Source organism: Pontibacterium sinense (assembly GCF_015209595.1).
Classification (GTDB): domain Bacteria; phylum Pseudomonadota; class Gammaproteobacteria; order Pseudomonadales; family Balneatricaceae; genus Pontibacterium; species Pontibacterium sinense.
This window is the reverse complement of the sequence record NZ_JADEYS010000009.1, coordinates 113,986-170,741: the sequence shown is the minus strand read 5'-3', so window position 1 is coordinate 170,741 and position 56,756 is coordinate 113,986. Positions and strand designations below refer to the sequence as shown.

The following is a 56,756-nucleotide window of genomic DNA, read 5'->3' as shown; positions in this document are numbered from 1 at the left end:
TTTATGATCGAATTTGAAGACCGCTTGGCGGATTACATTTAACCCTGGCAGTTACACAGAATTATTTACAGGGTCGGGGTTTTCTGAGAGGAGGGTGTTGTCACCCTCCCTATGCAACCTGATGGTTACTTATTCCTTCTTATCTTTTGATCGGCGCGTGATCTCGGCTTCAAGTTTTTTGATTTCGGATGTTTCCAGCCATTTGTCGACCCATTCCTGAATTTCGGACCGTTTATGCGTTGTTTTGGTCCATGCTTTGTATGCTTTTAGGTGCTCTTTGGAGACAGAGTTCTTATTTTTATCACCGTCAATGCAGCTCACTGGAAAGGTTGGGTTTTTCTTAAACTGACGCTCGATCCAGCCAACCACAATTTCCTTGTCTTGCTTCTTGAACTTCATCACTGACCTCAGATGATTTTGCTTGTAGGTGTTAGTTATTGCACGGCCATTCTAACTAACGAGGGCCATATTTCTGTTACAGAATTATGGTATCGCAAGGTTCGGTCGCTAATTAATATGAATGTTATTGAGCGTTCATGGGATCAGCGTGATTGAGAATAGTGTAAGCTGAGGTTAACCCCGCAGCATTTTCCTTGTGAAAACGAGCGATCTGCTTCCGATGTTTTTTAACACAGGTATGCAGAAATGACGTTACGCGTATGCTACAGCACGCATGAGTTTGATAATGTAGATATTCATCTACGCACCTTACGTAATAATCAGGAGTTTGAAGATAAGGATGGCGTAGCGGAAAAGCTGGGCATCTCATCGGCTACCTGGCCAATTTTTGGTGTCGTCTGGCCATCGGGGCAAGTACTGGCCCACCATATCTTTAAATCTGATTTTGCCGATAAGCGTATTCTGGAAGTTGGTTGTGGCATTGGCTTAACCAGTTTGCTGCTTAATCACCTACATGCTGACATCACTGCCACTGACTATCATCCTGAAGCGGAAAATTTTCTCCTTACGAACTCTCATCTGAATCAGGATCGCGTGATCCCTTTTGTGCGTACAGGCTGGTCTGACGAGAAGAGTGAGCTTGGGGAGTTTGATCTGATTGTAGGTAGTGATTTGCTCTATGAAGATGAGCATATCGATATGTTGGCCGCGTTTATCAATCAGCATTGCAAACTTCATTGTGACATCATTCTTGTGGATCCCGGACGCGGTCGCCATGCACGATTTAGTCGGCGAATGGAGTCACTTGGTTTTACGCTTTATACCAATAAACCTGCGCAGATTGACTATCTGGAGGGGCCTTTTAAGGGTGTAATTCTGAGGTATATTCGGTAGGTGTGGAGCAGGGTCTCAATGTGCCACTTATAGGGGATAGATGTCGGGTGTTGATGAGGTACTATGGTGTAAAGGTCGGTATGAGCATGTGCTCGATCTTAAGTGATCAGGATGATCACTGTCTCTGTCAGTAGCAGTTCCTTACAGAGAGTATAGAGAGCTTATCGGTGTCTCCGGTATGCTAGGAAAAGGATTTTCTAATGCGTTATTCAGCTATGATTTTTCTGCTGTTTTGCCAGCTTTGCAGTGCAGAGCAGCTTGCCAGTCGTTCTGTGTTAGGCGGGTTGTTAAGGTTAGACCTCCCCATCAATTTTTCTCGAATGTCCGAATATCACTTACGGATCAAGTATCCCGGCTCGCGTCCGCCGACTGAAGTGTATAGCATCTCAAACGGTGCGGTCAGTATTGCTTTTAATTATACGCGGAACGCCATCCAACCTTCTCAAATCGCTGAAGTTCACACCTTGATGTCCACCTCTTTTCGTCGGCGTTATCCTTATGCACGTTGGTTCAAAAGTGCCGTCATTGAAAAGTTTGGAACGCGCGTATTTGTGATGGAGCTAATGACGCCCGCCGTAGATACCGATGTTCATAATATTATCTATGGCATTCCGCTTAAGGGACGTTTATTGCTGGTTTCGTTTAATACGACGGCGGAAGAGGCTGAACGATGGTTAGACACTGGAAAACGTGCTTTTGACACCATACAGTTCCCGGACTCAGGGGCCCGGAACCTGGATTAACGCAATATGTACTGACGATGTATTAGATACGATTAGGATACCAATAATACATTTTCTGTGAGAGTGATTAGATTAACTCAGCGTGTAGGTTTGACGCTCTTCCAACATCTGTTTGGCGTCCTCTTGCTCCATCGGACGGCTGATCAGATAGCCTTGTGCTGAGTCGCAATCATGGGTGGCTAGTAGGTCTAGCTGCTCGGTTGTTTCGACACCCTCAGCTATAACACTCAGTCCAAGATTGTGAGCCATGGTGATGGCGGCGCAGACGAGCTCAAGGTCAGCGTGGTCATGGGTGATATCCCGGACAAAACTTTGATCTATCTTCAGCACATCAAATGGGTAGTTACGCAGGTAACTGAGTGATGAGTATCCGGTACCAAAATCATCCATTGCGATAATGATGCCGGCATCAGTGAGTTCATCCAATGCCGTTTCTATAAAGCCATGACCGCTCATCAAAACGCCTTCGGTGATTTCCAGCTCAAGGCAGTGTTGTGGGAAGCCACTTTTCGCGATGCGTTGTTTGATGTGGTTGATCAAATTTGGGTCACGGAACTGTCGTGGCGATAGGTTGACCGCCATCGACAGTTCTCGATGGAATTCGTTATACCACGCAGCACCTGTTGCAAGCGCTTCTTGCAGGACAAACTCTCCCAAAGGAAGAATGAGTCCGGTGTGCTCGGCCACCGGAATAAATTCCCCGGGAGATACATCCCCAAGAGTTGGATTTCGCCAGCGAAGCAACGCTTCGAAACCGGTGATTTCGCCACTTTTTACATCGATCTTGGGCTGATAGCAGACGCGAAATTCATCACGGGCCAGGGCTCCGTGCATCTGTTCCTCCAGCAGCAACCTTCGGGATACGTCCCGATTCATCGCACTGGTAAAGAATGCAAAGGTATTTCGACCCGCTTCTTTGGCGTGATACATCGCGGAATCCGCACTTCTCAGAAGATCTAAGCGGTCTTCACCATCTTCTGGATAGATGGCGATGCCTGCGGTGGCCGTCAGTAATAGCGCACGACCATCGATACTGAAAGGGTGGCGAAAGCAATTGATCAGGTTTTCTGCGATAGGAGCAACATCATCTGCAGAATTAATATTGTCCAGCAATACGATGAATTCATCACCGCCCAGGCGACCGACGGTATCGCCTTGGCGTACGGCTCCTCGCAGGCGCTTACTGGCTTCGATCAGCAGCTTATCGCCGGTGGCGTGGCCCAGCGAATCGTTGATCTTTTTGAAGTCATCCAGATCCAGATAGATCACGGCAACACGATGCTTGTGGCGGCTTGCCGTACTGACAAATTGTTCTAGCTGGTGCTGGGCAAGAAATCGGTTTGGCAGGTTAGTCAGACTGTCAAAGTGTGCTTGATGGCGAATCCGCTCTTCCTGTTGCTTTCGCTCTGTGATGTCTCGTGAGACACCTAATATACCGATCACGTTTCCTTTGGGGTCATACAAAGGGGTTTTGATCGTTTCCAGCGTTTCCTGATGTCCGTCGTCTGCATAGGTAACAACTTCTTCATTGCTGTGCGGCCCTCGCATATTAATCGCAAGAAGGTCGTTTTCCCGGAACAGATCAGCCAGGTCTTTATCGACAAAGTCATAGTCTGTTTTGCCAACAATGTCGGCTTCTTTAGCCCCAAAAAACCGTTCAAACTTTGAATTGCAGGCGATATATGTTCCGTCCGTCGCTTTAAGCCAAACCAGATCGGGAATGGTTTCTACTAATGTACGTTGGTAGGCCAGGCTTTTCTGGTGAAAGCGTATCGAACGGCGTACTAACCAAAAGACCAGCAGTGTTGTAATGACAATAAAGAACAGACCTTTATAGGTCTGTGCAGTCGACAGTGACTCAAGATCGCTGGTTAGGGCTTCGATCGCTCTGTCTGAAAGGATGACCCAGAGAATGGAAAACAGGCAGTACAAGGCGGCAATTTTTATCGCCGGACGATAACTCAGCTGATGTTCGCTGGGGATTTTGTATGGGGCAGGGTCCGATAATCGGAACTTCATGTCAGCACATTCTCTATGGATGAGTTATGTCTCTGGCATCGTGCCTAGGCCGGATGCTACGAATTGCCTGTTTGATGCAGTGAGCATTTGAAATGCGATAACGATAACAAAGTGGGTTGCTGAATAGTATTTTATCTGTGAAATTTATTGATGCACGTTCAAAATATCAGACGCTGGCAGGGAGGAGCTGGTGATTAAGTAGATCGAAGGAAAGGCGGATGTGTTGTATGTTTTAGTGATCATCGTGCGACAGGACGTGAGTTAGATCCACACAGGCCCTGTCGAGAGTATTCATTGCTGATCAGAGGGATTTCTGTAAGGAGAACGCACCTCGCAGATCGCCAGCATTAAAACCCCGTGCATTATCGGCGGGATATAAAACGTTTAGCTTTTCAGCGACTTCTGGCTTGATCTTACTGCCGTGACAGGCAAGGCATTTGTCGCCGACCGGGATAGCCTTCATCAATCGGAAGACCTTGTTGCCATCGCCATCCACCAGAACCTGGCTGAAGAGCATTTTCTGTAAGTTGGCGCCCGCAGCTGCTTGTTTCTCAAACTTCTTCAGTACCGTTTTTTCCCAGTCATCAGGTGCGTTATGTTCGTTTCGTAGCTTCAGGCTGGTGCGACCAACCGTCCAGCCTTTATCTTCTGCAACTGCTTGAGTGATCGGAGATGCTTTGGTGTTGCACACCTGAATTGCAGCGGGCAAACCACCTGCTTTGGCTGCGTGCTTCAGCTCTGAGCCTAAGTTTCCAGCCAGTGTTTTGATAACACCTTTAGCTTCTTGCTGTAGCGCTGGGATGTTAATGGGTTCGATCTCTGCGGCAATCAGGCTCTGGGCGGAAAGTAGTGCAAAGGCGCTGATTACGGTAGATGCCATCAACTGTTTCATGTTGAGTGTCCTGTCGTAGAAAAGGGTTGTGGATAAGGCTTAGAAGACAGGGTTAGGTTATATTCATATATCTAAATTAGCAATATCTAATGTTTAAATTGAACGCTACGCTATTTTGATCTATCCGCGGGATCTTCTGGTACAATGGCGCCTTAATTTTAAGGCCAGCTAGGGAGTATTTCCTTGACTCAGTTTCGTCCTTGCATCGACCTGCATCAGGGTCAGGTTAAGCAGATTGTCGGTGGTAGCCTCAATGATCAGGGCGCTGATACCAATTATGTCAGCCCATATGATTCTACCCACTACGCCAACTTATACCGTCAGCATCAATTGATGGGCGGACATGTGATTGCACTGGGTCCGGGTAACAAAGAACAAGCCTTAAAAGCACTCTCCGCATGGCCGCAAGGGCTGCAGTTTGGTGGCGGCGTGAATGCCGATAATGCTGCTGAATTTCTTGATGCTGGTGCCTCTCATGTCATTGTGACCTCTTATCTGTTTGAAAACGGTCAGTTTAGCTGGGAACGTCTGGAGCAGGTCAAAGCAATCACGGGTGCTGACCGTTTGGTGCTGGATCTGAGTTGTCGTCGGACCGACAGCGGTTGGAATATCGCGACTGATCGTTGGCAAACGGTGACCGAAACCGCAGTGGATGCACAAACACTGAGTGCGCTGAGTGAGCATTGTGCGGAGTTTCTGATTCATGCGGCCGATGTTGAGGGGTTGCAGGCAGGTATCGATCAGGATCTGGTGACGTTATTGGGCGAAGCGTCATCTATTCCGGTCACGTACGCCGGTGGAGCGCGTTCACTGGAAGACCTGAAACTGGTGGATCAATTGTCTGGCGGGAAGGTCGACCTGACCATTGGCAGTGCATTGGATATCTTTGGTGGTGAAGGTGTCACGTTGGAAGAATGTATTCAGTGGAATCAGCGTTAATCTGACTGTTTGGAAAGATCATAAAGTCTGAGCGGCTTGATTCGCCGCTCAAGTAAAAAGCCAGCGCTGTGCTGGCTTTTTTATGTGTGGAGCGCAGGATCAGGCTTTTTCATGTAAGCAACGACCAGAACAACGCGCACACCATTCACTTTGCCTTCTATGTGTTCCGGATTAGAAGGCAAGCCGATGTTTTAAACCTTCATCTGAAATGCCTGCTTCTGCCCATGCTATTACATCCTTCTCCAGATAGAGCATATCGAGCAGATCCGGTGCCCATCCTTCGCCAGATAAATGCTTGAGCATGCGCCAAGCCAGCAGACTCTGGTGTCCAGATGCTGTCTTCGGGCAGCGCCAATGGTTCACGTCGATGCTGTTGCTGTTGACCTGAGTGCGGCAGGTGTCGAATCGCAAAAGCGGCTTGTTCAGCACAGCCGTTAGATGGCGCGACACCATATACACTCAGGTCTTCTTCAGACGTGAAGCGTTCACATTTACTGCCACTACGCTGCAAAAGGGTTTGTTCAATTGTCATAGGAATTACAAGCTCAAAATTTGTGCGGCAGTTTTAGGCGTCTGCAGCTAAAACTTCAAACTGATCAGATCTTAGGGAAGGGGTTGATTGGGTCAAATGTAACAACGCGGGAGGTAAGCCTATCTCCATCGTTACAGGGCGGTGGTCGGAAATTGTGCAGTCCAGTACTTCAGCAGAGCGCACTTCAAGTCCGGGTGACACCAGAATGTGGTCCAGTGTTTGTTGTGGTTGCCAGCTGGGATAGGTGTGCTGGGAGGCTGCTGATTGCAATTTTAGATCTTTGAGTGGGCTGCGCGTGTTGAGATGTTCCAACGGGTTATTCATATCTCCCATCAGTACCACGTGTGGATGGTCGCCGATTATCCGCCGAATGTATCTCAGCTGACGGTCCTGTGTGCGGGTCCCCAATGCCAGATGCAATACCACGATAAGAAGGCTGTGTTCGCCCTGGCCAAAGCGTGCGATGACAGCACCACGCCCGGGCAGAATACCGGGTAAACCATGATCTTCAACGTAAGAGGGCGGGATGCGACTGAGAATGCCATTGCTGTGCTGGGCGAGTTTTCCCAGATTTCGGTTGAGCTGTTGGTAGTAAAACGCGAATTTACCGGTCTCTGCGAGAAAGCGTACCTGATTGACAAAGCCGCTTCGAATGCTGCCGCCATCGGCTTCCTGCAGTGCTGCAATATCATAATTGCGCAGAAGGTATCCTATCTCCTCCAGTGTATGGTTGCGTTTATGGTGAGGCAGCAGATGTTGCCAGCCACGCGTAAAATAGTGATGAAATGCGTGTGTACGGATACCGACCTGAATGTTGAAGCTGATCAGGCGCAGGCTATCGCGACGTGGCATGTCATAGGGCGCATGCGATGTTTCAGAGTATGGCGCATTTAAAACCGCAGAATGGAACATAACAAGGCGCTCGGAAAGTTATGTTTACTATCAGGATAGTGGAAGATTGTGACTGTATCGTTAGGATTCGACGGCTTTTCATTCATGCTAATCTGGGCGTTTACACCGACCCAAGTCCAATAGGGGTTGAGCGCTAATTCCTATAAAATAGGTTGGTTATTAATGAGAGGTGAATTTGTATGACAGCGAATGCTGAACGCCCTGTACCCCCTGGCGATAATGAGTGTTGTGAGGGCGGTTGTTCCCCTTGTGTATGGGACCACTATCACGAAGAAATGCGTGTGTGGCAGGAGCAGCAGAAGGCTGAGAAAGCGAAGGCACAAGCAGAACTGGAAAAGTCTGAAGGAGATGCTGGCCACTGAATTTTTGGGTATCGACCTGCCGATTATTCAGTCTCCGATGGCAGGTGTGCAGGGCAGTGACCTGGCAATTGCCGTATCCAGTGCAGGCGGTTTAGATTCCTGACTGTGCGTAATGTCCTGTCAAGATGCCATACGCACTGAGTTGGAGCATATCACTGCGGCGCGTGAGTTACGCTGGCTTGAAGCGGGGGCATCTCTGCATGTTTCTGTCGGAGGATTTGACTACTCAATCAGGTACAGTTGCATTGGTGCCACAGACTGTTAGTGCAGTGGATCTTCCAGTCATTGTGACAGGTGGTATCGCAGATGCTCAGGGTGTGTCCTCAGTGATTGCCCTGGGTGCGGCAGGTGCACAGGCTGGAACAGCTTATATGTTATGCCCTGAAGCAAAGACTAGTGCAGTGCACCGTAAAATTTTATCTGATGTTGCGGTGCATCATGCCGCAGTGACTAATCTGTTCTATGGACGTCCCGCACGAGGCATCGTGAACAGAGTGATGCAGGAGTTAGGCCTGCTGTCTGATCTGCCTCCGGTGATTCCGTTTGCCAGTACAGCGATCGGCCCACTGCGTGCGGGCTCAGAGAGTATCGGTAAAGGCGACTTTACACCCCTTTGGGCCGGACTAAATGTATCGTGTTGTCAGGAGATTTTCGGTGGCAAAGCTCACCCTGCTTTTGGCTTCTGAACTGTAGTTCTTCTGGTATTGCGACTGCAGCAAAAACTGACAGAAATCATTTTTTATATCAGTGAGTTACAAAAAGTTATTGTAAACATTTCGGGGCATGGTATTAGTATAAGTGTCAACCGTGACTCAGTAGTAAGGATTCGTTATGAACGTTAACATCACTAACCGAAATGACAGCAAAGTATCTGATTCCCTGCGTGATCGTATCAACGCATGGTTGGAAAGTAGTGCAGAACGCTATGAAGCGATTACCAGCGCCCAGGTGACTATTGAAAAGTCTGATGAGCGTTCTGCTGTGGTAGAAGCAACAGTCCACGTTGCAGGTAAAGATGTATTTGCCAAATCTGAAGCGGCTAACTTGTATGCAGCATTAGACGGGCTGGAAGATAAAATTGATCGTCAGCTGGATAAGATTCACCAGAAACACGTCAACAAAAAAGGTACTCAGAAACCTGAAGAGATGGACTCTGATGCTGGTGTTGATGCAGACGACATGGATGAGGATGCAGTTCTGGTTTGATAAAACCATATCACATACAGGTTGCGTCGCTTGAAGTGTAGTTAAGGTATCGCGCGTAACTTTTTAGTTTCATGACATGGTGTATAAGGCGATAAAACCCCAGCCAGAGTTAGCTCTCGCTGGGGTTTTTCGTTTAGGTGTTGTAGTCGCCAATGACTTTACTGCAGAGCAGGTAAGTTTCGGTAGAGCTCTAAGGATTCCGGGTTGGCCAACGCATCGGTATTGGCGACAGCTTCATTCATGACAACCTGCTTAACGGCGAGCTCGACAATTTTTCCGCTCAGGGTATGAGGTATATCAGCGACCTGAATCACTTTGTCGGGGACATGATGTGGGCTGGTATGTCGCAGAATCATACCTTTAATCTTTTCGACCAGCGCGCTATCCAGTGTCATATCCGCCTGTAAGCGAACAAACAGGATCACTCGTACGTCTCCGTTCCAGGGTTGGCCAATACAGATGCTCTCCATGACCTCTTCTAGCTGCTCTACTTGGCGATAGATTTCGGCTGTGCCTATGCGTACGCCCCCTGGATTCAGTACAGCATCGGAGCGGCCGTAGATAATCAGGCCATCATGATCGGTGATCTCTGCATAATCGCCATGTGCCCATACGTTGGTGAAACGGGAAAAATAGGTTTCATGGTAGCGGGTTTGCTCCGGGTCATCCCAAAAGCCAATTGGCATGGAGGGGAAGGGCGCTGTGCAGACCAGCTCACCTTTCTGACCGGTGACTGATTGTCCGTGATCGTTGAACACCGCCACTTCCATGCCCAATCCCCGGCACTGTATTTCACCGGGATACACCGGCCGAATAGGGCAGCCAAGGGCAAAGCAGGAGATGATGTCCGTACCACCGGAGATAGATGCCAGCATTAGGTTGGTTTTGATGTGTTGGTAGACATATTCAAAGCTTTCGTGAGAAAGAGGTGAGCCGGTGGAGAGCAGTACCCGTAAACGTGTGAGTGAATAATCATTCATCGGAGACAGTCCGGTTTTCTCCATGGCTGACAGATACTTGGCGCTGACGCCCATCATGCTGATCTCTTCACTATCGGCGAGTTTCCAAAGCACCTCTACATCAGGTGCAAAGGGGGCTCCGTCATACAACACCAGCTTAGCGCCGCTGGCCAAGCCGCTGACCAGCCAATTCCACATCATCCAGCCGCACGTGGTGTAGTAGAAGAAGCTGTCTTCTCGGTTTAGATTCAGGTGTAAACGATGTTCTTTGATATGTTGAATTAGGGTGCCTCCGACACTGTGTACGATACATTTAGGTACACCGGTGGTGCCGGATGAGTAGAGGATGTAGAGCGGATCGTTAAAGCGTTGTTGCAAAAAGTCGATAGCGGCTGGTTGCCGATCGGGAGCGAATTCGCTGAACAGTAAGGCCTTGTTAATATGTTTTATATCTGGCTTTTTGTGGAGATAAGGTATGACGATGATCTTTTCTACAGAATCGATTTCTTGAGCCACACTGTTGATTGTGTGGAGGCAGTCGGTTTGCTGGCCATTGTAGTAAGAACCATCGGCAGTAAATATCAGCCGTGGCTGGATTTGGCCAAAGCGGTCCAGTGTGCCTTGAATACCAAAGTCGGGTGAGCAGGCACTCCAGACGGCCCCTAAAGAGGTGGCTGCAAGCATCACGATGACCGTTTCCGCGATATTGGGCATATAGCCTGCAATCCGGTCTCCTGGCTCAATGCCGTATGCTTTTAAGGCATCAGCCAGAACTGCAACCTGAGCGAAGAGCTCGGCGTAGGTCAGCGAGCTGTGTTTTCCCTCTTCGTTCCAGCTAACGATGGCCGTGTGTTCGTCTCGATAGCGGAGCAAGTTTTCAGCAAAGTTCAGGCGGGCTTCGGGAAACCAGCGGCTTTTATAAAATGGGCGCTCGCGTTGCAGGATATGGTCACTGTCGGCTGAGGCGATAATTTCACTGAAGTTCCACACCAGTTGCCAAAAAAGTTCGGGATGCTTTACGGACCAGCGGTGCACTTCACCGTAAGATGACAGGTGATGGTGGTGATGAGTATTTATTTGATGCATAAACTGCCACAGCTGGCAGTTGCGCATCTGCTCAGCTGACGGTTGCCATAGTGGATCGGTCATAGGACCACCTCAATACCTCATGGGGAGGTTAAGAATTGATCATTCCATATCTTAAACGTTGATGAAGATCGACTGTTCGTCAAGCAAGCCTCTTAGCGCAAGCTGACGTATAATGAGTGCCATTCTTTCATCTGGCACCTGTGGTGCCCGTCAAATGGTTGTTTAATGACTCAGCAGCAGAAAAATAATCCGCTCCACGGTATTACGCTGGAACGTATCGTGACGGAGCTTGAAGAACACTACGGTTGGGAGCGATTGGGGCAGTTGATCGATATTCGCTGCTTCAAGAAAGATCCCAGTGTGAAGTCGAGCCTTAAGTTTTTACGTAAAACGCCTTGGGCACGGACAAAGGTGGAAGATCTGTATATTAAAACCCAGAGTACTCCCTGGGGACGTAACTGAGAGAGAACGATGCAAATTACTAAAGATACTGTTGTGACATTTCACTATGTACTGTCTGAAGTGGACGGTGAACAGATCGAATCTTCCTATGATGTTGAGCCGATGGCTTTTTTACACGGACATCAGAATATCTTTCCGAAGATTGAAGAGGCGCTGACCGACAAGCAGGTGGGCGATAAATTAAGTGTGGTGTTGGCCCCCGTTGATGGCTACGGCGAACGTCAGGAAGGTAATACCCAGCGAGTGCCGATGAAACACCTGCTTACCAAAGGTCGCCTGAAACCGGGGCAGTCTGTAAAGGTGAACACCGAGCAGGGCCCGCGTGATGCAACCGTGGTTAAAGTGGGTCTGAAAAACGTTGATCTGGATACCAATCATCCGTTGGCAGGCAAGCATCTGCAGTTCGATATCGAAGTGACAGAAGTGCGCGCGGCTGCACAGGAAGAGCTGGATCACGGCCATGCGCATGGCGTCGGTGGTCATCAGCACTAAGGCTGATATGCGCAACGGATGAATCTGTTGCAACTAAAACCCGGTCTGGGGGAACAATTTAACAGTTCTCTCGCACCGGGTTTTTGCGTTCTAAGCTATCTTTTCTACTGGAACCCCTGTCAAACCCGCCATTAGAGAGGGTCTGGTTATGCCCAGTTTTAGCAAACAGAGTCAGCAACAACTCAAAACCTGCCATCATGATCTGCAGTCTATTTTTGCTGCTGTTGAGCGTGCGGTGGATTGTGAAATCAGCTGTGGACACCGCTCGCATGATGAGCAAGAGCAAGCCTATGAAGAGGGACGTTCAGGGTTTCACTGGCCGGAAAGTCATCATAATGATAAACCCAGTATGGCAGTGGACGTCACACCAGTTGATATTGATGAAGATGATATGCGGCGTTGGTATTGGTTTGGAGGTTATGTGCGAGGTTTAGCTGATCGGTTGTATGACGAGGGTGTTGTCACCCATCGATTACACTGGTCCGGTGAACAAGGCGATCCCGAGTTGAGCAAGTATCCGCATTTCGAGATTTACCTTCCCCATTGATCAGATTCGCCGCGTAAAAAGGAGTCTGTCTGAATACGTGATTTGCAGTACACTAGCGGCTTTGATTAGCTGCAAGGCGATAGATTAAAAGTGTACGCACAACAGATTATCGACGCGGGTCGCTGGATCGATCAGCAAGGCTGGTGTCCAGCGACCGGCGGCAACTTCTCTATTCGGCTCAATTCAGAAACGGCTCTGGTCACGGCCTCAGGTTGTCATAAGGGCCATCTTTCGGAACAGGATATGCTGGAGGTCGATCTGTCAGGTCAGCCTAAAGCTGATGTATCTGACCGTAAGCCATCCGCTGAAACCCTGCTTCATACCCGTTTATATTCGTTGTCTTCTCATATTGGTGCGGTGTTGCATACGCACTCGGTTGCATCAACGGTATTGTCATGTCTTGCAACCCACGATTGGCTTGAGCTGAGTGGATATGAGATGCAGAAATCGCTTGCCGGCAATACGACTCACGATGAAACCATCCGGTTGGCCGTATTTGATAACACGCAGGATATGTCTGACTTGGCCGGACAGGTGTCTGAGCGTTGGATGGACGAACCTCTCAACTGGGGTTTTTTGGTGAGTGGCCACGGTTTATACGCCTGGGGTAAAGATATGCAGGAGGCGCGACGTCACCTGGAAGGTTTAGAGTTTTTATTCGCCTGTGCATTGGAAATGCGCCGGATGGGAGCACGTTAAATGAGCATCAAAGCGATTCTGACTGATATCGAAGGCACGACAACGGATATCAATTTTGTCCATAAGACCCTGTTTCCCTATGCGGCGAAATACTTGCCAGACTATGTGCGAGAGCATGCGGAAGATGATGCAGTTCAAGCGATTCTGGCAGATGCACGTACCGAGTTGTCAGATCCCGAGGCTGAGCTGGAAACACTGATCAGTGCCTTTTTGAATTGGATTGAGCAGGATAAGAAAGTCACTGCACTTAAAGCGCTGCAGGGCTTGATCTGGGTTGAGGGTTATCAGCAGGGTGACTTTACCGGTCATCTTTATCATGATGCGATGACCTATTTGCAGAGCTGGCATGAGCAGGGGTTGCCACTGTATGTGTTTTCGTCAGGGTCGGTAAAAGCACAAAAGCTGCTATTTGGTTATAGCGATGCGGGTGACATTACGGGCCTGTTCAGCGGTTATTTTGATACGACAACCGGTCATAAGCGCGAGCAGGCATCGTATGAAACGATTGCGGGCGTGATGGGTCTGGATGCTGCAGAGGTGTTGTTTCTGTCTGATGTGAGCGAAGAGCTGGATGCGGCGCGGGCTGCCGGTATGCAGACGGTATTACTGGCACGTGATGAAGAGCCGGAGATGTGTTCGCACACGATGGTCACCAGTTTTGATGAGATCGAATTATAAAGGAGTTGGACGTGAGCGCGTTGACTGTATATCAGGAAAGTAATCCGCAGGCTGTGTTAAAGCACAGTGACGATTACATGGATATTGCTGAAGCCCTGGCCTTCGTAGGCATCCGTTTTGAGCGCTGGGAAGCGGCACAGGTGATCACCGCTGAAACCCCGGCAGATACCATTCTGGAAGCCTACCGATCACAGATTGATGAACTGAAGGCGACAGAAGGTTATGTCACCGTGGATACCATCAGTCTGGCGGCTGATAATCCGATGAAAGATGAGTTGCGGCAGAAGTTTCTGAGTGAGCATACCCATAGTGAAGATGAAGTCCGCTTCTTTGTGAGGGGCGAGGGTATGTTTTACCTGCATATTGAGGATCAGATATATCAGGTGCATTGCTGCAAAGATGATCTGATTTCAGTGCCTGCCAATGCCCGCCACTGGTTTGATATGGGGCCAAACCCTGACTTTACCGCTATCCGCTTCTTTAATAATCCGGAGGGTTGGGTGGCAAACTATACCGGTGATGCGATTGCCGATGGATTCCCAAAATTTGATGGCTGATCTCGCCAGTTTGTAATCTGCATCTAAAAAGCCTGACAGCGATCAATAATCGCAACGTCAGGCTTTTTTTGTGTGTGGCTTTATACCGTTATCTTACGTGTATTCTAATTGGCGTCTGTGCGATGCCTTAGTTATTCAGGTGAAGCAGTGCGCCCTGAGCGATCTGTTCCTGATCGAACACGCCGTTATCCAATATCCAGCCGGTAACCAACTTAGCCGGAGTTACATCAAAAGCGGGGTTAAATACCCTGGCATTTTTCGGGCTCCAGAGCACCTCGCCAAAACTTCCGCTGACACCTTGCACCTCTTGTGCACTGCGCTCCTCAATCGGGATAGCTGCACCGTTTGGGCATGCTGGATCGACGGTGGTGTAAGGCGCAACAACGTAGAACGGTACCTGATGGTAATGCGCGTTAACGGCCAGTGAATAGGTGCCGACTTTATTCGCGAAATCGCCATTGGCGGCAATACGATCAGAGCCGACCAAAATGGCGTCTACCTTGCCTTGTGCCATAAGGAGTGCAGCCATGTTGTCGCAAATCAGCGTGTAATCAACACCCAGCTTTTGCATTTCCCATGCGGTGAGGCGTCCCCCTTGAAGCAGCGGGCGCGTCTCGTCGACATAAACATGGGGGTGTTTATCCTGAGCCTGCAGTGCTGTTATGACTCCGATGGCGGTTCCCGCACCAGCGGTCGCCAGACTGCCTGTATTACAGTGGGTCAGAACGTTACTTCCAGCAGCAATAAGATTGGCCCCGTTGGCCGACATTTTCTGGCATAAGCGAACGTCCTCTTCAAACAGCTGTTCAGCAGTATAGGGCAGTGCGTCAGGACCGCCTGTATCAAGTGCAGTCAGCATCGAGTCCAGATTATTCATCAGGTTGACAGCGGTAGGGCGGGCCGCACGCAATCGCGAGGCCGCTTCGCGGAGATCTGCTTCACCCATGCCATCCTCAGCCAGACGCGCCAGCAGCAGGCTTGCACCAATGCCGATCAAAGGGGCCCCCCGGATCTGAAGCTTTTTAATCATGTCGATCATGTCGTCAGCAGTTCGACAGGGAAGCCAGATCTCCTTATGGGGTAACTGGTGTTGATCAAGGACTTCAAGTTGGTTGTCGAGACAGCGGATGCTGGTGGCGAGGAGGTCTTTCATTGGCAAACTGTTTCGCTTTGTGAGAATGTGCGCAGTACCTTAGCAGAGCTTCCCTAAACGGGGAACTCTCTCTGTTTTAACGGCGAGTGGGCAGGGAAGGGTAAAAGACATCAGATTGAGTGGTATCAGGTTATTAAGGTAACCCTATGAATTTTAAAAAGTTCGAAACGGATGAAGAGTTAGTTGGGTTTGTGTTGCAGCACACGGATTTGTTTGCGGCAGATGCAGAGCTGGTGGTTAGCGAAATTGGTGACGGTAACATCAACTTTGTATACAGGGTTTCCGATCAGCACGGTCTGAGTGTGATTGTGAAGCAAGCCTTGCCTTATGTTCGCATCATTGGTGAGGGTTGGCCGCTGTCGCAAGATCGTATTCGTATTGAAGCGGAAGCGCTGCAAATCGCCGGTAAGTACTGTCCGGATCTGGCACCCGAAGTTTATCGTTTTGACCAGCAACTCTGTGCCATCGTGATGGAGGATATTGGTTCCCATGAAAACCTGCGACACCTGCTGATTGAGCGTCGGGAATTGCCTCTGCTGGGGAATCATCTGGGTCGCTTTCTAGCCCAGACAGCCTTCTATACCTCTGACTTCTATCTTGATTCTTATGAGAAGAAAGATCAGGTCAGTGGCTTCACCAACCCTGATCTATGCAAAATTACGGAAGATCTCTTCTTCCTTGATCCCTACTGTGATCACGAACGAAACAGTATCAACGATCACATCCGCATAGAAGCGGAAGCGTTATGGACTGACTCCGCACTTAAATTCGAAGTCGCGAAGCTGAAGGCCAAGTTCCTTGGTCAGCCTCAAGCACTGCTGCATGCGGATTTGCACTCAGGATCTGTTTTTGCGAACGCAATAGGTACAAAAGTCATTGATCCTGAGTTCGCGTTTTGTGGGCCGATCGCGTTCGATGTGGGCTCGATCATCGGCAACCTTTTGCTGAACTATGCTGGGCAAAGTGCTCTTGAGGGAGATGTGCTGCAACGGAGTGCGTATCAGAAATGGTTGCTGGAGACGATCAAGACGCTTTGGGCTACGTTCGAGATCCAGTTTACAACGTTGATTGAGGAGCAGGGGTGTGAGCCCACGCTGAGCCAAACTGAGTATGTTGACTGGTTTATGGCTGAGATTTTCACCGATTCTCTGGGTTATGCAGGCACCGAAATGATTCGTCGAAGCATTGGTCTGTCTCACGTAGCGGATCTCGAATCCATTGAAAATGCTGAGGCGCGTGCAGGCGCAGAGCGGTTGTCTCTTGAGGTCGCTCAGCATCTGATTAAGTATCGCAGTAGTTTCACGGATATGGCGTCTGTGTGCGACTGGATTTCCTCAAACTATAAGTTGTTATAAGCACGAACGGTTTGTCTTTATAAACCCGATAAGTACTGATCTCCAGCATCGCCGCGTGAATGTCATTTCTTTGTTTCTTAAGGGAATAAAAGTGTTAAAGCTTTAACTGTGTGGGCCGATGATATAGGGAAGATTGCTAAGGATGTCTCTTAGACAAGGACTTATCGGGTTTCTCTATGCGTGAATTTAACCTGCCTGAAAGCTGCACTGTGGTAAGTGTCAGAGGTCTCCATCGCCAACTGACGGAGCTTGCTGCGTCCCAGTCTGATGTTTCTCTCAATGCCTCAAATGTAACGGCTATTGATGCGGCCAGTCTGCAAACGCTCACTGCTTTTATTATTGCTCAGAATCAAAGTGGCAAAAAAACCATCTGGACAGGTTGCTCAGCGACTTTTACGGATGCGGTGTCTCTGCTTGGGCTGAAAGAGCAGCTTGGTCTGCTGTGATTGGGTTGTGATTGATATGTGTGTGATATATCTGTTTGAACGAGAGCAAAAGCTATGAGTATTGATACTAGCGAATTTCTTGATGTTTTGATGGAAGACAGCCTGGAAGCGCTCTCTGATATGGAGACGTCGTTGCTCGACCTCGATAACGGCGGTGACGATTCTGAACTGATTAATACCATCTTCCGCGGTGCGCATTCCATTAAGGGTGGCAGCGGGATGTTGGGTCTGGATGAGGTTGCGGGTTTTACTCATCTTATGGAGACCTTGCTGGACGAAGTCCGCGAAGGTCAGCGCAAGATCGATATGCCAGTCATCGGCTTGCTACTGGAATGTGTGGATGCGCTTCGCGGTATGTTCGCTGCCATCAAAGAGGGCGTTGATAATGACGCTGTTTTGATTGCCTCTTTGGTTGAGCGATTGACGGCGACATTGGAAAATCGTGAGCCCGTAATGGCTGCGCCAGCACCAGTAACTGTATCAGAGCCCGAGATACCGAAACCTGATCTGCAACCTGAAGTGCAAATAGAAACGATGCTAGATGAGCCCTTGGGCTTCGCAGAGGCCCCTTCAGAAGATCCGTTATTAGATCTGTTGGATCTGGAATCAGCAGCGTCTGAGTCCGATGACGATAGCACCATGAATGCCTTATTAGCACCTCCTGGCGATTTTGTGACACCGGGCTGGGCGGTGCAGTTTGTTCCTGATCATGATCTGTTTCTGAATGGCTTTGACCCTCTTGATTTTATTCGTCAGCTGGCAAAGCTCGGTGGTGTAGATGCAAAATCGGATGTCAATGTGCTGCCGGGGTTGGCGCGCATTAATCCAGAGCAGTGCTACATGGCGTGGGATATCAATGTAGTGACTGATGTGGGTTCAGATGCTGTCCGTGAGGTGTTCTCACCTGTGGCGAGTCAGTGCGAGCTCATCATCGAGCCTCTGCAGGAAGCCCATGCGAATCAATTGAGAGCGATCATTGCGGAGCAGGAAGCGGCGCGTAAAGAGCAAACTGGGCAGGACGCTGTCAGTTATCTGCGAGAAACCGTACTGGGTGAATCTTCTTGCGACGCAGTAGAACCTGTGATGACAGCGGAAGACTTTGGGGTAACAGAAGAGCCTGTTATACCGCCTGCGGATAACGAGACCGACCTCTTATCAGCAATGGTGCCGCCGCCAGCAGAGGATGCAGTGAGTGATATCAATGACACGGTAGCAGTTGATGCCGGTGAGCTGGTATCTGATGCAGTCGATTCAGTTCCAGGCAGCGAGTCGCTTTCAGCTGGTCAAACCGCGCCTGCAATTGAAATAGAGGCACCCGAAGTTGAAGCCACGGCAGACAGTAATGCAGCCCCGGTATCGGAAGTACCAGCCGTCACCGAAGTGCCCGATGCTCAGCCGCAGGTAAAGCCAGCGGCGAAACCTAAATCGAAAGCGGGTGCCCGGGCTGCAGATCGGAAGGCGAACGACAACGGTGGCTCCATTCGTGTTAGCACGCAAAAGATTGATGCGTTAATCAATATGGCCGGTGAGTTGGTCATTACGCAGGCGATGCTCGCACAATTGGGTGAGAAGTTGGAAGATTCCGGATTGCAGGAGATTGAACATCTGCGGGATGGTTTGGCTCAGCTTGAACGTAACTCGCGTGAATTGCAGGATGCGGTGATGAGTATCCGCATGTTACCGATCAGTTTTGCGTTTAGTCGCTTCCCTCGAATGATCCGTGACCTCGCCACAAAGTTTGATAAAAAAGTCCGTCTGGTGACAACAGGTGAGCAGACTGAGCTGGATAAAACGGTCATGGAAAAGATCGGTGATCCGCTTGTACATTTGGTGCGCAACTCGTTTGACCATGGCATTGAGATGCCTCAGGACCGTTTAAAAGCGGGTAAAGACGAAACCGGGACCATCGAGCTGAATGCATATCATCAGGGTGGCAACATCGTCATTGAGGTGATTGATGATGGTAAAGGTTTGGATCGCGAAGTTATTATCGCCAAGGCCCGAGAAAAAGAACTGATCGGCCCTGATGAGCAGGTGCCAGAAGATAAGGCACTTGAATTGATCTTTGAGCCGGGTTTCTCGACAGCCGCTCAGGTGAGTGACTTATCCGGACGCGGTGTGGGCATGGATGTTGTGCGCCGAAATATCCGAGATCTAGGTGGCCACATAGAGCTGGAATCCGAGCAGGGCAAAGGTACCCGCTTCACAATTCGTCTGCCATTGACGTTGGCTATTCTTGATGGCCAGTTGGTGACTGTGGGGAATGAAACCTTCATTGTGCCGCTGATCTCTATTGTTGAATCTTTGCAGATACAGCCTGAACATATGAAAACAGTGGCAGGTCAGACGGAGCTTTACCATCTGCGCGACGAATACATTCCAGTCGTGAAGTTGAACGAGTTATTTAGTATTAAGCGCCATAATCACTCGGGAGCAGAGCATGATTTGCTGGTAGTGGTTGAGGGCGATGGTAAGAAGATAGGCCTGCAGGTCGATGACCTGTTGGGGCAGCAGCAAGCATTTATTAAAAGTCTGGAAACTAATTTTAAGCCGGTAACAGGGATTTCCGGCGCCACCATATTGGGGGATGGCACAGTGTCATTGATTCTTGATGCGGGTGCGATTGTTCGTCTTTCCAGTAATAGCGGCACCTAAGGGGCAGGATAATGGCTTTGATTAAAGCAGGAGAGCGTAAATGAGCAGCTCTATGCAGAACGCAGAAGAAAATAATTTCGGTATGGGTGTTTCTGTGGGTGAGGATCAATACCTCACCTTCATCATCGCGCAGGAAGAGTACGGTGTCGATATTCTGCGAGTACAGGAGATCAAGGGGTGGAGTAAAACCACGCCTATTCCTAATACTCCCGACTATATCAAAGGTGTGATGAACCTGCGCGGGGCGATCGTCCCGATTATCGATCTTCGGGAGCGTTTTGGTTTGCCTCCGCTGGAATATGGCCCGATGACCGTCGTGATCGTGCTGAGTGTATTCAGTGAGGAACGAGAGCGCTTAATGGGTGTTGTAGTTGATGCGGTATCCGATGTTTACAACGTTAAACCTGATGATTTAAAGCCCGCTCCTGACTTGGGTGGCAAGCTGCGTTCAGAATTTGTAAAAGGCTTAGCGACAGTTGATGAGAAGTTAATGATCGTGATCGATATCGACAACTTACTCAATTCCGATGAGCTGTCACTGATTAAAGAAGCCAACGCTTAATTCAGCGGAAGACAAGAATAGAAGGGCCTGAAGGGTTACATCCTCAGGGATGGATGGGCCAGGAATAATAACACCGCAGTTCAAACGATAGCGTGCTGCGTAGATGAGGTACTCAGAAGATGGCCGGAATCATCGATGATCTAAATGTGTTGTCAGACATTCTCGAGCATTCTCCAATCAACATTATGATTGCGGATGTTGATGAAAATATTATTTTCATTAATCAGCAGGCAAAAACGGTTTTAACGAATGTAGAATCCGAGATTGCTAAATATATCCCCGGCTTTAGAGCTTCAGAGGTTGTCGGCGGCAGTATTCATCGCTATCACAAAGATCCTGAGCCTATTAAGCAGATGTTGCGTGCGCTGGGGCCGGGTCAGGTTCGTAAAGGTTATATCACACCGGGGCCGTACCTGTTTCAGCATGAAACGCGTCCGTTATACAACGCTGAAGGTGTAAGGCTCGGTTATGTTGTGCAGTGGAATGACGTCACAACACAGCGTACTGCACAGGAAGAGGCTGATCGCATGAAGTCCGGTGTAAACGGGGCGAGTAATGCGCTGATGCTTTGTGATGAGAATCGCAAAATTACCTTCGTCAATCCTGCTGCGCATCGATTGCTTGCACGTCGTGAAGCGACGTTGCGTCAGTTTCTGCCGCAATTTGATGTCAATAATCTGGTCGGTGCATGCATCGACATGTTTCACCGAAACCCTAAGCATCAGGAAGCGTTGCTCTCTGATGCTTCACGCTTGCCTTATACCGGTAAAATTACACTGCCGGGCGTTGTGTTGGAAGTGACAGCGACCATGGTCACCAATGGTGATGGTGAGTATCGCGGTAATATGGTTGAGTGGCGTGATTTAACCGAAGAGGTTGAAACGGAAAATAACATCCAGAAACTGATTGCTAATGCAGTTAACGGCGATCTAAATGATCGATTGGAAACCGAGCATCTGGATGGCTTCAATAAGGTTTTATGTGAGTCCATCAATCGCCTGCTGGATGAAATTATCCGTCCTATCCATGATGCCTCTGAAGTTGTTAAAGGGCTGTCGGAAGGTGATCTGACCAAGCAAGTCACTGCGGATTATCAGGGTGAGTTTGGTGCGCTGAAGCAGGCGGTTAATTCCTCTATTGGTAACCTGCTGGGCATGGTCAATGAGATTCGCGAATCTTCAATGAATATCGGTACGGCGGCCACTCAGATCTCCGCAGGTAACACCGATCTAAGCCAGCGTACGGAGCAGCAGGCTGCAAGCCTTGAAGAGACTGCGTCTAGCATGGAGGAGATGACCAGTACCGTTAAGCAGAATGCCGATAATGTTAAAGATGCTAGTCGTTTGGCAAGCGGTGCGCGCGAGCAGGCTGAAAAAGGTGGTGCTATCGTCGCGTCTGCGGTTACTGCAATGGGGGAGATTAACTCTCGCAGTAAGAAGATCGCGGATATTATTGGTGTGATTGATGAGATTGCGTTCCAGACCAATATTCTTGCGCTGAACGCCGCAGTTGAAGCAGCGCGTGCGGGTGAGCAAGGGCGTGGTTTTGCGGTTGTGGCTGCAGAGGTGCGTAATCTGGCACAGCGTAGTGCGAGTGCAGCGAAAGAGATTAAATCTCTGATCAATGACAGCGTTGAGAAAGTCGAAGAAGGCACGCGCTTAGTAAGCGATTCGGGTTCCAGCCTTGAGCAGATCGTTTCGGCGGTGAAGCGGGTTAGTGAAATTGTTGCAGAAATTGCGGCTGCCAGTGAAGAGCAATCTATCGGCATCGAACAGGTGAACAAAGCGATCATGCAACTTGAGCAGGTGACTCAGCAGAACGCAGCATTGGTGGAAGAGGCTGCTGCTAGTAGTGAATCGATGCGGGATCAGTCACAAAACCTGAACAACCTGATCAGCTTCTTTGATACCGGTTCTGATAGTCGTCAGCCAGCCTCTCGCCGCTCATCTGCGGGGCATTCAACGCCTCCATCGGGCCGTCGATCTGCCTCACGCCCTGCTCCTCAGCCTCGTCAGCCGGTTGAAGCTGAAGATGAGTTTTGGGAAGAGTTTTAATTTACGGATGATCGAAGATGTATCCTTATGAGACAGATAAAAAGGGAATTTGAGTTACGCGATCAGGAGTTCCAGTATATTCGTGATCTTGTAATGACCCAGACGGGAATTGTGGTCAGTGAGAATAAGCAGGAGCTGATCTATAGTCGTTTGTCTAAACGGGTTCGGGCGCTGAATCTAGGAGGTTTTGATGATTACATCGACCTTTTGGAGGACGGCCGCAATAAAGATGAAATGGTGGCGTTTGTAAACGCCATCACCACCAACCTTACAGCCTTCTTTCGCGAAGGCCATCACTTTGATTACTTGCGGGATCATGCGTTACCTAAAATTATGGAGCGTAATCGTCAATCCCGGAAAATTCGCATTTGGTCTGCAGGCTGCTCTACAGGTGAAGAGGCGTACTCCATCGCTATGGTGTTGGCTGAAAAGCTGGGCTTTGATACATGGGATTGGCGTATTCTGGCAACTGATATCGATACCGATGTGCTGTCTTCCGCCAACAGCCGCATTTATTCCGCAGATCGAGTAACTGGGATTGATGCACAGCGTCTTCAGCGTTGGTTTAGAAAGGGCGGCGGGAGAAATCAGGGGCTGGTTCAGATTGCGAAGGAGTTAAACGATCGAATCTCGTTTAAGCAGCTTAATCTGGTCAAGCCTTGGCCTATCAAAAACGAGTTTGACATTATTTTCTGTCGTAACGTGGTGATTTACTTCGATGTGCCCACGCAGAAGCGTATTTTCGACGGCTATGCGCGACATTTGGCGGGTCATGGTAATTTATTTATCGGGCATTCCGAATCCCTGCATAAAGTGACTAACCGTTTCGAAAGCTTGGGGCACACGGTGTATAAGAAGCGGGATTCTTAATGGATATATTAGCTAACCCCGCGCATCCAAAGCCTGAAGCAGCATTGCAGGGATTTAGTCATGTCCGGCGCTTTTGGGATGCTCCACGAGGGCGTTTTGTTGCCAAAATACTACCGGGACAATATTACGTCACGAAAAATAGTGAAGCGATAGCGACTATTCTTGGTTCTTGTATTTCGGTGTGTATTAGTGACCCAAACATCGGTATCGGTGGGATGAATCACTTTTTGTTGCCCGGTGGCAATGCCGCGTCTGTTCATGATGAGATTATTGGGCAAGCGCCCTGCGCACGCTATGGTATCCACGCTATGGATATGCTGATACAAGATCTTATCTATCATGGCGCGGACCGTCGTAATTTAGAAGTTAAGGTCACAGGCGGAGGCAAATTGATGTCTGCGAGCAGTGATATAGGCGATCACAATATCGCCTTCGTTCGTGAGTATTTGGCAATAAATAAGTTGTCAATTCATGCTGAAGATGTGGGTGACAGCTTTCCGAGAAAAGTGCTCTATTTTCCTGACACCGGACGGTTGCTGATTAAAAAATTGCGTGATACATCTCTCGATCATATATGCCGTCGAGAGGATAAGTTTTTGCATAAAATTGAATGCCCAGAATGAGTCTGGCAATTGGGCAAAGTATACGGTAATGACGTTGTATCTAAGTAAGAAGAGTGCAATTCAGGTGACGTGTTATCTTCACTTAAGATGTTCTGTACCCCATATAAGGACATACAGCCATGATTAAAGTACTCGTAGTCGATGATTCCTTACTGGTAAGAAAAGCGTTAGCACGTGCACTTTCGGCTGATCCCGACGTTGAAGTGGTTGGTACCGCTGTTGATCCTTATGATGCGCGCGAAAAAATTAAACTGCTTAATCCTGATGTGCTGACGCTGGATGTATCCATGCCGCGAATGGATGGCATTACGTTTTTAAAGAATTTGATGCGGTTGCGACCAATGCCGGTGGTGATGGTATCGAGTTATACGGCTGATGGCGCGCAGGAAACGCTTGATGCGCTGGAATTGGGGGCGTTTGACTATGTGACAAAGCCGTCAGGTAGTCATGTCGATATCGATCAGTATAAAACTGAAGTTCTGCAGAAAGTTAAAGCTGCAGCGAGGGCAAATATGTCTTCGCTGTCGCGTACCCGTGCGAAAGTTGAAGTGGCGGGGGGCGCGGCTGTAGATGGTTTGAGTATGCGGGATCCGCTGGAGCGGGCAAAAGTAAAAAGCAAAATGATTGCTATTGGTGCTTCAACGGGTGGGACTGAAGCTTTAAAAGATGTGATGAGAATGATGCCGGCGGAGTGTCCGCCGATTGTTATCTCTCAGCACATCCCTGAATCCTTTAGTGCGCCTTTCGCTAAGCGCCTTAATGAGTCATCCGCTGTCACGGTTAAGCAGGCTGAGGATGGTGATCTGATTTTACCGGGGCATGCTTATCTGGCACCAGGGGATGATCATTTGCTGGTTGTGCGTGAAGGTTCGAATATGCGTTGTCGTTTGAGCAAAAGCCCGCCAGTAAATAGACACCGCCCAAGTGTCGATGTGATGTTCGACTCCGTTGTGCAAACGGTTGGAAAAAACACAGTCGGTGTATTGTTGACCGGTATGGGAAATGATGGCGCCAAAGGGTTATTGAATCTACGGAATGTTGGGGCGATGACTATCGCTCAGGATGAAAAGAGCAGTGTTGTTTGGGGGATGCCAGGTGAAGCCGTTAAGCTTGGCGCCGCGCAGAAAGTTGAGCCATTAACACGTATTCCAGACCGCATAATGGAGGCGGTTCGTAAAAGCTGCGGTGTGTAGCGCTAATATTGGGAAGAGGTTGTCAGATGTCGTTTGAATCTGTTTTACCAGGTAGTGAGGTTCATACCAGGTCTTCTACTGCATCGTTGCAGAGGGATAAGGATTTGATCCAGTGTATGAACGCCGTGCTAAGTGGAAATTACACGGTGGCCCCGGTGGGGGATGATCAGGTTTCACAAACGTTAGCGCAACTGATTGACCATTTGCGTGGACGTGCATTAGGTGATTTGGATGATGTCGTTGACCTTTCCATTAAGTCCAATGAGACGGGCATCTATTCAGCCAACGTGCAGATGCACTTACGGGAAATTGATCAGCGCACGCAGCAGATTGCGTCGGCCGCCGAAGAGATGAGTGCTTCAGTTAAAGAGATTAAGCGTAACTCTGACAGTATTGTGAATGAGGTCGGTGGGGCTTATCGCGTGGCTCAGTCCGGTGAAGTGGCGGTAGAAAAAACCGTTGTCAGCATGGATACAATTGCAGAGCGTGTTGATAGCACTTTGTCCAAGCTCCGTGCTTTTACCGGTTTTACTAAAAAAATCTCCGCTATTGCTGAGGATATTAAAAGCATCGCTTTTCAGACCAACCTGTTATCTCTGAATGCCTCGGTGGAGGCGGCGCGTGCAGGAGAGGCGGGGGCGGGATTTAATGTTGTTGCGAACGAAGTGCGCCTGTTATCTTCTCGCACGTCGGATGCAACGCGCCAGATAGAGCAGTTGTTGCATGAGTTGCAGGAAGAGATGAGCGGAGTGGCTCAGCAGATTGATGCCAGTACGTTGGCAATCAATGAGGGGCAAAATTCCGCGCGTGAGGCGGGCCATCTTATGGCCGATATTCGGAGCAATATTGATCAGGTCAATCAGATTTCTACGCAAATTGCATCGACCCTGACCCAGCAGGATGTGGCCGCACAGGATGTGGCTGCAGGTATTGCTGATATAGCGTCTCACACATCGGAGAATGTTTCAGAGATAGATCATGTGTTAGATACGATGGATGAGGTTGATGGATTAATCAGCAGCCGCATCAATGTGATGGCCGGGATTGAAGTGCCGGGCAAGGTTGTGAAGCTGGCGAAATCAGATCACGTGATCTGGAAGCGCCGTCTGACCAATATGGTTGCAGGACGAGAAGGGCTAAATGCGTCAGAGTTATCGAATCATCATACGTGCCGTTTGGGGCGTTGGTATAGCAGTGTGAATATACCGGCCTATCAGCATCATCCGAGCTTCGTGAAGCTGGCAATTCCGCATAAGCAGGTGCATGAGCGTGGAATTCAGGCGGTAGAGCTATATAACCGTGGGCGGGTCAAAGAGGCAATGCAGCGTATTGAGCGTGTTGAAGCAGCGTCTGTTGAGGTTCTTGAGTTGTTAACCGATCTGGAAGAGGTTGATCGCTAATTCAGGTTAATCCTAAGTAATAAAAAACCCGCTCATTGAGCGGGTTTTTTTGTATCAGGCTGAACCTACCGAAGTAGGTTCAGAATCACACGAAGTGATTAAGTATTCGAGGCGATAATATCTCGCAATACCATCGGCAAGATGCCTTTGTGACGGATTTGATCCAGCTCTGACGAGGTATCAACACGTGAAGCCAGCTCAATCTGCTGTGATGAGCCATCCGCTCTGTTAATGGTCAGCTCTACAGAACCCCTAGGCTCAAGCGTATCAATGCCATTCAGGTCGAACGTTTCTGTGCCATCCAGATTCAGAGATGCACGTGTTACGCTTTCCGGTAACTGCAGAGGCAGAACACCCATCCCCACCAGATTGGATTTGTGAATACGCTCAAAGCTTTCAGCAATAATCGCTCTGACACCCAGCAATGCAGGCCCTTTAGCAGCCCAGTCACGTGATGATCCGGTGCCATACAGTTTGCCGCCAAACACAACGGTGGAGGTGCCTTCTTCACGGTAACGCGCAGCAGCGTCGTAAATAGACATTTCCGTTGGCGCACCTTCAGCTGGGTGAAAACTGGTTACAGCGCCAGTAGTTCCAGGCAGCATCAGGTTTCTGGCTTTAACGTTGCCGAAGATACTACGCAGCATCACGTGGTGGTTGCCTCGGCGTGCTCCAAGCGATGTCATGTCGCCGTCTGCCACACCTTGTGAACTCAGGTATTCGCCAGGAGGAGAGTCCGGGCGGATACGGCTTACTGGGGAAATGTGGTCAGTTGTTGTGTTGTCATCACACATCACCAGCATGCGCGCACCTGAGATATTGTTCAGTGCGTCTTCAGGTGTTTCCAGAGAGAAACCGTCGAAGAAAGAGATTTCCTGGATGTAGGTGGAATCTGCATCCCAGTCATAAACAGGGCCGGTAGGCGATTCAAGGTTCTGCCAGGTTTTCGGGCCGTCGAGAGAGTTCTCATAGGTTTCGCGGAAGGCCGTCGGATTCATGCACTCATTCATGGTCTGAGTAATTTCAGCGTTGCTTGGCCAGATATCTTTGAGGAATACATCGTTTCCGTTTGCATCCTGACCAAGTGGCTGAGTGGTCACGTCAATGTTTACGTTGCCTGCCATCGCCATCGCAACAACCAGCGGTGGTGACATCAGGAAGTTGGCGTCCACATCAGGATGTACGCGACCTTCAAAGTTTCGGTTACCGGACAATACAGACGCAGCGATGATATCGTGGTTCTGCAATGCTTCTTCTATACTCGGTGCCAGAGGGCCAGAGTTACCCACACAGGTTGTACAGCCGTAGCCCGCGGTATTAAAGCCCAGTGCATCCAGATGTTGCTGCAGTCCCGCTTTGGTTAAGAAGTCGGTCGCAACCGGTGACCCTGGGGCCAGAGACGTTTTTACGCCATCCGGTACTTTCATGCCCAGTTCGTTTGCTTTCTTGGCCAGCAAGCCAGCCGCGATCAGCAAGCCAGGGTTGGATGTGTTGGTGCAGGCGGTGATCGCCGCGATTACGATATCGCCGTCTTTTAGTTCCCTTTCAGGCAGAGGCGCGAAAATACCCGCTTCGTCTGCTTTCATTGGGGTAACGGTTGCAACTTCCGGATTACGGTCGCCTTCAGTCGCCGCTTTTCTGAATACATTACCGATCTCAGCCAGCGGTAGTCGGTCCTGAGGTCGTTTCGGACCCGCCACAGACGGTTCAACCGTGGACAGATCCAGCTGCAGAAGATCGGTATAGCGAGGAAGCGCCTGACCCGGCGTCCAGGCCATATTCTGTGCTTTGTAATAAGCCAGTGGCAGATCGCCATCCCTTCCGGTTGCTCTCATATAGTCGGCAGAGACTTCATCAAATGGGAAGAAGCCCATGGTTGCGCCATATTCAGGCGACATATTTGCGATGGTTGCACGGTCAGGCAGGGATAGGTTGGCACAGCCTTCACCGACGTATTCAACGAACTTACCAACAACACCACCCGGATAGTTACGCAACATTTCCGTGATTGTCAGTACCAGGTCAGTCGCGGTGACGCCTTCTCGTAGTGCCCCTGTAAGCTCAACGCCCACAACTTCTGGTGCCAGCATTTGCATCGGTTGGCCAAGCATAGACGCACCGGCTTCGATACCGCCAACACCCCAGCCCACAATACCCAGCGCGTTCGCCATTGGCGTATGGCTATCCATACCGATCAGGGTATCCGGAATCATCAGGCCATTCATGTTGAGATAGCCTTGTGCCAGATATTCCAGGTTAACTTGGTGAACGATACCGGTTTGCGGTGGGATAATCCGGATGGTGTCGAATGCCTGCGCGCCCCATTTCAGGAATGCATAACGCTCTTTGTTTCTTTCCGCTTCCAGCTCGCCATTGATTCTGAGAGAAGCAGGGCTACCGGTATTGTCCATGGTAACCGTGTGATCGATAACCAGATCTGCGCGTACCAGAGGCTCAATGATTGCAGGGTCCAGGTCCATACGTTGAACCGCTGAACGCATGGCAGCAAAATCCACAATGGCGGGCGTGCCACTCAGGTCGTGCATAATGACACGGCCTGCTGTGAAAGGAATTTCGATCGGCTGTTTGCCCTGATGCTCTGTCCAGCCACCAAGCGCCTGAACCTGCTCTGCGCTTACGCCGTTCTGGCCAACATTTCGGGCAATACCTTCAAGGATAGGGCGAAGTGAAAAAGGTAATGCATCAAGGTCGATACCAAACCGTTCTGCGGTATCTGGAAGACTGTGGTAGTTGTGCTTCGTTCCGGGGAGAGTTTTAACAGAACTGGATGGATCGAAATCGATAGGACTTGTCATTTTTTATACCTCACGCAGATAGGACGTTTCTGAACCTACAACCTTTATTGCACGAGCAACCGCTTATTGTTGAAGCGGCTTGTCAGTCGTATATTCAGCCGTCAAGCGAACCGCTATTTCCTGCACCATAAGTTTTTACTTTGTTGAGATTGTCGACAATGTTAGCCAATAGGAGCTGTAAATCAAGTGATATTGGAATGATTTCGTCTGAATTACATACAATCTGCGACTATTTGCTAGTGCGTATAGAAGTTTTTGGCAACTTTAAACGTGATAGGGCTCGTTTATGCAATGCAGAATTCATGGCATGTTGTGGTTATAGATGGGTTTGCCGATGATAGAGGGGAGGTTGAACTCAGGCACGATAAACAACTAGCCATGAAAATGATTGCTATTTACAGAAAAAACGGTCCTTCATATAGAAATAGAAACTACAGTACAACCAATGTATACCTTCAGGAAGACTTTGATTTTAGTGGTATTTTTTCTATTTATAGCGACTATAAGTTTCATTTAAGTAGTTTTGATTGAGCTGCTTGTACCTTTTTCCTTATAATCCGTCCGCAAATCATAACTAGATCTAAGTGAGACGTTGGACGCTATGAGCTACTATTCTGAGTACCTAGAAGAAATTGAGGTTCGTAAAAAGGACCTAGGTCTGAACCCAAAACCAATCGATAGTGCCGAACTGCTATCCGAGATCATTGCCCAGATTAAAGACACGGGTAATGCAGAGCGCGAAGCTTCTCTAAACTTCTTCATCTACAACACTCTACCTGGTACTACTCCAGCGGCTGGCGTTAAAGCGGTTTTCCTAAAAGACATCGTTCTGGGTAAAGAAACGGTTGCAGAAATCTCTCCTGAGTTCGCACTAGAGCAGCTGTCTCACATGAAAGGTGGTCCTTCTGTTGAAGCTCTGTTGGATATCGCACTGTCTGACGACGCTCAGGCTGCAGCGGCTGGCGAAGTTCTGAAGTCTCAGGTATTCCTGTACGACGCAGACACCGCTCGTCTGGCTGACGCTTTCAAAGCGGGCAACGCCATCGCTAAAGAGATCCTGGAAAGCTACTCAAAAGCTGAGTTCTTCACCAAGCTGGATGATATCCCAGAGACGATCAAAGTTATTACCTACATCGCTGCAGAAGGTGATATCTCCACTGACCTGCTGTCTCCGGGTAACCAATCTCACTCCCGTGCTGACCGTGAACTGCACGGCCTGTGCATGATCTCTCCAGAAGCTCAGCAGGAAATCGCTGAGATGGGCAAAGCTAACCCTGATGCTAAAGTGATGCTGATCGCTGAAAAAGGCACTATGGGTGTAGGTTCTTCCCGTATGTCTGGTGTTAACAACGTTGCACTGTGGGCTGGTGAGAAAACTTCTCCATATATCCCATTCATCAACAACCGTCCGGTCGTTGCGGGTACTAACGGTATCGCGCCTATCTTCCTGACGACTGTTGGTGTAACCGGCGGTATCGGTCTTGACCTGAAAAACTGGGTTAAGAAAACTGACGCTAACGGCGAAGTTGTTCGTGATGCTAACGGCGACGCAGTTCTGGAAGAAGCTTACTCCGTTGCTACGGGTACGGTTCTGACTATCGATACCAAAGCGAAGAAACTGTACAACGGTGACGAAGAGCTGGCTGACATCTCAGATGCTTTCACCCCACAAAAAGTGGAATTCATGAAAGCTGGCGGTTCTTACGCGGTAACCTTCGGTAAGAAACTGCAAACGTTCGCTGCTGAAACTCTGGGTGTTGAAGCGCCAGCGGTATACGCTCAGTCTAAAGAGATTTCTCACGAAGGTCAGGGCCTGACTGCGGTTGAGAAAATCTTCAACCGTAACGCAGTAGGTGTTACTTCTAAGACTCCTCTGCACACCGGTTCTGACGTTCGCGTTAAAGTGAACATCGTAGGTTCTCAGGACACTACCGGTCCTATGACCTGTCAGGAACTGGAAGCAATGGCTGCTTCTACTATCTCTACAAGCGTTGACGGTGCTTTCCAGTCTGGTTGTCACACTGCGTCTGTATGGGACAACAAAGCTAAGGCTAACACGCCTAAGCTGATGGCGTTCATGAACGCGTTCGGCGTAATCACTGCGCGTGATCCGAAACACGTTTACCACTCCATGACTGACGTTATTCACAAAGTACTGAATGACATCACAGTTGACGACCGCGCAATCATCATCGGTGGTGACTCTCACACCCGTATGTCTAAAGGTGTTGCGTTCGGGGCTGACTCCGGCACCGTTGCGATCGCACTGGCGACTGGTGAATCGGCAATGCCAATCCCAGAGTCTGTGAAGGTAACCTTCAAAGGCAGCATGAAGCCTCACATGGACTTCCGTGACATCGTACACGCGACTCAGCAGCAGATGCTGAAGAAGTTCGCTGGCGAAAACGTATTCCAGGGTCGTGTAATCGAAGTGCAGATCGGTACTCTGCTGGCTGACCAGGCCTTCACCTTCACCGACTGGACTGCAGAAATGAAAGCGAAAGCTTCTATCTGTATTTCTACTGATGAGACGCTGATCCAGTCTCTGGAACTGGCTAAGTCTCGTATCCAGATCATGATCAACAAAGGTATGGAAAACGAAGCGGGCATGCTGCAGGGTCTGATCGACCTGGCTGACAAGCGTATCGCTGAAGTTAAATCCGGCGAAGCACCTGCTCTGGCTCCGGACGACAACGCACAGTACTACGCTGAGCTGGTTGTTGACCTGGACGCAATCGATGAGCCAATGATTGCTGACCCAGACGTAAACAACGAAGACGTCTCCAAGCGTTACACCCACGATGTGATCCGTCCGGCTTCTTACTACGATGGCCGTCAGGTAGACCTGGGCTTCATCGGTTCTTGTATGGTTCACAAAGGTGATATGCAGATCATCGCTGCGATGCTGCGTAATCTGGAGAAGAAAGGTCCTATCACCTTTAACGCGCCACTGGTTGTTGCGCCACCAACTTACAACATTGTTGACGAGTTGAAAGCGGAAGGCGACTGGGAGCTGCTGGAGAAATACGCTGGCTTCGAATTCTCTGACGAGAATCCAAAAGAAGAAGCACGTACCAAGTACGAAAACATTCTGTACCTGGAACGTCCTGGCTGTAACCTGTGTATGGGTAACCAGGAAAAAGCGGAAGCGGGTGACACCGTACTGGCGACTTCTACCCGTCTGTTCCAGGGCCGTGTTGTAGAAGATACTGCAGAGAAGAAAGGTGAGTCCCTGCTGGGCTCTACTCCAATGGTTGTACTGTCTTGTATCCTGGGTCGCTTCCCGACTCTGGAAGAGTACAAAGAAGCCGTTGAGGGTATCAACCTGACTACTTTCACTCCACCAAGCGAAGATCTGAGCGTAGCTCCTCACGCGATCCCAGCTACACGTATCTAATCACTGATAACGTGACTAGCAAAAAGCCCTGATTACTCAGGGCTTTTTTTGTTTGTGGGTTAGTTTTCTCATTCTGAACAAGGGTATTTAAAGTATTGTAAGCTGGGTTTTTCTCTGAACCTACAGGCCATAAAATCTTCGCCGATCGTCTCTCTGTTCCTGATACGGCTTGTGCACCAGTCTCTACTATTACCTGTACAGCAATATGCGGGTAGGCAGTTTTAAATTTGGTCTCTGATAGATTTCTATCAAATACCATAGAAGCAAATGTAAAAGCCGCTTGACTGACCTCTCTTCAGATAACGTTGTATGTCAGTAGTATGCCCCGCGCGTCCTGATCGATCAGCTCGGCTTTCTTGATTGGCATTGTGCTGCATTGAACTCTTAAACTCGCGAAAACCAAACAGAGTTGGTTGCAGGCTTACGCGAAGAGCCTGTAGATGCAACATTGTTTAAGTGTGCTGCAGGGGGGGCTTTCGCTTTAACTTCTTTTATTTGGTTCTGCGGCCGGTCTACAGAATCATGCTTCTTAGGAATGATTCCATCACGTGCCATCTTCGGCATTGCATTGGCATGCAGTGGGGTATCTGGATGGTTAAATGTTTCTTCGTAAGCGCGCGGGTTCTTCCGTAGCTCGCCAGAGCGGTTGTTTGATCAGCATCCAGTGGTTTTGCTGGCAGGTCTTCAGCAGCGGCTTCTTCTACATGTTTACGATAAGCTTCAAGTGCGGTTACGCTCTCATCTGTTGTCGCCACGTGGCGAACATTTGGCCGTTTTCTGTGTGTGCCGACAGGTCGCGATTATTGATTGGCGTCTCGAGTACTACCTAAAACAGGCTGCAAGGTTAAGTATTGTCGATAATCTGGGGATCATTCTTTTTGCGTGTGCGGCATGGCCGTTCAGTATGTTTAGGTGGGTTAGCGGGTTGATATTTAAGCAGAAGGAACGTTGCAGTTACCAATGTGACGGGATGATGAAAAGGTCCCCGGCAGAAATTATAAATTATCGTAATGCACTTGGTGGCATAACGTTAGTACAACGTGCTTTAATACGCCAACACCTGTTTGATATCTGTCAAGAGAACGCCTTCTAGCCAGATTTAGGTTAGATGAACGATAGTTTAAGATGCCTTTAACAGGTATCTTGTTATTGCTTTATTTTCTGTATGGAGACTGAGTCTGTGACCTCGCAGATCTGGGCCGCACTTTCCGATTGGGAACTGGATGCGGAACTCAATAGTGATAAAACCCAACGGATTCAGGCGGCATTTGAAGCCCTGAGTCAGGATGATCTCATCTACCGTGGGGTACAGAGTGAGCGTAACCTCTATCATTACACGCGATTTGTGGCGGGTAACCCGCATTCGCTCAAAAACCATGTGCGCCGCATCTACATGGCAACGGCACTTGGGAAACGTGATGAGTTGGCCGGCGCGTTAATGGACTTGCTGTGGATTCTGGACAAGAAAGGTCCGACGCTACGAAGGCGTATTTTTGAGCAGGTGTCAGCCATGCTCGCACCACGTGCCAGAAAAGTTATCAGTCACGCTATTGAAGCTGATGATCGTAGAATGTTATTGGAACTGCCGGTCGACAGAGCGGTAGTGGTTAATGGACAGTTCTTACCCGTTATATAAGGATGGCGGGAGAGGCTACGGACGGAATGTTCCATGAGCATATTAGGAACGGATAGTATCGAGAGAACGCAAGTGAAAAAGCTGGCTTTGTCCGGTTTTGATGGTTCTGCTATGGCTTCTCTTGAGCTATTTCTCAGCAAGGAAAATGGTCTGCGGGTGGTTGGAGCAGATCAAGCTGATCTACTTATTGTGAATGGCGATCAGGGTATTGATCCTGATGAGCTGAAAGCAACGTATACCGAAAAATATTCTAAACCAGGCATACTAATCAGTGTGCGAGACCTTTCCTGGCCTGGTTTTATCCTTCTTAAAAAACCTTATAGCTCAGATGAGTTACTTGATGCCATTCGTACGCAGTCTGTATCGGGTAGCGGTAGTGCTGATGCGCATCTGCGGGCGGAAACTCGTGTCGCTGCGATCATGGGGATTGAAGAACCTGCAGGTACTTCCCGTAACGAGGCGTATGACAGTTATATGTCGCGTGTGGGTGCTGGACAGGAAGTCATTGACTCTCTGAATAGTGAGAAGTCTCTCAAGGCTCAGAAGAAGATGCTCCTGCAAGAGAAGCTGCGGCGGGGTAAGGAGGCGGCAAAACGTGCCGCTGAACACGCTTCTCGTCGTCATCAGGAACTGTCCGCATCTGTTGTGGAAGAAAAGCCTGAAGTGAAGCATGTGCAGTCTGAACGCTTGGTTTCGTCTGATGCAGAAGATGAAGTCAGGGAGCTGTTGCGGCAGGCAGAAGAGGCGCAAAAAGCGGCCAAAGTTAAGGCGCTAAAAGAAGCTCAGGAAGCGAAATCCCGAGTTGATGATGCACGCAAAGAGCTAGAGAAACTGGAAGAGCATAAGCGTGAAGCGGCCCGTCTTGAGGCTGAAAGAAAAGAAATAGAGCGTAAGGAAGCAGAACGTAAGGAAGCTGCGCGAATTGTCGCTGAAGAAAAAGCTGCCGCTAAGCGTGCTGCGGAAAAAAAGGCGCTTGCAGAGAGGCGGTTGGCAGAAAAAAAAGCGCAGGAGCGTAAAGTAGCAGAACAGCATGCTGCAGAAAAAAAAGCGGCTGCACATCGGGAAGCGCTAAAAAAGGCAAAATTTGAGGCTGAAGCTAAGGCGGCGGCTGAGAAGTTGTCAGCAGAAAAGCTGGCAGCTGAAAAAAAGGCTGCCGAAAAGCGGGCGAGAGTTAAGGCCAAGGCTGCAGAGGAAGCGCGTAAAGCTAAAGAACTTGTGGCGAAAAAGCATAAGTCGTTGGTTGAGAAGGGCGCGCTTAAGCTGATTCCTGATGCGCCTGATGTTGTATCTCGGAAAAAAACCTCCGCTCAGCCCGCTATTAAGTCTGTTAAAAAATCGACTGCAATAATTAATGACGATGAGATGGTGTATCGTTGTTGCGGTAACCTTGCAGATGTTGATGTAACGCGCCCGGATGAGCGTCGTCGTATCTATTTTAATACCGATGGAGCGCTATTATATTGGCTTCCATTAGCGGTTAAAAAAGCGAAGTTAAGTAATACCCCGGTTGAGATTGCAGGTTTGCCACGTTGTTTCGTTTATTTGCCGGAGGAAGATCGTTTCTTTGGTGATTTTGGTGAAGATCTGTTGTTGCAGTATGCATTGAGTCGCTTTGGCTTTGGTGAGCTGGATCTAAAAGAACGTCTTGATCTGGCAGTATCAAAGCCAGAATCTACAGGGGATAAAAAGACCCTTGAAGATCGTGATGCAATGATCTGGAAAATTGCTTTATGGACGGCTCGTGGTCGTCTGAATCAGCGTATGGATCCAGAGAAAGTGTATAAGTTGAAAGAGCGTCCGGATTTCTCTCGGATGATCGAAATTCCACATGCCCCTGAGATTACGGAGCTGTGGTTTGATCACCGTTTGTCGGCGCTTGATATAGTTCGAATTTTAAATGTACCTCAACGCTATGTGTTTGCTTATATGTCGGCTGCCGATGCGTTGGGATGGTTACAGGAATAGCGTTAGTTTTCGCGGAGTAATTGGTTAGTGTTGGACGAAAATTTCCGTAACGAATATTTGCAGATTACGCCTGCTGGTGCCTATTACGCCACAGTGAGTTCTGAGCCTGATGATGCCAGGGCGCTGTTGTTGCAGTTGCTGAGTGCTGAGATCGCTTTGCCTTACAGCGAAGAGCTGATTGAGGAATTGACTGATCTGGATCAGGAGCAGGCGTCAGATCTGTTTAACAAGCTGCGTGAAAAAGGATTTGTTGAGCTCAACGAAAACCCTGTAGTGGTTGTCGATGAAGTCGTCGAAAAAATGCTCCCGGAATTACTGCCGTTGTTGTCAAACACCGGTCGGGTAGCGTTGGCGGATGACCAGGGATTCTGTCTTGGGGCAAGTGGTTTTGATGATACACACGCTGAAGCGTTGTCAGCCCTTGCTGCGGATGTAATTTCCCTTCATGAACGTCATCTTCCTCTGCTGAATCGGGAGCTGTCCTTTAGTGGTGAGTCCTGGGGTATGCTTGACCCAATTGGACAAAGTCAGGTTGGATTCTGGGTTGTGCATATGGGGAGTCAGAAGTTTATGCTCATCGTTGATGAGATGCCTAAGCTGAATCAGCAGGCCTTCGTGAATCTTCTCAGTGTACTGGCTCGCCGCTATCTGGATTATTGATAACGATCAAAAAGTTATAACCCATAAAAAGATACTATAAGCCCTAGTAAAATAAAGGAGAACGTTTATGCGCTCGGAGATGCTGACCTCCATTTTGAGTGACCTGAACGGGACATCTGCAGAGATTGAAGCATCTGCAGTTATCTCAACCGATGGTTTGATGATTGCTGCTCTGCTGCCTTCAGGCATGGATGAGGATCGCGTAGGTGCAATGAGCGCTGCGATGCTTTCCCTCGGTGAGCGTACAGCGAATGAGCTGGCTCGTGGAGAGCTGGAGCAGGTGCTGGTTAAAGGTGATCAGGGTTACATTCTGATGACTCACGCAAATAATGATTCTGTGTTGACTGTTGTTGCTAAACCGAATGCGCGTCTGGGTCTGATCTTCCTGGATGTAAAACGTGCAGCGGAAGCGATTGGTAAAATCCTGTAACAGATCTCACGGAAAGAATCAGTAACAAGGCTTGTGTAATGTCAGATCAAGACACCGGTGAAAGCCGGGAAGTAACAATCAGTTATCATGACGGCACTTCGCGCGCTGCGACTGTGGTGGACCGTGAGGTGCCTTATCCTGATGGAAAGCTGATTGTTTCACGAACCGATCCAAACGGAATTATTACTCATGCGAACCAGGCATTTATTGATATGTCTGGTTATACCAGAGATGAGTTGATCGGTGTAAATCACTATATCCTGCGTCATCCTGATATGCCTTCTGTGGCATTTGCGGGGCTTTGGGAAACCATTGAGGCAGGTAAAAAGTGGCACGGGTACGTTAAGAACCTACGAAAAGATGGTTCTTACTACTGGGTGAAGGCGACGGTTATTCCAAATATTCGTAACGGTAAGTTGGTGGGTTATACCTCGGTGCGCCGTAAGCCTTCCCGAAGCAAAATTAAGGCGAGCGAAGAGCTCTACGCAACCCTGATGTAAAGGAGTACTGAAATGGCGTATAACCTGACTGTTAGTCCGGACTTTGCTCCGGATCATATCTCGGGTTGGTACTTTTTCAACACATGGTTGCAGCGTCAACTGGATGTTGGGGTCCATCTTGAGTTGTATGATTGCTTCGAAAAGCAGCGCAGCGACATTCGTGATAATAAGATTGATATGATTTATGCCAATCCTTACGATGCGTCTATGCTGGTGAGGGAGTTAGGTTTTAAAGCGATAGCACGGCCGCAGGAACGACCTGATGAGACCGTCATTGCGGTAAGTGCTGAATCAACGATTAGTTCTGTTGAGGAGTTGCAGGCAGGAATTACTGTGGCAACGACTGATGACCCTGATGTTCATACCATGGGTATGATCATGCTGGAGCCGGCAGATCTTGACGGAAGTAATGTCACTACCAAGGAAGTTGATACTTACGTTATCGTGGCTAAAAACCTGTTGAATGGTAACGCTGACGTCGGTTTCTTTTTGAAAGATGCTTACGATGAGTTGTCTGACTTAATTAAAGGTCAGATGAAAGTCTTGGTGAGTAGTCAGATCAGTGTTGTGCATCACTCTTTGTTAGTGGGCCCCACTATGCAGGAGTTTATCCCTCGTCTTGAGGAGCGTTTGTTCTCCATGCATGAAGATGAGAAGGGTAAAGGTGTTCTTCAGAGTATGAATCTGGAGGAGTGGGAGCCGATGACCGAAGAAGAAACAGAGTTTATGATTGATCTGATAGATACACTTGTAATCGAGTAGGTCTGCTCTTCTTGTATTTAAAAAGCCTCGTTTATACGGGGCTTTTTTGTTTCTCTAGCCGGCGTTAAGTTGATGTCGGTCGTTTGGTTGTCTTGGGGTTGGTGGGTATAATTATCGACTAAGAAGCGGTCGGTGTTGGTTGGGCCGTTGTAGAGGCGAGTTTAGTCAGAGGTTTCTGAGTGGAAGTACTGGAAGAGATTAAAGGCTTTCTGGGGTGTGAAACACCGGATCGTTGGATTGATGAGGCAGTGAGTCAGCAGGATATTTTGCTGATTGATCATGCGCATTGTGAAAAGAAAGCCGCGTCAACGGCGATGACGTTAATGTTTCGCTATGTAGATCGACCTGACTTGCTCAATAAAATGTCTCGATTGGCGCGTGAAGAGTTGATCCACTTTGAGCAGGTGCTGGAACTTATGGATGCGCGTGATATTGAGTACGGGCACCTGTCATCCGCGCGTTATGCGGGAGGATTACGTCAGCATGTGCGGACTTCAGAGCCTGGGCGTCTGATTGATATTCTAATTATCGGTGCGTATATCGAAGCGCGTTCCTGTGAGCGTTTTGCTAAGTTGGCGCCGTTTTTGGACAGTGAGCTGGCAAAATTCTACCGTTCGCTGCTGAAGTCTGAGGGGCGTCACTATCAGGACTATCTGGGTCTGGCTCGCCAGTACGCCGGTGAGCCAATCGATGAGCGTATCGAATTTTTCCGTGTGAAGGAAAATGAGCTTATTCTGGCGTCAGATGATGAATTCCGCTTTCATAGTGGGGAGCCGTCCTGGTAGTTGCTTGAATGGCTTGTCGCCTATGGTGTCATGGATGGTGTGCGCACTGATCGGTGTGGTCAGTGCGTGCTGTTAACCGGTTCGTGTAGAAGCTCGCAGCCTGCTTCGTTGCAGCTTAGATACCACAACTCTTTATCCCAGTCTCCCAAAACGATGCGTGTGCCTGTCTGGTTGTTTAGCTGTTGCTGGTGAATGGCGGGGCGATGCGTATGGCCGTGAATCAGCAGTTGGCATTCGGCTTTTTTGAGTGCTGATTGTACGCTATCCGCGTTAACATCCATGATGCTCTGCGACTTCTCCGCATTTTGTTCCTTGCTTGCTTCGCGCAGCTGGCGAGCGATCTCCAGTCTTTCTGGCAATGTTTTGCTCAAAAAGTCCTTCTGCCAGTCACCGTTGCGAACCAATATTCGAAACTGCTGATACTCTTTGTCGTCAAGACACAGCTGGTCCCCGTGCATTATCAGTGCAGATTGGCCATCGGGAAGACGTATGATGCTTTCTTCAGGCAATAGTTCGGCACCGATCCGAGAGGTAAATTTCTTGCCCACCAAAAAGTCTCGATTGCCGTGCTGGAAGAAGATTTCTATGCCTTGCTTGGACAGTGTGTCGAGTGCATCGATGATGGGGGTTAGGTCGGGGTGAATGAAGTCATCACCTATCCAGGCATCAAAGATGTCCCCAAGTAGAAACAGCTGATCGCAGTCGGAGCAGGTATGATGCAGGAAATTCAGCAGCGCCCGGGTAAGATCCGGACGCGTTTCGCTGAGGTGTATATCAGAGATAAACAGGGTGCGCATGAGAGGCGTCTGATTACTCGCTAACGGTGGCAGTAGTAATAATAACGTCTTCTGCTGGTACGTCTTGGTGGCCTGCGCGCATGGTGGTGGAGACAGACTTGATCTTGTCTACGATATCTTCACCCTCGACGACCTGTGCAAAGACAGTATATCCCCAGCCTTCCATTGTTTTAGCGGAGTGATCCAGAAAGCTGTTGTCTGCAACGTTAATGAAGAACTGTGCTGACGCGCTGTGTGGGTCCATGGTGCGTGCCATGGCTACAGTGTATTTCTTGTTGGTCAGGCCGTTGTCTGCTTCGTTCTCGATTGGCGCACGGGTATCTTTCTGTACCATGCCCGGTTCGAAGCCTCCGCCCTGAATCATGAAATTGTTGATCACGCGGTGAAAGATAACACCGTCGTAAAAGCCGTCGCGAACGTATTGTTCGAAGTTCTCAGCGGTTTTTGGCGCTTTCTCGTAATCCAGTTCCAGAGTGATGTCACCCAGATTGGTCTGCAAGATGATCATTATAATTTTCCCGATTCTGACTCGTTTTTTGCCCCTATTATACGCAAGTAGCAGTTGAACGCATCTAACTTACAGATGCGTGCGTTAATTTATCCGTTCAATCAAACAATTAGGCGTGGCTTAGCGATGCTTTCAGGCGGTGATCTGTTTATAATGGCTCGCATCAAAAATGCCTGTTTTTATCAGGCTCCAGAAGCAGCGAATAGTAGCGACAAGACGTTAGATATGAGTAATAACGAAACCAGCAAGGCTTCCAATTTTATCCATCAGATGATTGAAAATGATCTGGCAGCAGGTGCTCACGACAAAGTCGTAACCCGTTTTCCGCCGGAACCTAACGGTTATCTGCACATCGGTCATGCAAAATCGATTTGCCTGAACTTCGGCACCGCTGAGAAGTTTGGCGGCGTATGTAATCTGCGTTTTGATGATACGAACCCAGAGAAAGAGAGCCAGGAATACATCGACGCAATTATGTCTGATGTGAGCTGGCTTGGTTTTAAATGGGGCGGCGATGTTCGTTACACCTCTGATTATTTCCAGCAGCTCTTCGACTGGGCTGTGCATCTGATCAAAGAGGGTAAGGCGTATGTGTGTGACTTAAGCCCGGAAGATGCACGTGATTATCGTGGCAACTTCACTACACCTGGGCGAAACAGTCCGTTCAGGGATCGCAGCGTTGAGGAAAACCTTGAGCTGTTTGAGAAGATGAAAAATGGTGAGTTCGCAGAGGGTGCTTGCTCATTGCGTGCCAAGATTGATATGGCTTCGCCGAGCATGATTCTGCGTGATCCGATGCTGTATCGTATCCTGCACATGGCTCATCACCAGACCGGTGACAAATGGTGCATCTACCCGATCTACGATTTTGCACATGGTCAGTCTGACGCCATTGAAGGCATTACGCATTCTCTGTGTACGCTGGAGTTTGAAGAGCATCGTCCGCTGTATGATTGGTTTATCGAAAACCTGCCGGTGCCTGCGCAGCCAAAACAGACTGAATTTGCCCGTCTGAACATCAACTACACCGTGACCAGTAAGCGTAAGCTGAAACAACTGGTTGATGAGCATATCGTAGAATCCTGGAATGATCCTCGTATGCCAACCATTTCAGGTTTGCGTCGTCGTGGTTATACCCCTGGGTCTATTCGTAACTTCTGCGACAGCATTGGTGTAACGCGTTCGAACAGTACTGTTGATATGGGGATGTTAGAGGCGTCTATCCGCGAAGATTTGGATAGCAGCGCACCGCGTGCGATGTGTGTTACGCAGCCGTTGAAAGTCACCATCACCAACTATGATGATGCGGCTGAAGAGTGGTTTGAACTGCCGGCTCATCCGAAAGATGAAACCATGGGTGTCCGTACCGTTCCTTTTACGCGTAACCTCTTGATCGAACAGGATGACTTTGCCGAAGTACCTCCGCGCAAGTGGAAGCGTCTGACGCAGGGTGTGGCTGTGCGTTTGCGTGGTAGCTATGTGATCACCTGTGATGAAGTGATTAAGGACGAGGCGGGGAACGTTGTTGAGCTGAAATGTAGCTACGACCCGGCCACTAAAGGTGAGAACCCGGTCGGTTACAAAGCGAAAGGCGTCGTGCACTGGGTATCTGCAGACAACTCTTTGCCGTGTGAAGTGCGTATGTATGATCGTTTGTTCACCGAAGAGAATCCTGATGGTGACAAAGAACGTGATTTTAAAGACTTCATCAACCCAGAGTCGCTTGTGGTGCTGAGCAATGCACGCGTAGAGCTGGGTTTGAAAGATGTGCCAGCAGAAAGCCGATTCCAGTTCGAGCGTACCGGTTACTTCTGTGTTGACTCTGACTCTAGCAGTGACAAGCTCGTGTTTAACCGCACAGTGGGTCTGCGTGACTCTTGGGCAAAAGCACAGAAGTAATAACTGACAGAGATAGTGGAGAGATCAGTGCTGCAGATTTATAACACGCTGACAAAAGAGAAAGCCCCTTTCGTGCCATTGGAAGAGGGGAAGATCAAAATGTACGTATGCGGTATTACCGTATATGACCTCTGTCATATCGGTCACGCCCGGGTCATGGTGTCTTTTGACGTTATTACCCGATACCTGCGTGCCCGTGGTTGGGATGTGGAATACGTCCGTAACATCACCGATGTTGACGATAAGATCATCAGGCGTGCAGGCGAAAATGGTGAGGCAGTTGATCAGCTGACGGAACGAATGATTGCAGCAATGCATGAAGACGAAGACCGCCTCTCTGTTTTGCGTCCGGATCAGGAGCCGCGTGCGACCGGCCATATTGATGATATCGTTGAAATGGTGTCGACACTGATCGAAAAGGGTTTCGCATACGCTGCGAGCAACGGCGATGTTTATTATCGCGTTGAGAAGTTCGCAACGTACGGACGTCTGACCAATAAAAACGTTGACGAGTTGCGCTCCGGCGCGCGTGTTGACGTTGAAGATGCTAAAGAAAGCCCGCTTGATTTTGTTTTGTGGAAATCTGCAAAAGAGGGTGAGGTGAGCTGGGCATCGCCATGGGGTCCGGGTCGTCCGGGTTGGCACATTGAATGTTCTGCAATGTCCAAGTGCTGCTTAGGTGACACATTTGATATCCATGGTGGCGGGCCTGATTTGCCGTTTCCTCATCATGAGAATGAGATTGCGCAGTCAGAAGCCGCAAACGGTGTTAAGTACGTTAATACCTGGATGCATGCAGGGCCGGTTCGGGTGAACAAAGAGAAGATGTCCAAATCATTGGGTAACTTCTTCACCATTCGGGATGTGCTCGAAAAGTACAATTCAGAAGTGGTCCGTTATTTTCTGTCCAGCGTACACTACCGCAGCTATATCGATTATAGCGAAGACAGCTTGAAAGAAGCGCGCAGTGCGCTGGAGCGTTTCTATCAGGCGTTACGGGGTGTTGAGCTGAATGATGCACCGCTTGAAAATGATTTCGATGCGCGTTTCTACGCGTCTATGGATGATGACTTCAACACACCAAAAGCAATGGCGGTGTTGTTTGAGTTGGTGACTGAACTGAACATCGCGGTGCGAGAGAATCGTGTTGAAGCAGGTCAGTTGGCGGCTCAGCTAAAACGCCTGGCTGGTATTCTGGGGTTGTTGCAGCAAGATCCTGATAGTTTCCTGAAAGGGGAAGATAAAGAAGGTGAGCTGAGTTCAGATGCGATTGAAGTGCTGATTCAGCAGCGTGCTCAGGCGAAGAAAGATCGAGACTTTGCGGCGGCGGACGGTATCCGCGATGAGCTGGCAGCGCAGGGAATCATTCTGAAAGACACCCGCGAGGGTACGAGTTGGTTCCGAGAGTCGTAACTCGCTCACACTCCGAAAAGGCAGTCGTTATGACTGCCTTTTTTGTTTTATCAGTGCGTAATGTCATTAAATAGAGTTGAGTATAGATGTCTGACACTACACTGGTTCTTTTTTGTAAGCGTCCCGCTTTGGGCTTTGGAAAGCAGCGTCTGGCGGCAGATCTTGGTGAGCAGGCTGCCTTTGAAATCGCCGTGGGTTTATTGGCCTGTGCGCTGGAAGATCTTGAGCATTGGCCGGGTCCAGTCGTTATTGCTCCTCACTCTGATACCGAAATTGCATGGGCCAAGAGTTTGTTGCGTCGTTCAGTGTCTGTTGTTCCGCAGAGTGAAGGTAACCTTGGGGAGCGTATAGAGAAGATCGATTGTCGGCTTCGAAGTAAAGGGGCAGACCAGTTGCTGGTGATTGGCTCTGACGCGCCGGAATTGAATGCAAGGTTGCTCGCACAGGCGGTTGAATTGCTGACCGATCACGATGTGGTTTTTTCTGCGGCTGAGGATGGCGGGGTCTCTTTGATGGCTAATCGGAAACCCTGGCCGGAACTGAAACCGATGCCGTGGAGTACACCGCAGCTGGGGGGGGCTTTGCAGAAGTTGTGTGAATGCGCAGGGCAGAGTGTCGGTTGGTCCGGGCCTTGCTCGGATGTGGATCGTTTGCATGATCTTGAGCGGATTAGAAAAAATTTGCGTATGGATCCACGACCCGCGAGGCAGTCGTTATTGGCGATAATTAGTCGTTGGCAATCAGATGAGTATGGCCAGACGTCAAAGTAGTATGGTGGTAATTAAGTGTTGGTATGAGTTGCGAGGTTGGAATGGAGCGGATTCGTAGTCGTCATTGGTATGAAACGGCGGATGGGGCAAAACGCGGTTATATTGAGCCTTCTGTGTTGCGCGAGCTTTGGTTTCATACGGGCACGGCATGTAACCTGAACTGTGATTTCTGTTTTGAGGGCTCAGGTCCGGGCGATCAGAGGCTTGGATTGGTGAAGTTGGCAGACGTAGAGCCTTTCATAAAAGAAGCACTATTGTTGGACGTTGAGCAGTTTTCTTTTACTGGCGGTGAGCCGTTTTTGGCAAAAGATCTGGTGAAAATTCTGAGCCTCGCTGCGCAGCATAAGCCGTGTTTGGTACTCACAAATGGCACTGAGGCGTTACACAAGCGCATTGATGAGTTGGATGTGTTGCTTCAGGCTCCGTATCCCGTCAGCTTTCGTGTAAGCCTGGATTCCCCCGTTGAGCATGAACATGATGAAGGGCGCGGTGAAGGGAATTTTCAACGGGCACTCGATGGTATCCGGATGTTGCAGCGCAAAGGTTTTTCGGTCTCTGTTGCGCGTCATATGCAGGCTGATGAAGATAAGGCAGCTGTCGAGTTAGCTTATCGGCAGCTGTTCAATGAATATGGCATTCAGGCTGATCTCGCACTTGTAGCCTTCCCGGATTTTCTGCCGCCCGGAAGCGTAGGGGGAGGGCCTGATATCAGTACGAGCTGCATGACTCAATATCACTCAGCAGAAAGTCGTGCTGGTTTTATGTGTGCTTTTAGCAAGATGGTTGTGAAACAGGATGGGCAGATGCGCGTATATGCCTGCACCTTGGTGGATGATGATCGTGAGTATGATCTGGCCGGGTCGCTGTCAGAGGCGTTGGAGACACGTATCAGTATGAAGCATCATCGTTGTTTCAGTTGCTTCAAATATGGCTCGAGCTGCAGCGAGATCTGATGTCTGTCAGCGTTATTATCCCGGTAGGACCTGGAGAGCCAGAGTTGCCACCGCTCTTGGGGCAGTTGGATATGCTGCCAGCGTGCTGGCAGATCGTCGTGGTATTGTGTCCGGAAAGTAAACACTTGGCGTCGGTTGTAAAGCAGAGTTGCTCGGCTGAGATTGTCGTTGCGTCTCGTGGTCGTGCGCAACAGATGAATGCAGCCGTAAAGCTCGCAACCGGGGATTATCTCTGGTTTTTGCATCTGGACTCTGTGTTAACTGACACAGGCGTGGCTGCATTGCAGAATGCACTGCTGTCCCGGCCTCAGGCGCTGCTCTATTATCAACTGAGCTTTGCTCAAGATGGCAGCGGGCCAATCTGGTTGAATGCGTTCAGTGCGAACTTGCGGTCTCGTTGGCTCGGTGTGCCCTTTGGTGATCAGGCTTTTTGTCTGCCTCGAACTGCTTTTCTGAAGTTGGGGGGGTATTGCGAAGATCTGCCGTATGGTGAAGATCATGTGCTGGTGTGGCGTTTGCGTTTAGCGGGTGTGTCACTACAGATGTTGCCGTCTGCATTAGAGACCAGTGCCCGTAAATATCGAGCTAAGGGGTGGTTGAGGCTGACACTGCTATATCAGTGGTATTGGCTGCGACAGGCCGCACCTTATGCCTGTCGCTTATTGAGAAAGAAGTTACTCGGTTAGTCTCGTGGTGCTTTTATTTCAAATCGGATGATGGGCTGTGTTGTTCGCGTCTACGCCATCTATGGTACTTTTCGATCCATGTTAATAGCTTTTCAGGGCTGTGTGCCCGTTTCCATTCTCCGGCGGCAAACTTGTTGGCTTCTGAGAAGGTAGGGTAAGCATGTATGGTGCCAAGGATTTTGTTTAGCCCCAGGCCGTGGCGCATAGCCAGTGCGAATTCCGCAAGCATATCTGATGCACGACTGCCGACCAGAGTGACACCAAGAATGCGGTCTTTACCCGGTGCGGTTAGTACTTTCACCATGCCGTAGTCGTTTGAGTCAGTAATAGCCCGGTCAAGATCTGACAGGTCGTAGCGAGTGATCTCATAAGAAATTCCCTGGGCATCAGCCTCTTTCTCGTTTAAGCCTACCCGCGCTATTTCCGGTGAGGTGTAGGTAGTGAAAGGGATATAGCGATGATCCACTGCAAACTTCTTGATGTCGCCGAACAGGGCATTCACGGCGGTATACCACGCTTGATGGCCTGCTGCGTGAGTGAACTGATGCGGCCCTACCAGGTCCCCGCAGGCCAGGATATTGGGGCAGCGGGTGCGTAGGAAGCGGTCGACCTCAAGCAGTTCCTGGTCTTTCGTATCGATTCCAAGTTGTTCCAATCCGAGCCCTTCTAAGTTGGCGGTACGTCCAGTGGCAACCAAAACCCGGTCAAATTCAATATCAACTTGTCGGTCTTGGTGTTGAGCGGTCAGCGCGTAGCCTTTTTCTAGTGCCCGAAATGTTACTGGCGTGTGCTCATAGCAGATGTTGATGCCTTCCTGGGTGAGGCGGTCTGCAACCAGTGTGGCGGCGTCCAGGTCTTCGCGTGAAAGAATCTGGCTGCCGCGTAAAACGATCGTGACCTGGCTGCCAAATTGGTTGAAGCATTGGCCAAGCTCGCAGGCGATTGCTCCCGCGCCCAGTATCAATAGTCGCGGAGGAAGTTCGTCTATCTCCCAAAGCGTGTCTGATGTGAGCGGTGCGACATCATGAATGCCCGGTATGTCAGGTATTCGTGGCTTTCCGCCTGTCGCCAGAACAATGTTGGGGGCAGATAGGCGTTGTCCGTTAACTTCTACTTCCCAAGGTGAGACTAACTTTGCTTCGCCAGATAGACATTCAACGCCAAGTTTCTCGTAGCGTTCAGTTGAATCGTGCGGTTCTATCTGGGTAATCACGTGTTTGACACGTTGCATGATGTCCGAAAATTCAAAATTTGCCTCTGCGGTTTGAATGCCAAGGGTCTTCGCATTGCGTATGTCTGCAAGAAAGCGGCTGGTACGGATGAGTGCTTTTGAGGGTACGCACCCCGTATTGAGGCAGTCGCCTCCCATTTTATTTTTTTCAATGAGGGTGACTTTGGCTTTTACGGCTGCTGCGATATAGGCGGTAACGAGGCCGCCTGCGCCTGCACCAATTACCAGCAGGTTGCGGTCAAAGTGAGTGGGTTTGGTGAATTTCCTATAAATGCGGTGTTTCTGAAACACTTTGATCGCAGCGCGTGCAATCCAAGGGAACAATCCCAGCAGCGCAAGTGATACTAGGATGGAGGGAGATAGAATGCCTTGGATATCCTCCAGTGCGGCAAGCTGAGTGCCGGCATTTACGTAAATTATTGTTGCCGGGAGCATGCCTAGCTGGCTAACCCAGTAATAGGTTTTAACCGGCATGCGTGTGACGCCCATCACCAGATTAATCGCAAAAAATGGAAAGAGTGGAATCAATCTAAGGCTGAAAAGATATGAGATGCCATCGCGCTCGATGCCGCTGTTAATCGGGGCTAGCAGCACGGAGAAGCGGCGGGAAACGAAGCCGCGTGCAAGGTATCGTGCCGCCAGAAAAGCAACAGTTGCACCAATTGAGCTTGCGAAGGATACAACGACAGAGCCCAAAAGTGTGCCGAATAACGCGCCCCCCAAAAGGGTAAGTACGGCAGCGCCGGGCAGGGATAACCCGGTGGCGATTATGTAAATACAGAAGTAGAGGCCGACGCTAAGCCAAAGGTTGTCGCTAACAAAAGCAGACAGGGTTTCCTGTTGCGTTTTGATATAGGAGAAATCAAGAAAGCGTCCGAGATCGAACAGAAAGAAACTGAGGATGATAAGGGTAACGATGCCAAGCAGAATGCTTTTCTTGCCGGGTTTCATAAACGGTCTCCACGCTGCGTAATCCGGTCAGGTTAGCACAGCGCAGAGAGCTTGATGACTGTTATCGTGGAATAAGTTGTGTGGTGTCCTGGGATGCGATAGCAACCTGATTTTTGCCCTGTTTTTTGGCGCTGTACATGGCTTGATCTGCTGCGTGGATCAGGCTGTCGATGCTGTCCCCCTGAGAGGGATAAATGCTAATTCCAATGCTTGCGCTGACCCGTAGTTCAATGCCGTCGATCTCTACCGGAGTTGAGATCATATGCATCAGGCGTTCGGCGAGCAGGCGAGCCTCATCCAGATGGGTAAGTTCATCTGCCAATACCAGGAATTCATCCCCGCCAATGCGGGACACCATATCGGATGGTCGAAGCGCTGCGGAGAGTTTATCGGCGAGAGCGACAAGTAGCTTGTCACCCAGTAGGTGTCCGAAGCTATCGTTGATGGGCTTAAAGTCATCCAGGTCTATGAATAAAATGGCAAAATGGCTACCCGCAAGGCTGGCGCGACTGAGTGCTTTTTCGGCCCTGGCTTCAAAGTGAATACGGTTGGGAAGCTTGGTCAGGTTGTCATGCAGAGCCTGGAAGCGGATGGTATCAAAAGTGCGCTTTTGCTCGGTAATATCACTCATGACGCAAACAAAGTGACTGATATCTCCGTCTTTGTCGTATACCGCTGAGATATTTGTCTTCTGGATATAGACTTCACCGCTGCGTTTGCGATTGGCAATCTCTCCAATCCATTGTCCGGTGTGAAGCAGGTCACGCCAAAGCTGCTTATAGAAATTGATGTCGTGATGGCCGGACTTCAATAAGCTGGTTTTTTGATCTAGAGCCTGTTTATCTGTAAAGCCAGTGAGGGCAGTAAATGCCGGGTTAGTCAGGATGATGCGTGCATTGTTGTCCGTAACCATGATGGCTTCGGTTGTGTGCTCCAGTACTTTTTTGGCAATCTTCGCTGCATTACGGCGTTTCTTGATGTCGCTGATGTCTCTAAACATAAGCTGAATTGCACTGGCGTTATCGTAGGTGGTGCGCGACAGGCTTAATTCAGCATCAAATGTGCTGCCGTCGAGGCGAACCAGTTGTTCTTCGATAGGTGGTAATTTGTCGTGCTTTGATTGTTGCAGTGATTTCATTAATTCATCTGCGGAGGTGCGATTGGAATCGCTGGCAATATCAAGCACGTTCAAGCCGATTAGCTGCTCGATGCCGCAAGCCCCTAACAGTCCAACTGCTGAACTGTTGGCGAGGATAATGCGGTTATCAACGCTGAGAATGATCGCCTCAGGCGAGCTTTCAAACAGCGCCTGATATCGACTGTTGCTGTCTCGGGATAGACGTGTCATTACCTCTGCCTGGCGCAGTGCGCGTGCGCGTCCACCCAGCATCAAGAAACAAGCGAATGCGCCAAGCGTGCCGATGAGGCTTCCACCAATCAATATGCTCAGGTCATGACGATAAAGTATATCCGTCGATGCGAATGCGTTAAGTGGTGTGTAATACAGGTCGATACGCTGATGGGAAAGTTCTAGTGTTTGCTTTAGCCGAAAAGGCAGAAGATGGGGGTCTGCCTTTTCGGATGGGTGGCTATCGTAAAGCGGTTTTTGACCGATTCGTTCATCTACTGCTTCGACATGAATAAGTGGATCAATTTTTTGAAGTGTTTCTTCCAACAGCATGCTTAGGCTAAAGCCAATGGTTACCCAGCCATGGAAGAGTGGGGTGTATGGGTCATTCGGGTCAGGACTTTCGACCGGCAGTAGGAACAGGTAGTCCAGAGACTGCTGATCGGTCGGAAGTAAAGATATCGGTTCTGATAGCGCGAGAGAGCTGGAGTTTTTTGCTCGCTCAGCGGCAAAACGGCGGTTTGATTCTGAGCCAATATCAAAGCCCCGCACCTTCTGTGTAATGGTGTCTGGGGCTGCTTGCATTAATACAAACGCGTCTTCTCGCAGTGTGTCTGGAAAAATACGAAAGTCGGGCCCGTATGTTTTACGTTGAATGTCGACGAACATTTGTCGATTGCGCTGGGGAACGTAGCGAGTGTAAGTGATACCAATAATGCCATTGGCTTCAAAATTCAGTGCGGCCTGTTCGAAGTAAAGCGGCCAATGTTTCTCGACATCATTTAGGTGGTTTAGCACCAGGCCCCGAGTTGTTTTTAATAGTAATGGATAACGATCGAGTTTTTCTTGAATCAGAAGGGTTGTCTGATTGGCAAGGGCCTGAAAACGGGTTTCAAACTGTTCTTTATTGATGTTTGCGCTAAACAGGCTGGCGTAATACGTAGCTAGGATTGAGCCCAGCAGGACTGTGGTGGGAATGAGGAACTGACTCCGCCGTGTGCGATCAATGCGTTTGGTTTCCATTATCAGAGCTGTGATTCCCCAAAAGTCGGCTTGCTGCCGTTGGTTACGTAAGCTGTTTAGGTTGTTGAAACGATAGTGCTCGGTTTGTTTTAGGTGTCGAACATATGGGGGTGGGGTGTAGATCGGTAAGCGCTTTTAGTTCGGCTTACCGATCGTGCATAGAGATGCTGATTAATCCAGCTTCTCTGCGGCTTCCAGTGTGTTTTCCATCAGCGTGGCAACCGTCATTGGACCTACTCCGCCGGGCACGGGCGTAATCCAGCCAGCGCGCTCTGCTGCGATGTCATATTCCACATCACCCACCAAGCGTCCATCATCCAGTCTGTTAATTCCGACATCGATGACGATAGCGCCTTCTTTAATCCATTCGCCTTTCACCAGACCTGGGATTCCAACGCCAACAACGACAATGTCTGCTCGATTGACGTGGCCAGGCAGATCACGGGTAAAGCGGTGTGTCGTAGTAACGGTGCAGCCAGCAAGCAGCAGCTCCAGGGACATTGGGCGACCAACGATGTTGGAGGCACCTACAACAACTGCTTCCTGACCGTGCAGATCAATGCCAGTGGATGCCAATAGAGTCATAACCCCTTTAGGTGTGCAGGGGCGGAGAACAGGCATGCGTTGTGCAAGTCGGCCGAGATTGAATGCGTGAAAACCGTCGACATCTTTGTCCGGGCGGATGCGTTCTAAGATTTCGTCGCCGTTCAGGTGTGCTGGCAGAGGAAGCTGCAGCAAAATGCCGTGTACAGAAGGATCGGCATTCAGTTCATCAACAAGCTCTTCTAGCTGCTGTTGTGTTGTATCGTCCGGTAGATCGTAAGAACGGGAATCGATGCCTACTTCTTTACAGGCATTCTTTTTATTGCGTACGTAAACTTGTGAGGCCGGGTCAACACCGACCAGTATCACTGCCAGGCAGGGGGCAGCTTTGCCGGAAGCGATGCGCTGTTGAATACCTTCAGCGACCTTGCGGCGTACATCAGCGGCAATTTGTTTGCCGTCTATTGTTTTTGCGCTCATATTGCGGATGCTGTCCTATAAAACGAATTTTCACTGGCGCAAATTCTCTCATGGTTGACTGTCAGGGCCAAGGGCAATTGGTTGAGCATTAAGCAGAATATGTATATAGGCGCTTGTTTTGGTTGCAATTTGACCATTGTTTGAGCGCTAAGCTGTTTATTTCATTAAAAAAATAAAAAAGTGTTGACGACCTAAAATCGGCTCTATAATATTCGCACCACCTTGAACGGCGGCGCTAACACAGACCACTTAGGAACGTGAAAGCAAAGCAGTTAAGGGCGGGCAACAAGGCGCCCGTAGCTCAACTGGATAGAGCAACGGCCTTCTAAGCCGTAGGCTGCGGGTTCGAGTCCTGCCGGGCGTGCCAAGAAGATGTTGCTGAAGAAAGTTGAAGTCTTGATTAGAGATATGGTGGGCGTAGCTCAGTTGGTAGAGCCCCGGATTGTGATTCCGGTGGTCGTGGGTTCGAGCCCCATCGTCCACCCCAATCTCTAATAATGTAGTGCGGACGTGGTGGAATTGGTAGACACGCCAGATTTAGGTTCTGGTGCCTCACGGTGTGAGAGTTCGAGTCTCTCCGTCCGCACCATTTTTAAAAGTAGTATGTTGTGGTGGGCGTAGCTCAGTTGGTAGAGCCCCGGATTGTGATTCCGGTGGTCGTGGGTTCGAGCCCCATCGTCCACCCCATTCTACGAAGTCAAATTTTGACACTAATTAATCGCTTATATGGCGATTTTTTTGTGCCTGAAATTTGGCTTTTCCTGCTTAATTACTCCTTCCGTTATTTTGCCTACGCAAAAATGCCTTTCATACGTTGATTTGCTTGACTAATTGCGCTGGTTGCTTGAAAATTTTGCGCTTAAATTCTGCCCGTAAGGCGATTAGTGTTTCTTGCAGGGCATACAGGTTGCAGGCTTTATTGGATAAAGCCTGCTGATCTAGCTGGATCAAAATGTATAAGTATTAATGAGGAATTCCATGCAAGTTTCCGTTGAAACTACTTCCGGTCTCGAGCGTCAGGTAACTGTTACTGTACCGGCTGAGCGTATCGATCAGGATGTTCAGAAGCGCGTTCAGCAGACCGCACGTACCGCCCGTCTTGATGGCTTCCGTCCAGGCAAGGTGCCTGTAAAAGTCGTTAAGAAACGTTACGGCAAAGGTATTCGTGAAGAAGTACTGAATCAGGTTATTCAGGAAACTCTGTTCAAAGCGACTACTGATGAAAAGCTGCAGCCTGCGAACAGCCCAAGCATCGAGTTCAAAAACGATAAAGAAGGCGAAGATTTCGAATACGTTGCAACGTTCGAAGTTTACCCTGAAATCGAGCTGGCTGATTTCTCTGGTGTAGAGATCGAGAAGCTGTCTGCAGAAGTTAAAGATGAAGATCTGGATCAGATGATCGAGACTCTGCGTAAACAGCAGGCATCTTGGGATGAAGTAGAGCGCGCTGCTGAAGATGGCGACCGTGTTAAGATCGACTTCGCGGGTACTATCGACGGTGAAGCATTCGATGGCGGTAAAGGCGAAGGCATGGATCTGGTACTGGGTTCCAACACCATGATCCCTGGTTTCGAATCCGGTTTGGTTGGCGCAAGCGCTGGCGATGAGAAAGAGCTGGATGTTACCTTCCCGGAAAGCTATCACGCTGAAGAGCTGAAAGGTAAAGACGCTAAGTTTGCAGTTAAAGTACAGAGCGTTTCTGCCCAGACTCTGGCTGAGCTGAACGAAGAGTTCTTCTCCAACTTCGGTATGGAAGAGAAAACTCTGGACGGCTTCAAGGCTGAAGTTCGCAAGAACATGGAGCGCGAGCTGGTCAATACGCTGAAAATGAAGCTGAAAGATCAGGTGTTCCGTGAGTTGGTTAAGCTGAACAGCATCGATGTTCCAGCTGCGCTGATCGATAATGAAATCGATAACCTGCGTCGTCAGGCGGTTCAGCAGTTCGCGGGTCCGGATTCTGATTTCGATCTGAACATGCTGCCTAAAGAGATGTTCCAGGAGCAGGCGGTAAGCCGCGTATCTGTTGGTCTGCTGGTTCAGGAATTCATCAAAGCAAACGACATCAAAGTTGATGACGAGCGCGTTCAGACTTCCATCAAAGAACTGGCTGAAACTTACCAGGAACCACAGCAGGTAATCGACTGGTACAACAGTAACCAGGAGATGCTGAACCAGATCCAGAGTCTGGTAATGGAAGATCAGGTGCTTGATCAGCTTCTGGCATCTGCTAAAGTCTCTGAAGTAGAAGTTAGCTACGAAGACGCCATCAAGCCGGCACAGCCGGAAGCTGAAACTGAAGAAGACGCTGCTGAGTAAGCAACGCCAAGTAAGTCACAGTTAAAAAAACGGCAGTTGGCGTAGGCTGGCTGTCGTTTTTTTTTCGCGTAATTACGCTAAGGAGATAAAGAATGGGCGAATTTGGAAAAGGGTCCGCTGATATTCTCAGCAGTCTGGTCCCTATGGTAGTTGAGCAAAGCGCGCGCGGTGAGCGAGCTTATGACATCTACTCTCGTCTGTTAAAAGAGCGTGTCATTTTCCTGGTCGGTCCTGTGGAAGATCACATGGCGAACCTCGTTGTGGCTCAGCTGTTGTATTTGGAAGCTGAGAACCCGGACAAAGACATTCATCTGTACATTAACTCTCCGGGTGGATCTGTGACTGCGGGTATGTCTATTTACGATACCATGCAGTTCATTAAGCCTGATGTCAGTACTATGTGCATGGGGCAGGCTGCAAGCATGGGTGCGTTCCTGCTGGCCGGTGGTGCCAAAGGTAAGCGCTTTGCGTTGCCAAATGCGCGTGTCATGATTCACCAGCCATTGGGTGGATACCAGGGGCAGGCGACGGATATTGAGATTCACACTAAAGAGATTCTTAGCATCCGTGAAAAGCTGAACCGTATATTGGCAGAGCATACCGGGCAGGACCTTGAGACCATCGCTCGTGATACAGACCGTGATAACTTTATGGCTCCGGAAGCAGCTAAAGAGTATGGTTTGATTGACGATGTTCTGGGACGTCGCGCTGGTTGATAACCCTCCTATAATATGAGGGTGGGTTGAAAAAGGTCTGGAGAGACTCCATAAAGTATCTTTCCGGATTTGCACATATGAGGTAGTCGAATGTCCGACGAAATTAAAGGTAAAGATGGCGACAGCGGTAAGCTGCTGTACTGTTCATTCTGCGGAAAAAGTCAGGATGAAGTGCGTAAACTGATCGCAGGACCGTCTGTCTTTATCTGTGACGAATGTGTTGATCTGTGCAACGACATTATTCGCGAAGAGATTCAGGAAGCAGAACCCCAGGAAGGGAGTGATCGCTTGCCGATTCCTGCGGAAATTGCAGAAACCCTGAACGAGTACGTTATTGGTCAGGAGCAGGCTAAGAGAGTTCTTGCGGTAGCAGTTTATAACCACTACAAGCGTCTCCGCTTTCAGGGCGGAAAAGACGGCGTAGAGCTAGGCAAAAGTAATATCCTGCTGATTGGTCCAACCGGTAGCGGTAAAACACTACTGGCTCAGACGTTGGCGCGAATGCTGAATGTGCCTTTCACCATTGCTGATGCAACCACGCTGACTGAGGCGGGTTACGTGGGTGAAGATGTTGAAAATATCATCCAGAAGCTGCTGCAGAAGTGCGATTACGATGTAGAAAAGGCCCAGTTGGGTATCGTTTACATCGATGAGATCGATAAGATTTCACGCAAATCTGATAATCCGTCCATTACCCGAGATGTATCTGGTGAAGGTGTACAGCAAGCGCTGCTGAAGCTTATCGAGGGAACGGTAGCGTCTGTGCCGCCTCAGGGTGGCCGTAAGCACCCTCAGCAGGAGTTTTTGCAGGTTGATACCTCCAATATCCTGTTCATCTGTGGTGGCGCGTTTGCGGGCCTTGAGCAGATCATTCGTGATCGTTCTGAAAAGAGCTCTATTGGTTTCAATGCGATTGTAAAAGCGAAGGATGAAGAGAAGTCCGTTTCAAAGGCTCTGCAAGAAGTTGAGGCAGAGGATTTGGTGAAATATGGTCTGATCCCTGAGTTCGTGGGTCGTCTGCCAATGATTGCTGCGCTGGGTGAACTGGACGAAGACGCTCTGATTCAGATTCTGACAGAGCCTAAGAACAGCCTGACCAAACAGTACTCTGCACTTTTCGGTATGGAAGGTGCGGAAGTTGATTTCCGTGAAGAAGCGTTGCACGCTGTTGCAAAAAGAGCGCTTGAACGTGGTACCGGTGCACGAGGTTTGCGTTCAATTCTGGAGGCGACATTGCTTGATACTATGTATCAGTTGCCCTCTATGGAAGGTGTCAGCAAGGTAGTGATTGATGAAGGTGTAATCAGTGGTGATAGTGAGCCGCTGTTGATTTATGAAAACCGCGAGCAGCAAAAGGCGGCTCCGGAAGAATAATCAGCGATCAATACACACAAATAAAAAGCGACCATCAGGTCGCTTTTTTTGTATTTGGCGTCTTTATATTCACGCCCCTAGCGGAGCTCCTGAGCCTTTTTCAGG

At 49.3% G+C, this 56,756-nt stretch carries 52 protein-coding genes and 4 tRNA genes (1 of these 56 running past the window's edge); 41 read left to right on the top strand and 15 right to left on the bottom strand.

What is annotated here, in order from left to right; genetic code table 11:
- Nucleotides 1–129 precede the first annotated feature (129 nt).
- The gene (locus IOQ59_RS10920; protein WP_193953317.1) at nucleotides 130–399 is read right to left on the bottom strand and encodes a hypothetical protein; all 270 of its coding nucleotides are present in this window, start codon (nucleotides 397–399) and stop codon (nucleotides 130–132) included.
- A gap of 246 nt (nucleotides 400–645) precedes the next feature.
- Here IOQ59_RS10920 and IOQ59_RS10915 point away from each other — a divergent pair, with 246 nt between their 5' ends.
- Both IOQ59_RS10915 and IOQ59_RS10910 read left to right on the top strand, forming a co-directional pair.
- Nucleotides 646–1,293 (top strand): class I SAM-dependent methyltransferase, encoded by a 648-nt coding sequence (locus tag IOQ59_RS10915; RefSeq protein WP_193953316.1) that lies wholly within the window; start codon nucleotides 646–648, stop codon nucleotides 1,291–1,293.
- Nucleotides 1,294–1,493: 200 nt separating this feature from the next.
- Nucleotides 1,494–2,036: a hypothetical protein gene (locus tag IOQ59_RS10910; protein WP_193953315.1), complete on the top strand. Its 543-nt coding sequence runs from the start codon at nucleotides 1,494–1,496 to the stop codon at nucleotides 2,034–2,036.
- Between the two features lie 72 nt (nucleotides 2,037–2,108).
- Here IOQ59_RS10910 and IOQ59_RS10905 read toward each other — a convergent pair whose 3' ends face one another.
- Complete coding sequence (locus IOQ59_RS10905; protein ID WP_193953314.1) at nucleotides 2,109–4,055, bottom strand: putative bifunctional diguanylate cyclase/phosphodiesterase; 1,947 nt, start codon at nucleotides 4,053–4,055, stop codon at nucleotides 2,109–2,111.
- A 301-nt stretch (nucleotides 4,056–4,356) separates the two neighbouring features.
- Nucleotides 4,357–4,947, bottom strand: a complete 591-nt coding sequence (locus IOQ59_RS10900) for a Tll0287-like domain-containing protein (protein ID WP_193953313.1) — start codon at nucleotides 4,945–4,947, stop codon at nucleotides 4,357–4,359.
- A 183-nt stretch (nucleotides 4,948–5,130) separates the two neighbouring features.
- On the opposite strand from IOQ59_RS10900, the gene hisA reads away from it, so the two are divergent.
- Nucleotides 5,131–5,886, top strand: coding sequence for a phosphoribosylformimino-5-aminoimidazole carboxamide ribotide isomerase (gene hisA, locus IOQ59_RS10895; RefSeq protein ID WP_193953312.1), 756 nt, complete (start codon nucleotides 5,131–5,133; stop codon nucleotides 5,884–5,886).
- Between the two features lie 171 nt (nucleotides 5,887–6,057).
- Here hisA and IOQ59_RS21190 read toward each other — a convergent pair whose 3' ends face one another.
- The gene (locus IOQ59_RS21190) at nucleotides 6,058–6,345 is read right to left on the bottom strand and encodes a hypothetical protein (protein ID WP_228050837.1); all 288 of its coding nucleotides are present in this window, start codon (nucleotides 6,343–6,345) and stop codon (nucleotides 6,058–6,060) included.
- A gap of 106 nt (nucleotides 6,346–6,451) precedes the next feature.
- Nucleotides 6,452–7,330, bottom strand: coding sequence for an endonuclease/exonuclease/phosphatase family protein (locus IOQ59_RS10885; protein ID WP_193953311.1), 879 nt, complete (start codon nucleotides 7,328–7,330; stop codon nucleotides 6,452–6,454).
- Nucleotides 7,331–7,509: 179 nt separating this feature from the next.
- Here IOQ59_RS10885 and IOQ59_RS10880 point away from each other — a divergent pair, with 179 nt between their 5' ends.
- The 3 genes from IOQ59_RS10880 (at nucleotide 7,510) to hpf (ending at nucleotide 8,898) form a co-directional block, all read left to right on the top strand.
- Complete coding sequence (locus IOQ59_RS10880; RefSeq protein WP_193953310.1) at nucleotides 7,510–7,692, top strand: oxidoreductase-like domain-containing protein; 183 nt, start codon at nucleotides 7,510–7,512, stop codon at nucleotides 7,690–7,692.
- 218 nt (nucleotides 7,693–7,910) lie between these two features.
- Nucleotides 7,911–8,378: a nitronate monooxygenase gene (locus tag IOQ59_RS10875; RefSeq protein WP_307727002.1), complete on the top strand. Its 468-nt coding sequence runs from the start codon at nucleotides 7,911–7,913 to the stop codon at nucleotides 8,376–8,378.
- Nucleotides 8,379–8,523: 145 nt separating this feature from the next.
- A complete protein-coding gene (hpf, locus tag IOQ59_RS10870; protein WP_193953309.1) occupies nucleotides 8,524–8,898 on the top strand; it encodes a ribosome hibernation-promoting factor, HPF/YfiA family in 375 nt (124 codons plus the stop codon).
- A gap of 158 nt (nucleotides 8,899–9,056) precedes the next feature.
- Here the strand turns inward: hpf and IOQ59_RS10865 are convergent, their stop codons facing one another.
- Nucleotides 9,057–11,006 carry an acetoacetate--CoA ligase gene (locus IOQ59_RS10865; RefSeq protein ID WP_193953308.1) on the bottom strand — a complete coding sequence of 650 codons (1,950 nt, stop codon included), beginning with the start codon at nucleotides 11,004–11,006 and terminating at the stop codon, nucleotides 9,057–9,059.
- Nucleotides 11,007–11,171: 165 nt separating this feature from the next.
- On the opposite strand from IOQ59_RS10865, the gene IOQ59_RS10860 reads away from it, so the two are divergent.
- The 6 genes from IOQ59_RS10860 (at nucleotide 11,172) to IOQ59_RS10835 (ending at nucleotide 14,381) form a co-directional block, all read left to right on the top strand.
- On the top strand, nucleotides 11,172–11,408 hold the full coding sequence (locus tag IOQ59_RS10860) for a VF530 family protein (protein ID WP_193953307.1): 237 nt from the start codon (nucleotides 11,172–11,174) through the stop codon (nucleotides 11,406–11,408).
- 9 nt (nucleotides 11,409–11,417) lie between these two features.
- Entirely contained in the window at nucleotides 11,418–11,900 is a 483-nt protein-coding gene (locus IOQ59_RS10855; RefSeq protein ID WP_193953306.1) for an FKBP-type peptidyl-prolyl cis-trans isomerase, read from the top strand.
- A 148-nt stretch (nucleotides 11,901–12,048) separates the two neighbouring features.
- A complete protein-coding gene (locus IOQ59_RS10850; protein ID WP_193953305.1) occupies nucleotides 12,049–12,447 on the top strand; it encodes a M15 family metallopeptidase domain-containing protein in 399 nt (132 codons plus the stop codon).
- 90 nt (nucleotides 12,448–12,537) lie between these two features.
- Entirely contained in the window at nucleotides 12,538–13,146 is a 609-nt protein-coding gene (locus tag IOQ59_RS10845) for a methylthioribulose 1-phosphate dehydratase (RefSeq protein ID WP_193953304.1), read from the top strand.
- Nucleotides 13,147–13,824 carry an acireductone synthase gene (mtnC, locus tag IOQ59_RS10840; RefSeq protein WP_193953303.1) on the top strand — a complete coding sequence of 226 codons (678 nt, stop codon included), beginning with the start codon at nucleotides 13,147–13,149 and terminating at the stop codon, nucleotides 13,822–13,824.
- An 11-nt stretch (nucleotides 13,825–13,835) separates the two neighbouring features.
- Complete coding sequence (locus IOQ59_RS10835) at nucleotides 13,836–14,381, top strand: 1,2-dihydroxy-3-keto-5-methylthiopentene dioxygenase (protein WP_193953302.1); 546 nt, start codon at nucleotides 13,836–13,838, stop codon at nucleotides 14,379–14,381.
- A gap of 127 nt (nucleotides 14,382–14,508) precedes the next feature.
- Here IOQ59_RS10835 and mtnA read toward each other — a convergent pair whose 3' ends face one another.
- Nucleotides 14,509–15,534, bottom strand: a complete 1,026-nt coding sequence (gene mtnA, locus IOQ59_RS10830; RefSeq protein WP_193953301.1) for an S-methyl-5-thioribose-1-phosphate isomerase — start codon at nucleotides 15,532–15,534, stop codon at nucleotides 14,509–14,511.
- Nucleotides 15,535–15,680: 146 nt separating this feature from the next.
- Between mtnA and mtnK the strand changes: the two genes are divergently transcribed.
- The 9 genes from mtnK (at nucleotide 15,681) to IOQ59_RS10785 (ending at nucleotide 26,692) form a co-directional block, all read left to right on the top strand.
- Nucleotides 15,681–16,889: an S-methyl-5-thioribose kinase gene (gene mtnK / locus IOQ59_RS10825; protein ID WP_193953300.1), complete on the top strand. Its 1,209-nt coding sequence runs from the start codon at nucleotides 15,681–15,683 to the stop codon at nucleotides 16,887–16,889.
- Nucleotides 16,890–17,065: 176 nt separating this feature from the next.
- Nucleotides 17,066–17,335: an STAS domain-containing protein gene (locus tag IOQ59_RS10820; protein WP_193953299.1), complete on the top strand. Its 270-nt coding sequence runs from the start codon at nucleotides 17,066–17,068 to the stop codon at nucleotides 17,333–17,335.
- Nucleotides 17,336–17,389: 54 nt separating this feature from the next.
- Nucleotides 17,390–19,990, top strand: coding sequence for a chemotaxis protein CheA (locus tag IOQ59_RS10815; RefSeq protein WP_193953298.1), 2,601 nt, complete (start codon nucleotides 17,390–17,392; stop codon nucleotides 19,988–19,990).
- A 40-nt stretch (nucleotides 19,991–20,030) separates the two neighbouring features.
- On the top strand, nucleotides 20,031–20,552 hold the full coding sequence (locus IOQ59_RS10810; protein ID WP_228050836.1) for a chemotaxis protein CheW: 522 nt from the start codon (nucleotides 20,031–20,033) through the stop codon (nucleotides 20,550–20,552).
- A 119-nt stretch (nucleotides 20,553–20,671) separates the two neighbouring features.
- Nucleotides 20,672–22,606, top strand: coding sequence for a methyl-accepting chemotaxis protein (locus IOQ59_RS10805; RefSeq protein WP_193953297.1), 1,935 nt, complete (start codon nucleotides 20,672–20,674; stop codon nucleotides 22,604–22,606).
- Nucleotides 22,607–22,633: 27 nt separating this feature from the next.
- Nucleotides 22,634–23,476, top strand: a complete 843-nt coding sequence (locus tag IOQ59_RS10800) for a CheR family methyltransferase (RefSeq protein ID WP_193953296.1) — start codon at nucleotides 22,634–22,636, stop codon at nucleotides 23,474–23,476.
- Complete coding sequence (locus IOQ59_RS10795; protein ID WP_193953295.1) at nucleotides 23,476–24,099, top strand: chemoreceptor glutamine deamidase CheD; 624 nt, start codon at nucleotides 23,476–23,478, stop codon at nucleotides 24,097–24,099. Before IOQ59_RS10800 ends, IOQ59_RS10795 begins: the two co-directional genes overlap by 1 nt.
- Nucleotides 24,100–24,218: 119 nt before the next feature.
- A complete protein-coding gene (locus IOQ59_RS10790) occupies nucleotides 24,219–25,292 on the top strand; it encodes a protein-glutamate methylesterase/protein-glutamine glutaminase (RefSeq protein ID WP_193953294.1) in 1,074 nt (357 codons plus the stop codon).
- A 116-nt stretch (nucleotides 25,293–25,408) separates the two neighbouring features.
- The gene (locus tag IOQ59_RS10785) at nucleotides 25,409–26,692 is read left to right on the top strand and encodes a methyl-accepting chemotaxis protein (protein ID WP_193953293.1); all 1,284 of its coding nucleotides are present in this window, start codon (nucleotides 25,409–25,411) and stop codon (nucleotides 26,690–26,692) included.
- Between the two features lie 98 nt (nucleotides 26,693–26,790).
- Here IOQ59_RS10785 and acnA read toward each other — a convergent pair whose 3' ends face one another.
- Nucleotides 26,791–29,508 (bottom strand): aconitate hydratase AcnA, encoded by a 2,718-nt coding sequence (acnA, locus tag IOQ59_RS10780; protein WP_193953292.1) that lies wholly within the window; start codon nucleotides 29,506–29,508, stop codon nucleotides 26,791–26,793.
- Nucleotides 29,509–30,109: 601 nt separating this feature from the next.
- Here acnA and IOQ59_RS10775 point away from each other — a divergent pair.
- Complete coding sequence (locus IOQ59_RS10775; protein ID WP_193953291.1) at nucleotides 30,110–32,905, top strand: bifunctional aconitate hydratase 2/2-methylisocitrate dehydratase; 2,796 nt, start codon at nucleotides 30,110–30,112, stop codon at nucleotides 32,903–32,905.
- A 384-nt stretch (nucleotides 32,906–33,289) separates the two neighbouring features.
- Here IOQ59_RS10775 and IOQ59_RS21615 read toward each other — a convergent pair whose 3' ends face one another.
- On the bottom strand, nucleotides 33,290–33,460 hold the full coding sequence (locus tag IOQ59_RS21615) for a hypothetical protein (RefSeq protein ID WP_371871855.1): 171 nt from the start codon (nucleotides 33,458–33,460) through the stop codon (nucleotides 33,290–33,292).
- A 625-nt stretch (nucleotides 33,461–34,085) separates the two neighbouring features.
- Between IOQ59_RS21615 and IOQ59_RS10765 the strand changes: the two genes are divergently transcribed.
- The 7 genes from IOQ59_RS10765 (at nucleotide 34,086) to IOQ59_RS10735 (ending at nucleotide 39,643) form a co-directional block, all read left to right on the top strand.
- Nucleotides 34,086–34,541: a hypothetical protein gene (locus IOQ59_RS10765; protein WP_193953289.1), complete on the top strand. Its 456-nt coding sequence runs from the start codon at nucleotides 34,086–34,088 to the stop codon at nucleotides 34,539–34,541.
- 33 nt (nucleotides 34,542–34,574) lie between these two features.
- Nucleotides 34,575–36,506, top strand: coding sequence for a hypothetical protein (locus tag IOQ59_RS10760; RefSeq protein WP_193953288.1), 1,932 nt, complete (start codon nucleotides 34,575–34,577; stop codon nucleotides 36,504–36,506).
- 27 nt (nucleotides 36,507–36,533) lie between these two features.
- Nucleotides 36,534–37,166 (top strand): hypothetical protein, encoded by a 633-nt coding sequence (locus tag IOQ59_RS10755; protein WP_193953287.1) that lies wholly within the window; start codon nucleotides 36,534–36,536, stop codon nucleotides 37,164–37,166.
- A gap of 67 nt (nucleotides 37,167–37,233) precedes the next feature.
- Complete coding sequence (locus IOQ59_RS10750; RefSeq protein WP_193953286.1) at nucleotides 37,234–37,596, top strand: roadblock/LC7 domain-containing protein; 363 nt, start codon at nucleotides 37,234–37,236, stop codon at nucleotides 37,594–37,596.
- Nucleotides 37,597–37,634: 38 nt separating this feature from the next.
- Nucleotides 37,635–38,096 carry a PAS domain-containing protein gene (locus tag IOQ59_RS10745; protein WP_193953285.1) on the top strand — a complete coding sequence of 154 codons (462 nt, stop codon included), beginning with the start codon at nucleotides 37,635–37,637 and terminating at the stop codon, nucleotides 38,094–38,096.
- Nucleotides 38,097–38,108: 12 nt separating this feature from the next.
- A complete protein-coding gene (locus tag IOQ59_RS10740) occupies nucleotides 38,109–38,858 on the top strand; it encodes a phosphate/phosphite/phosphonate ABC transporter substrate-binding protein (RefSeq protein WP_193953284.1) in 750 nt (249 codons plus the stop codon).
- A gap of 179 nt (nucleotides 38,859–39,037) precedes the next feature.
- Nucleotides 39,038–39,643 (top strand): MiaE family protein, encoded by a 606-nt coding sequence (locus IOQ59_RS10735; protein WP_193953283.1) that lies wholly within the window; start codon nucleotides 39,038–39,040, stop codon nucleotides 39,641–39,643.
- A gap of 59 nt (nucleotides 39,644–39,702) precedes the next feature.
- Here the strand turns inward: IOQ59_RS10735 and IOQ59_RS10730 are convergent, their stop codons facing one another.
- Together IOQ59_RS10730 and IOQ59_RS10725 are read right to left on the bottom strand one after the other, a co-directional pair.
- Nucleotides 39,703–40,440 (bottom strand): UDP-2,3-diacylglucosamine diphosphatase, encoded by a 738-nt coding sequence (locus IOQ59_RS10730; protein ID WP_193953282.1) that lies wholly within the window; start codon nucleotides 40,438–40,440, stop codon nucleotides 39,703–39,705.
- A gap of 13 nt (nucleotides 40,441–40,453) precedes the next feature.
- Entirely contained in the window at nucleotides 40,454–40,948 is a 495-nt protein-coding gene (locus IOQ59_RS10725; RefSeq protein WP_193953281.1) for a peptidylprolyl isomerase, read from the bottom strand.
- 225 nt (nucleotides 40,949–41,173) lie between these two features.
- Between IOQ59_RS10725 and IOQ59_RS10720 the strand changes: the two genes are divergently transcribed.
- The 5 genes from IOQ59_RS10720 (at nucleotide 41,174) to IOQ59_RS10700 (ending at nucleotide 46,669) form a co-directional block, all read left to right on the top strand.
- Nucleotides 41,174–42,847: a glutamine--tRNA ligase/YqeY domain fusion protein gene (locus IOQ59_RS10720; RefSeq protein WP_193953325.1), complete on the top strand. Its 1,674-nt coding sequence runs from the start codon at nucleotides 41,174–41,176 to the stop codon at nucleotides 42,845–42,847.
- Nucleotides 42,848–42,874: 27 nt separating this feature from the next.
- Nucleotides 42,875–44,260, top strand: a complete 1,386-nt coding sequence (cysS, locus tag IOQ59_RS10715) for a cysteine--tRNA ligase (RefSeq protein ID WP_193953280.1) — start codon at nucleotides 42,875–42,877, stop codon at nucleotides 44,258–44,260.
- A gap of 86 nt (nucleotides 44,261–44,346) precedes the next feature.
- Nucleotides 44,347–45,030, top strand: a complete 684-nt coding sequence (locus tag IOQ59_RS10710) for a TIGR04282 family arsenosugar biosynthesis glycosyltransferase (protein ID WP_193953279.1) — start codon at nucleotides 44,347–44,349, stop codon at nucleotides 45,028–45,030.
- 23 nt (nucleotides 45,031–45,053) lie between these two features.
- Nucleotides 45,054–45,983 (top strand): radical SAM protein, encoded by a 930-nt coding sequence (locus tag IOQ59_RS10705; RefSeq protein ID WP_228050835.1) that lies wholly within the window; start codon nucleotides 45,054–45,056, stop codon nucleotides 45,981–45,983.
- Nucleotides 45,983–46,669: a glycosyltransferase gene (locus IOQ59_RS10700; RefSeq protein WP_193953278.1), complete on the top strand. Its 687-nt coding sequence runs from the start codon at nucleotides 45,983–45,985 to the stop codon at nucleotides 46,667–46,669. Before IOQ59_RS10705 ends, IOQ59_RS10700 begins: the two co-directional genes overlap by 1 nt.
- A gap of 13 nt (nucleotides 46,670–46,682) precedes the next feature.
- Here IOQ59_RS10700 and IOQ59_RS10695 read toward each other — a convergent pair whose 3' ends face one another.
- The 3 genes from IOQ59_RS10695 to folD all read right to left on the bottom strand — a co-directional run bounded on the left by IOQ59_RS10695 (nucleotide 46,683) and on the right by folD (nucleotide 52,245).
- Entirely contained in the window at nucleotides 46,683–48,851 is a 2,169-nt protein-coding gene (locus IOQ59_RS10695; protein ID WP_193953277.1) for a dihydrolipoyl dehydrogenase family protein, read from the bottom strand.
- A gap of 61 nt (nucleotides 48,852–48,912) precedes the next feature.
- Nucleotides 48,913–51,222: a sensor domain-containing diguanylate cyclase gene (locus tag IOQ59_RS10690; RefSeq protein WP_193953276.1), complete on the bottom strand. Its 2,310-nt coding sequence runs from the start codon at nucleotides 51,220–51,222 to the stop codon at nucleotides 48,913–48,915.
- Nucleotides 51,223–51,393: 171 nt separating this feature from the next.
- A complete protein-coding gene (gene folD, locus IOQ59_RS10685; RefSeq protein WP_193953275.1) occupies nucleotides 51,394–52,245 on the bottom strand; it encodes a bifunctional methylenetetrahydrofolate dehydrogenase/methenyltetrahydrofolate cyclohydrolase FolD in 852 nt (283 codons plus the stop codon).
- A 290-nt stretch (nucleotides 52,246–52,535) separates the two neighbouring features.
- Here folD and IOQ59_RS10680 point away from each other — a divergent pair.
- The 7 genes from IOQ59_RS10680 (at nucleotide 52,536) to clpX (ending at nucleotide 56,651) form a co-directional block, all read left to right on the top strand.
- Nucleotides 52,536–52,612: transfer RNA gene (locus IOQ59_RS10680), tRNA-Arg, on the top strand.
- A gap of 44 nt (nucleotides 52,613–52,656) precedes the next feature.
- Nucleotides 52,657–52,732: transfer RNA gene (locus IOQ59_RS10675), tRNA-His, on the top strand.
- A 17-nt stretch (nucleotides 52,733–52,749) separates the two neighbouring features.
- Nucleotides 52,750–52,834, top strand: a tRNA-Leu gene (locus IOQ59_RS10670).
- A 22-nt stretch (nucleotides 52,835–52,856) separates the two neighbouring features.
- Nucleotides 52,857–52,932 (top strand) — tRNA-His (locus tag IOQ59_RS10665).
- Nucleotides 52,933–53,223: 291 nt separating this feature from the next.
- Nucleotides 53,224–54,561 (top strand): trigger factor, encoded by a 1,338-nt coding sequence (gene tig, locus IOQ59_RS10660; protein WP_193953274.1) that lies wholly within the window; start codon nucleotides 53,224–53,226, stop codon nucleotides 54,559–54,561.
- Between the two features lie 92 nt (nucleotides 54,562–54,653).
- Nucleotides 54,654–55,277, top strand: coding sequence for an ATP-dependent Clp endopeptidase proteolytic subunit ClpP (gene clpP, locus IOQ59_RS10655; RefSeq protein WP_193953273.1), 624 nt, complete (start codon nucleotides 54,654–54,656; stop codon nucleotides 55,275–55,277).
- A gap of 90 nt (nucleotides 55,278–55,367) precedes the next feature.
- Nucleotides 55,368–56,651 carry an ATP-dependent Clp protease ATP-binding subunit ClpX gene (clpX, locus tag IOQ59_RS10650; RefSeq protein ID WP_193953272.1) on the top strand — a complete coding sequence of 428 codons (1,284 nt, stop codon included), beginning with the start codon at nucleotides 55,368–55,370 and terminating at the stop codon, nucleotides 56,649–56,651.
- 77 nt (nucleotides 56,652–56,728) lie between these two features.
- Here the strand turns inward: clpX and IOQ59_RS10645 are convergent, their stop codons facing one another.
- Nucleotides 56,729–56,756: the 3' portion of a MarR family winged helix-turn-helix transcriptional regulator gene (locus tag IOQ59_RS10645; RefSeq protein WP_193953271.1), read on the bottom strand. The gene runs 431 nt beyond the window's last position; only the last 28 of its 459 coding nucleotides appear in the window; its start codon lies off the right edge, out of view; its stop codon occupies nucleotides 56,729–56,731.

Bases quoted from the DNA above. Each gene is read 5' to 3' on its own strand.
- IOQ59_RS10920 (WP_193953317.1), bottom strand. From the start codon at position 399: ATGAAGTTCAAGAAGCAAGACAAGGAAATTGTGGTTGGCTGGATCGAG.
- IOQ59_RS10915 (WP_193953316.1), top strand. From the start codon at position 646: ATGACGTTACGCGTATGCTACAGCACGCATGAGTTTGATAATGTAGAT.
- IOQ59_RS10910 (WP_193953315.1), top strand. From the start codon at position 1,494: ATGCGTTATTCAGCTATGATTTTTCTGCTGTTTTGCCAGCTTTGCAGT.
- IOQ59_RS10905 (WP_193953314.1), bottom strand. From the start codon at position 4,055: ATGAAGTTCCGATTATCGGACCCTGCCCCATACAAAATCCCCAGCGAA.
- IOQ59_RS10900 (WP_193953313.1), bottom strand. From the start codon at position 4,947: ATGAAACAGTTGATGGCATCTACCGTAATCAGCGCCTTTGCACTACTT.
- IOQ59_RS10885 (WP_193953311.1), bottom strand. From the start codon at position 7,330: ATGTTCCATTCTGCGGTTTTAAATGCGCCATACTCTGAAACATCGCAT.
- IOQ59_RS10880 (WP_193953310.1), top strand. From the start codon at position 7,510: ATGACAGCGAATGCTGAACGCCCTGTACCCCCTGGCGATAATGAGTGT.
- hpf (WP_193953309.1), top strand. From the start codon at position 8,524: ATGAACGTTAACATCACTAACCGAAATGACAGCAAAGTATCTGATTCC.
- IOQ59_RS10865 (WP_193953308.1), bottom strand. From the start codon at position 11,006: ATGACCGATCCACTATGGCAACCGTCAGCTGAGCAGATGCGCAACTGC.
- IOQ59_RS10860 (WP_193953307.1), top strand. From the start codon at position 11,172: ATGACTCAGCAGCAGAAAAATAATCCGCTCCACGGTATTACGCTGGAA.
- IOQ59_RS10855 (WP_193953306.1), top strand. From the start codon at position 11,418: ATGCAAATTACTAAAGATACTGTTGTGACATTTCACTATGTACTGTCT.
- IOQ59_RS10850 (WP_193953305.1), top strand. From the start codon at position 12,049: ATGCCCAGTTTTAGCAAACAGAGTCAGCAACAACTCAAAACCTGCCAT.
- mtnC (WP_193953303.1), top strand. From the start codon at position 13,147: ATGAGCATCAAAGCGATTCTGACTGATATCGAAGGCACGACAACGGAT.
- mtnA (WP_193953301.1), bottom strand. From the start codon at position 15,534: ATGAAAGACCTCCTCGCCACCAGCATCCGCTGTCTCGACAACCAACTT.
- mtnK (WP_193953300.1), top strand. From the start codon at position 15,681: ATGAATTTTAAAAAGTTCGAAACGGATGAAGAGTTAGTTGGGTTTGTG.
- IOQ59_RS10820 (WP_193953299.1), top strand. From the start codon at position 17,066: ATGCGTGAATTTAACCTGCCTGAAAGCTGCACTGTGGTAAGTGTCAGA.
- IOQ59_RS10815 (WP_193953298.1), top strand. From the start codon at position 17,390: ATGAGTATTGATACTAGCGAATTTCTTGATGTTTTGATGGAAGACAGC.
- IOQ59_RS10810 (WP_228050836.1), top strand. From the start codon at position 20,031: ATGAGCAGCTCTATGCAGAACGCAGAAGAAAATAATTTCGGTATGGGT.
- IOQ59_RS10805 (WP_193953297.1), top strand. From the start codon at position 20,672: ATGGCCGGAATCATCGATGATCTAAATGTGTTGTCAGACATTCTCGAG.
- IOQ59_RS10800 (WP_193953296.1), top strand. From the start codon at position 22,634: ATGAGACAGATAAAAAGGGAATTTGAGTTACGCGATCAGGAGTTCCAG.
- IOQ59_RS10795 (WP_193953295.1), top strand. From the start codon at position 23,476: ATGGATATATTAGCTAACCCCGCGCATCCAAAGCCTGAAGCAGCATTG.
- IOQ59_RS10790 (WP_193953294.1), top strand. From the start codon at position 24,219: ATGATTAAAGTACTCGTAGTCGATGATTCCTTACTGGTAAGAAAAGCG.
- IOQ59_RS10785 (WP_193953293.1), top strand. From the start codon at position 25,409: ATGAACGCCGTGCTAAGTGGAAATTACACGGTGGCCCCGGTGGGGGAT.
- acnA (WP_193953292.1), bottom strand. From the start codon at position 29,508: ATGACAAGTCCTATCGATTTCGATCCATCCAGTTCTGTTAAAACTCTC.
- IOQ59_RS10775 (WP_193953291.1), top strand. From the start codon at position 30,110: ATGAGCTACTATTCTGAGTACCTAGAAGAAATTGAGGTTCGTAAAAAG.
- IOQ59_RS21615 (WP_371871855.1), bottom strand. From the start codon at position 33,460: ATGGCACGTGATGGAATCATTCCTAAGAAGCATGATTCTGTAGACCGG.
- IOQ59_RS10760 (WP_193953288.1), top strand. From the start codon at position 34,575: ATGAGCATATTAGGAACGGATAGTATCGAGAGAACGCAAGTGAAAAAG.
- IOQ59_RS10750 (WP_193953286.1), top strand. From the start codon at position 37,234: ATGCGCTCGGAGATGCTGACCTCCATTTTGAGTGACCTGAACGGGACA.
- IOQ59_RS10745 (WP_193953285.1), top strand. From the start codon at position 37,635: ATGTCAGATCAAGACACCGGTGAAAGCCGGGAAGTAACAATCAGTTAT.
- IOQ59_RS10740 (WP_193953284.1), top strand. From the start codon at position 38,109: ATGGCGTATAACCTGACTGTTAGTCCGGACTTTGCTCCGGATCATATC.
- IOQ59_RS10730 (WP_193953282.1), bottom strand. From the start codon at position 40,440: ATGCGCACCCTGTTTATCTCTGATATACACCTCAGCGAAACGCGTCCG.
- IOQ59_RS10725 (WP_193953281.1), bottom strand. From the start codon at position 40,948: ATGATCATCTTGCAGACCAATCTGGGTGACATCACTCTGGAACTGGAT.
- IOQ59_RS10720 (WP_193953325.1), top strand. From the start codon at position 41,174: ATGAGTAATAACGAAACCAGCAAGGCTTCCAATTTTATCCATCAGATG.
- IOQ59_RS10710 (WP_193953279.1), top strand. From the start codon at position 44,347: ATGTCTGACACTACACTGGTTCTTTTTTGTAAGCGTCCCGCTTTGGGC.
- IOQ59_RS10705 (WP_228050835.1), top strand. From the start codon at position 45,054: ATGAGTTGCGAGGTTGGAATGGAGCGGATTCGTAGTCGTCATTGGTAT.
- IOQ59_RS10700 (WP_193953278.1), top strand. From the start codon at position 45,983: ATGTCTGTCAGCGTTATTATCCCGGTAGGACCTGGAGAGCCAGAGTTG.
- IOQ59_RS10695 (WP_193953277.1), bottom strand. From the start codon at position 48,851: ATGAAACCCGGCAAGAAAAGCATTCTGCTTGGCATCGTTACCCTTATC.
- IOQ59_RS10690 (WP_193953276.1), bottom strand. From the start codon at position 51,222: ATGGAAACCAAACGCATTGATCGCACACGGCGGAGTCAGTTCCTCATT.
- folD (WP_193953275.1), bottom strand. From the start codon at position 52,245: ATGAGCGCAAAAACAATAGACGGCAAACAAATTGCCGCTGATGTACGC.
- tig (WP_193953274.1), top strand. From the start codon at position 53,224: ATGCAAGTTTCCGTTGAAACTACTTCCGGTCTCGAGCGTCAGGTAACT.
- clpP (WP_193953273.1), top strand. From the start codon at position 54,654: ATGGGCGAATTTGGAAAAGGGTCCGCTGATATTCTCAGCAGTCTGGTC.
- clpX (WP_193953272.1), top strand. From the start codon at position 55,368: ATGTCCGACGAAATTAAAGGTAAAGATGGCGACAGCGGTAAGCTGCTG.